The organism is Isoptericola sp. GX10416, assembly GCF_056590155.1.
The window spans coordinates 1-56,555 of sequence record NZ_JBWPVO010000001.1; the positions used below are offsets into that span (position 1 = coordinate 1).

55 protein-coding genes (1 of these 55 running past the window's edge) are annotated in these 56,555 nt (G+C 72.6%); 43 read left to right on the forward strand and 12 right to left on the reverse strand.

The genetic code is table 11. The features are described 5' to 3' along the window. Positions 1-191: 191 nt before the first annotated feature. A complete protein-coding gene (locus ACWAT2_RS00005; protein WP_402372066.1) occupies positions 192-938 on the forward strand; it encodes a DUF4839 domain-containing protein in 747 nt (248 codons plus the stop codon). Positions 939-1,082: 144 nt separating this feature from the next. On the opposite strand, the gene ACWAT2_RS00010 is transcribed toward ACWAT2_RS00005, so the two are convergent. Continuing rightward, on the reverse strand, positions 1,083-1,412 hold the full coding sequence (locus ACWAT2_RS00010; RefSeq protein ID WP_402372065.1) for a type II toxin-antitoxin system HicB family antitoxin: 330 nt from the start codon (positions 1,410-1,412) through the stop codon (positions 1,083-1,085). Then, complete coding sequence (locus ACWAT2_RS00015) at positions 1,409-1,597, reverse strand: hypothetical protein (protein ID WP_402372063.1); 189 nt, start codon at positions 1,595-1,597, stop codon at positions 1,409-1,411. Before ACWAT2_RS00015 ends, ACWAT2_RS00010 begins: the two co-directional genes overlap by 4 nt. 670 nt (positions 1,598-2,267) lie before the next feature. On the opposite strand from ACWAT2_RS00015, the gene ACWAT2_RS00020 reads away from it, so the two are divergent. Beyond that, positions 2,268-2,969, forward strand: a complete 702-nt coding sequence (locus tag ACWAT2_RS00020) for a nuclear hormone receptor family protein (protein WP_402372061.1) — start codon at positions 2,268-2,270, stop codon at positions 2,967-2,969. 94 nt (positions 2,970-3,063) lie between these two features. Here the strand turns inward: ACWAT2_RS00020 and ACWAT2_RS00025 are convergent, their stop codons facing one another. The 3 genes from ACWAT2_RS00025 to ACWAT2_RS00035 form a co-directional block, all read right to left on the reverse strand. Next, the gene (locus tag ACWAT2_RS00025) at positions 3,064-3,336 is read right to left on the reverse strand and encodes an AAA family ATPase (RefSeq protein ID WP_402372059.1); all 273 of its coding nucleotides are present in this window, start codon (positions 3,334-3,336) and stop codon (positions 3,064-3,066) included. 222 nt (positions 3,337-3,558) lie between these two features. Next, entirely contained in the window at positions 3,559-4,317 is a 759-nt protein-coding gene (locus tag ACWAT2_RS00030; RefSeq protein ID WP_402372058.1) for an SDR family NAD(P)-dependent oxidoreductase, read from the reverse strand. Positions 4,318-4,496: 179 nt separating this feature from the next. Next, positions 4,497-4,973, reverse strand: coding sequence for a MarR family winged helix-turn-helix transcriptional regulator (locus ACWAT2_RS00035; protein ID WP_402372056.1), 477 nt, complete (start codon positions 4,971-4,973; stop codon positions 4,497-4,499). Between the two features lie 72 nt (positions 4,974-5,045). Between ACWAT2_RS00035 and ACWAT2_RS00040 the strand changes: the two genes are divergently transcribed. The 16 genes from ACWAT2_RS00040 to ACWAT2_RS00115 all read left to right on the forward strand — a co-directional run bounded on the left by ACWAT2_RS00040 (position 5,046) and on the right by ACWAT2_RS00115 (position 24,844). Beyond that, positions 5,046-6,113 carry an LLM class flavin-dependent oxidoreductase gene (locus ACWAT2_RS00040; protein ID WP_402372055.1) on the forward strand — a complete coding sequence of 356 codons (1,068 nt, stop codon included), beginning with the start codon at positions 5,046-5,048 and terminating at the stop codon, positions 6,111-6,113. Continuing rightward, positions 6,110-6,802 (forward strand): NADPH-dependent F420 reductase, encoded by a 693-nt coding sequence (locus ACWAT2_RS00045; RefSeq protein ID WP_402372054.1) that lies wholly within the window; start codon positions 6,110-6,112, stop codon positions 6,800-6,802. The genes ACWAT2_RS00040 and ACWAT2_RS00045 overlap by 4 nt, the downstream gene beginning before the upstream one ends. 117 nt (positions 6,803-6,919) lie before the next feature. Then, a complete protein-coding gene (locus ACWAT2_RS00050) occupies positions 6,920-7,312 on the forward strand; it encodes a GNAT family N-acetyltransferase (RefSeq protein WP_402372052.1) in 393 nt (130 codons plus the stop codon). 87 nt (positions 7,313-7,399) lie between these two features. Then, positions 7,400-8,728: a glutaminase gene (locus ACWAT2_RS00055; RefSeq protein ID WP_402372050.1), complete on the forward strand. Its 1,329-nt coding sequence runs from the start codon at positions 7,400-7,402 to the stop codon at positions 8,726-8,728. After that, entirely contained in the window at positions 8,725-10,104 is a 1,380-nt protein-coding gene (locus ACWAT2_RS00060) for a DUF2252 domain-containing protein (protein ID WP_402372049.1), read from the forward strand. The genes ACWAT2_RS00055 and ACWAT2_RS00060 overlap by 4 nt, the downstream gene beginning before the upstream one ends. 124 nt (positions 10,105-10,228) lie before the next feature. After that, positions 10,229-10,678 (forward strand): DUF4260 family protein, encoded by a 450-nt coding sequence (locus tag ACWAT2_RS00065; RefSeq protein WP_402372047.1) that lies wholly within the window; start codon positions 10,229-10,231, stop codon positions 10,676-10,678. 207 nt (positions 10,679-10,885) lie between these two features. Beyond that, positions 10,886-13,669, forward strand: a complete 2,784-nt coding sequence (locus tag ACWAT2_RS00070; RefSeq protein ID WP_402372046.1) for an ATP-binding protein — start codon at positions 10,886-10,888, stop codon at positions 13,667-13,669. Positions 13,670-13,769: 100 nt separating this feature from the next. Then, a complete protein-coding gene (locus ACWAT2_RS00075) occupies positions 13,770-15,179 on the forward strand; it encodes an extracellular catalytic domain type 1 short-chain-length polyhydroxyalkanoate depolymerase (RefSeq protein WP_402372044.1) in 1,410 nt (469 codons plus the stop codon). 90 nt (positions 15,180-15,269) lie between these two features. After that, positions 15,270-18,050: an ATP-binding protein gene (locus tag ACWAT2_RS00080; protein WP_402372042.1), complete on the forward strand. Its 2,781-nt coding sequence runs from the start codon at positions 15,270-15,272 to the stop codon at positions 18,048-18,050. A gap of 92 nt (positions 18,051-18,142) precedes the next feature. Next, positions 18,143-18,976, forward strand: coding sequence for an alpha/beta hydrolase family protein (locus ACWAT2_RS00085; RefSeq protein WP_402372041.1), 834 nt, complete (start codon positions 18,143-18,145; stop codon positions 18,974-18,976). Beyond that, complete coding sequence (locus ACWAT2_RS00090; RefSeq protein WP_402372040.1) at positions 18,973-19,743, forward strand: SDR family NAD(P)-dependent oxidoreductase; 771 nt, start codon at positions 18,973-18,975, stop codon at positions 19,741-19,743. The genes ACWAT2_RS00085 and ACWAT2_RS00090 overlap by 4 nt, the downstream gene beginning before the upstream one ends. 48 nt (positions 19,744-19,791) lie before the next feature. Continuing rightward, positions 19,792-20,982, forward strand: coding sequence for an AI-2E family transporter (locus ACWAT2_RS00095; RefSeq protein WP_402372038.1), 1,191 nt, complete (start codon positions 19,792-19,794; stop codon positions 20,980-20,982). Positions 20,983-21,025: 43 nt separating this feature from the next. After that, positions 21,026-21,640, forward strand: a complete 615-nt coding sequence (locus ACWAT2_RS00100) for a GNAT family N-acetyltransferase (protein WP_402372036.1) — start codon at positions 21,026-21,028, stop codon at positions 21,638-21,640. Next, positions 21,637-22,989 (forward strand): flavin-containing monooxygenase, encoded by a 1,353-nt coding sequence (locus ACWAT2_RS00105; RefSeq protein ID WP_402372035.1) that lies wholly within the window; start codon positions 21,637-21,639, stop codon positions 22,987-22,989. The genes ACWAT2_RS00100 and ACWAT2_RS00105 overlap by 4 nt, the downstream gene beginning before the upstream one ends. After that, complete coding sequence (locus ACWAT2_RS00110; RefSeq protein ID WP_402372033.1) at positions 22,986-23,906, forward strand: bile acid:sodium symporter family protein; 921 nt, start codon at positions 22,986-22,988, stop codon at positions 23,904-23,906. Before ACWAT2_RS00105 ends, ACWAT2_RS00110 begins: the two co-directional genes overlap by 4 nt. Next, a complete protein-coding gene (locus ACWAT2_RS00115; protein ID WP_402372032.1) occupies positions 23,903-24,844 on the forward strand; it encodes an SDR family oxidoreductase in 942 nt (313 codons plus the stop codon). The genes ACWAT2_RS00110 and ACWAT2_RS00115 overlap by 4 nt, the downstream gene beginning before the upstream one ends. 69 nt (positions 24,845-24,913) lie before the next feature. On the opposite strand, the gene ACWAT2_RS00120 is transcribed toward ACWAT2_RS00115, so the two are convergent. Both ACWAT2_RS00120 and ACWAT2_RS00125 read right to left on the reverse strand, forming a co-directional pair. Next, positions 24,914-26,230, reverse strand: a complete 1,317-nt coding sequence (locus tag ACWAT2_RS00120) for a lytic polysaccharide monooxygenase (protein WP_402372030.1) — start codon at positions 26,228-26,230, stop codon at positions 24,914-24,916. A gap of 105 nt (positions 26,231-26,335) precedes the next feature. Next, positions 26,336-26,692 carry a VOC family protein gene (locus ACWAT2_RS00125; protein WP_402372029.1) on the reverse strand — a complete coding sequence of 119 codons (357 nt, stop codon included), beginning with the start codon at positions 26,690-26,692 and terminating at the stop codon, positions 26,336-26,338. 69 nt (positions 26,693-26,761) lie between these two features. Here ACWAT2_RS00125 and ACWAT2_RS00130 point away from each other — a divergent pair, with 69 nt between their 5' ends. Then, on the forward strand, positions 26,762-28,105 hold the full coding sequence (locus tag ACWAT2_RS00130; RefSeq protein ID WP_402372028.1) for a M20/M25/M40 family metallo-hydrolase: 1,344 nt from the start codon (positions 26,762-26,764) through the stop codon (positions 28,103-28,105). A gap of 4 nt (positions 28,106-28,109) precedes the next feature. On the opposite strand, the gene ACWAT2_RS00135 is transcribed toward ACWAT2_RS00130, so the two are convergent. Then, entirely contained in the window at positions 28,110-28,883 is a 774-nt protein-coding gene (locus ACWAT2_RS00135) for a fructosamine kinase family protein (protein WP_402372027.1), read from the reverse strand. A 1-nt stretch (position 28,884) separates the two neighbouring features. After that, a complete protein-coding gene (locus ACWAT2_RS00140) occupies positions 28,885-29,091 on the reverse strand; it encodes a DUF5703 family protein (RefSeq protein ID WP_402372026.1) in 207 nt (68 codons plus the stop codon). 72 nt (positions 29,092-29,163) lie between these two features. Between ACWAT2_RS00140 and ACWAT2_RS00145 the strand changes: the two genes are divergently transcribed. Further along, complete coding sequence (locus ACWAT2_RS00145) at positions 29,164-29,442, forward strand: primosomal protein (RefSeq protein ID WP_402372025.1); 279 nt, start codon at positions 29,164-29,166, stop codon at positions 29,440-29,442. A 9-nt stretch (positions 29,443-29,451) separates the two neighbouring features. Here the strand turns inward: ACWAT2_RS00145 and ACWAT2_RS00150 are convergent, their stop codons facing one another. After that, positions 29,452-30,423: an aldo/keto reductase gene (locus tag ACWAT2_RS00150; protein ID WP_402372024.1), complete on the reverse strand. Its 972-nt coding sequence runs from the start codon at positions 30,421-30,423 to the stop codon at positions 29,452-29,454. An 81-nt stretch (positions 30,424-30,504) separates the two neighbouring features. Here ACWAT2_RS00150 and uppP point away from each other — a divergent pair, with 81 nt between their 5' ends. Together uppP and mshC are read left to right on the forward strand one after the other, a co-directional pair. Continuing rightward, positions 30,505-31,383, forward strand: a complete 879-nt coding sequence (gene uppP, locus ACWAT2_RS00155) for an undecaprenyl-diphosphatase UppP (RefSeq protein ID WP_402372022.1) — start codon at positions 30,505-30,507, stop codon at positions 31,381-31,383. An 18-nt stretch (positions 31,384-31,401) separates the two neighbouring features. After that, entirely contained in the window at positions 31,402-32,691 is a 1,290-nt protein-coding gene (gene mshC, locus ACWAT2_RS00160) for a cysteine--1-D-myo-inosityl 2-amino-2-deoxy-alpha-D-glucopyranoside ligase (RefSeq protein WP_402372021.1), read from the forward strand. 40 nt (positions 32,692-32,731) lie between these two features. Here mshC and ACWAT2_RS00165 read toward each other — a convergent pair whose 3' ends face one another. Then, complete coding sequence (locus ACWAT2_RS00165) at positions 32,732-33,619, reverse strand: PAC2 family protein (protein ID WP_402372020.1); 888 nt, start codon at positions 33,617-33,619, stop codon at positions 32,732-32,734. Between the two features lie 79 nt (positions 33,620-33,698). Between ACWAT2_RS00165 and ACWAT2_RS00170 the strand changes: the two genes are divergently transcribed. Further along, positions 33,699-34,385, forward strand: a complete 687-nt coding sequence (locus tag ACWAT2_RS00170) for an HAD family hydrolase (protein WP_402372018.1) — start codon at positions 33,699-33,701, stop codon at positions 34,383-34,385. A gap of 17 nt (positions 34,386-34,402) precedes the next feature. Here the strand turns inward: ACWAT2_RS00170 and ACWAT2_RS00175 are convergent, their stop codons facing one another. Beyond that, a complete protein-coding gene (locus ACWAT2_RS00175; protein ID WP_402372017.1) occupies positions 34,403-35,305 on the reverse strand; it encodes a RecB family exonuclease in 903 nt (300 codons plus the stop codon). Between the two features lie 72 nt (positions 35,306-35,377). On the opposite strand from ACWAT2_RS00175, the gene ACWAT2_RS00180 reads away from it, so the two are divergent. The 20 genes from ACWAT2_RS00180 to lgt form a co-directional block, all read left to right on the forward strand. After that, the gene (locus ACWAT2_RS00180) at positions 35,378-36,508 is read left to right on the forward strand and encodes a site-2 protease family protein (RefSeq protein ID WP_402372016.1); all 1,131 of its coding nucleotides are present in this window, start codon (positions 35,378-35,380) and stop codon (positions 36,506-36,508) included. 11 nt (positions 36,509-36,519) lie between these two features. After that, the gene (locus ACWAT2_RS00185; RefSeq protein ID WP_402372015.1) at positions 36,520-37,503 is read left to right on the forward strand and encodes a tRNA (adenine-N1)-methyltransferase; all 984 of its coding nucleotides are present in this window, start codon (positions 36,520-36,522) and stop codon (positions 37,501-37,503) included. Positions 37,504-37,693: 190 nt separating this feature from the next. Then, positions 37,694-39,346 (forward strand): proteasome ATPase, encoded by a 1,653-nt coding sequence (arc, locus tag ACWAT2_RS00190; protein ID WP_402372013.1) that lies wholly within the window; start codon positions 37,694-37,696, stop codon positions 39,344-39,346. Between the two features lie 104 nt (positions 39,347-39,450). Next, a complete protein-coding gene (dop, locus tag ACWAT2_RS00195) occupies positions 39,451-41,055 on the forward strand; it encodes a depupylase/deamidase Dop (RefSeq protein WP_402372099.1) in 1,605 nt (534 codons plus the stop codon). A 75-nt stretch (positions 41,056-41,130) separates the two neighbouring features. Next, complete coding sequence (locus tag ACWAT2_RS00200; protein ID WP_402372012.1) at positions 41,131-41,328, forward strand: ubiquitin-like protein Pup; 198 nt, start codon at positions 41,131-41,133, stop codon at positions 41,326-41,328. Continuing rightward, positions 41,329-42,186 carry a proteasome subunit beta gene (gene prcB / locus ACWAT2_RS00205; protein ID WP_402372010.1) on the forward strand — a complete coding sequence of 286 codons (858 nt, stop codon included), beginning with the start codon at positions 41,329-41,331 and terminating at the stop codon, positions 42,184-42,186. Then, on the forward strand, positions 42,183-42,905 hold the full coding sequence (gene prcA / locus ACWAT2_RS00210) for a proteasome subunit alpha (RefSeq protein ID WP_402372009.1): 723 nt from the start codon (positions 42,183-42,185) through the stop codon (positions 42,903-42,905). Before prcB ends, prcA begins: the two co-directional genes overlap by 4 nt. Positions 42,906-42,917: 12 nt before the next feature. Next, positions 42,918-44,279, forward strand: coding sequence for a Pup--protein ligase (pafA, locus tag ACWAT2_RS00215; protein WP_402372008.1), 1,362 nt, complete (start codon positions 42,918-42,920; stop codon positions 44,277-44,279). A gap of 70 nt (positions 44,280-44,349) precedes the next feature. After that, the gene (locus ACWAT2_RS00220; protein WP_402372007.1) at positions 44,350-45,327 is read left to right on the forward strand and encodes an FKBP-type peptidyl-prolyl cis-trans isomerase; all 978 of its coding nucleotides are present in this window, start codon (positions 44,350-44,352) and stop codon (positions 45,325-45,327) included. Between the two features lie 7 nt (positions 45,328-45,334). Beyond that, the gene (gene hisF, locus ACWAT2_RS00225; RefSeq protein ID WP_402372005.1) at positions 45,335-46,105 is read left to right on the forward strand and encodes an imidazole glycerol phosphate synthase subunit HisF; all 771 of its coding nucleotides are present in this window, start codon (positions 45,335-45,337) and stop codon (positions 46,103-46,105) included. Between the two features lie 141 nt (positions 46,106-46,246). Then, positions 46,247-48,073: an ABC transporter ATP-binding protein gene (locus tag ACWAT2_RS00230; RefSeq protein ID WP_402372097.1), complete on the forward strand. Its 1,827-nt coding sequence runs from the start codon at positions 46,247-46,249 to the stop codon at positions 48,071-48,073. After that, positions 48,070-49,884, forward strand: coding sequence for an ABC transporter ATP-binding protein (locus ACWAT2_RS00235; RefSeq protein ID WP_402372003.1), 1,815 nt, complete (start codon positions 48,070-48,072; stop codon positions 49,882-49,884). Before ACWAT2_RS00230 ends, ACWAT2_RS00235 begins: the two co-directional genes overlap by 4 nt. 42 nt (positions 49,885-49,926) lie before the next feature. Then, positions 49,927-50,346: a phosphoribosyl-AMP cyclohydrolase gene (gene hisI, locus ACWAT2_RS00240; RefSeq protein WP_402372002.1), complete on the forward strand. Its 420-nt coding sequence runs from the start codon at positions 49,927-49,929 to the stop codon at positions 50,344-50,346. Continuing rightward, on the forward strand, positions 50,343-51,938 hold the full coding sequence (locus tag ACWAT2_RS00245; protein ID WP_402372000.1) for an anthranilate synthase component I: 1,596 nt from the start codon (positions 50,343-50,345) through the stop codon (positions 51,936-51,938). Before hisI ends, ACWAT2_RS00245 begins: the two co-directional genes overlap by 4 nt. Beyond that, a complete protein-coding gene (locus ACWAT2_RS00250) occupies positions 51,935-52,531 on the forward strand; it encodes a Trp biosynthesis-associated membrane protein (RefSeq protein WP_402371998.1) in 597 nt (198 codons plus the stop codon). The genes ACWAT2_RS00245 and ACWAT2_RS00250 overlap by 4 nt, the downstream gene beginning before the upstream one ends. A gap of 40 nt (positions 52,532-52,571) precedes the next feature. Next, the gene (locus tag ACWAT2_RS00255) at positions 52,572-52,850 is read left to right on the forward strand and encodes an HGxxPAAW family protein (RefSeq protein ID WP_402371996.1); all 279 of its coding nucleotides are present in this window, start codon (positions 52,572-52,574) and stop codon (positions 52,848-52,850) included. Between the two features lie 236 nt (positions 52,851-53,086). Then, the gene (gene trpC / locus ACWAT2_RS00260) at positions 53,087-53,911 is read left to right on the forward strand and encodes an indole-3-glycerol phosphate synthase TrpC (protein ID WP_402371994.1); all 825 of its coding nucleotides are present in this window, start codon (positions 53,087-53,089) and stop codon (positions 53,909-53,911) included. 80 nt (positions 53,912-53,991) lie between these two features. Beyond that, positions 53,992-55,287 (forward strand): tryptophan synthase subunit beta, encoded by a 1,296-nt coding sequence (trpB, locus tag ACWAT2_RS00265; protein ID WP_402372096.1) that lies wholly within the window; start codon positions 53,992-53,994, stop codon positions 55,285-55,287. Then, positions 55,242-56,126, forward strand: coding sequence for a tryptophan synthase subunit alpha (gene trpA / locus ACWAT2_RS00270; RefSeq protein ID WP_402371993.1), 885 nt, complete (start codon positions 55,242-55,244; stop codon positions 56,124-56,126). Before trpB ends, trpA begins: the two co-directional genes overlap by 46 nt. Before the next feature lie 5 nt (positions 56,127-56,131). Beyond that, a protein-coding gene (gene lgt, locus ACWAT2_RS00275) for a prolipoprotein diacylglyceryl transferase (protein ID WP_402372095.1) crosses the window boundary here: on the forward strand, positions 56,132-56,555 show its 5' end (the start). 566 nt of this gene lie beyond the right edge of the window; the window shows 424 of its 990 coding nt (coding positions 1-424); its start codon is at positions 56,132-56,134; its stop codon lies off the right edge, out of view.

Below are 56,555 nucleotides of genomic sequence, written 5' to 3' on the forward strand. Positions count from 1 at the left end.
GTCCACGAAGTCCTGAGACATGCCCATGTCAACGATGTCCTGAGACACATCTGACCACGATGTCCTGAGACATGACACCGGCGACTGCCGGACACCACTCTGCGGGACTCAACGGAACCGCCACGCTGGTACTGTCGCGCCCGGGTCAAACTCGGGGCCCGATCGGGGGAATGGTGGCCTTGCCTGACGAGGTGAAGTACGACAGCAAGTCCATGTCGACGGTCCGCGGGACCAAGAGCGTCGTCGTCTCGCGAATGGCGAAGGATGGCTGGGAGCTCGTCGGCGAGGACGAGGGCCGGCTGAAGGTCACGCTTCACTTCCAGCGACCGAAAAAACCGATCAACGTTCTGCTCGTGGGTGGCATCGCTGCGGCCGCCGTGCTAGTCGTCGCGGCAATCGGGGTTGGCGCCGCGCTGGAAAGCGGAGACGAGAAGCCTGCGGCGGGCCCGTCCACGCCTGCGGCGAGCGAATCGACACCAGGGGTCGGGGACGGACCTTCAGGCGAGGCCGCGACCGAGCTTGCGGAGCCGTCGACCCGCGAGACTCTGACCCCGGAGAACGACGAGGCGTTCGCGGCGATACTCGCAGAACCCGACAACTGCAGTGACTCGCTCGCAGCCTGGGCCGAAGAGCGCGAGTGGACGACGATCCAATTCGACGGCAGCATCGGCGCGATGGCCAACCATGAGGACTACGACACCCGGTACGACATCTTGGTGCTCCCAGGCGACGACGGATCTCAGACCAGCTTCGGGCCGTCGTTCCAGTTCCGTGACGTCAGCATGTTCGACCTCCACCTCACCGGTGACGTGCCGGACACGATCGGCGTCGACGACAAACTTGCTGTCACCGCAGAGGTCGTCGGCGAGATCAACCCGAGTCGTGACAACTGGAACTGCCTCGTCTACCTCGACCCGGTCTCCACCGAGGTTCGGTAACGGACACAACAACCGTCGCCGTGACCACCGAAGGGAGGGACTGCTGCATGGCCGGTAGGGATGCCGCCGTGCGCGAGCTCGATCCGAGACAGCGCGAAGCCTTGGTCCCGAGGTGGGGCCTCGGGGCCGGGGCTCTGTCGTGTCTCAGGCTGAGGCGAGACGGTCGGAGACGAGACGGTTGAGCGAGATGCGCTCCTCGGCTGCCTGCTCGACCAGGCGGCGGTGGGTCCGCGGTGGGATCCGCACGCGGAACTCGCCGGAGTAGTTGCGCTCGGTCAGCGGCTGGGGGGCGGGCTCGCCCGACTCTTCAAGGTCGGCGACGACGTCGCGCGCCAGCTGCTGGATGCCGGAGAAGGCCGAGCCCGATTCTGGCTCGAGCCAGGAGAGCGAGGGCAGCTCGAGCACGGTGCCGACGTACTCCTGGTCCTCGGGTGACCATGTGACGCGGTAGGTGTAGTGCTCTGCGACGCTCACTGTTCCTCCTCTGTGGAGTTCATGTCTTCGAGCTTGTTGATCGCCTCGAGGACCTGTCGGACCTGGTACGCCTTGGCCTGGCCCTTGCTGTTCTGGATGTTGACCCGGGGTCGCCCGGCCAGGGTGTCTTGTAGACGTGGTGGGACGAGCCGCGCTGCCGCGGCTCGCCGAAGTAGTGCTCGCACACGCTGGCGAGGTCGTCGAAGCTGACGTTGGTCGGACTGTTCCGCATCTGGGCCAGTCGCTTGTCGTGCTTCGTCACCGAGATGACGGTACCAATAGTGGTACCAGCCTGTCGACGGGCCCGACAATGTGCCGTGGTCCGAACACCGGCGCAGCCATCGTGAGCGGTTCGGCGTTCCCGTCGGGAACGCGTGAGGGCCACTCAGAGCCCGGTGAGGGCCATCGATGACTGGGTTTGCGCTGTTCAGCGGCCATCGCCGCTGGTCCCGCGTACACCCGCGCGGGTTTCAAGTCCCCCTCCGGACACTCGTTGAGACAGCGACGACGAAGGCCTCCCGGGTCCACAACTGGGGGGCCTTCTGTCGTTCAGGGGACGTTGTGGCCCGGTTGGGCGGTGCTCGGTTCAGTTGTTGGCGTCGGCCTCCCGTCGTTCGGTGATGGCACCCGGCGGTGCCGCTGAGCGGGCTGCCTCCCGCCCTGAGAACGTGCTCCACGAGGGTGCGGAGTAGCGTCGGGTCCTGCGGTGGCGCCGGCGTCGGGCGAGCTGGTGCCGGCACCCTTTGTCCTGCACTCTGCTCATCGCCCAGAGCTCGACAACTCGACGACCGATATCGGCGTCGGCACGCTCATTCGTACGCGCGACAGCGCTGGACGAGGTGGGAGAGTTTCCCCGTGGATATTCGGAAGGTCATCGCGACCGCTCGGTACTGGGTCATCAGCTACTCGCAGGTCGACGCGCGCCGCAGCGAGGTGCGCCTCGACGCGGAACACGCACTCGACGCGCTGAAGGGGAACCTTGTTGCCGCGAACCTCGAGGGTGAGATCGGGTGGCGCGTGCTCCCCCTCGGCGCGAACGACGCCTCGGCGCTGCGCGCCGTGTCCCGTGCCGTGACGCTCGCGCCCATCGAGGCAGAAGACCAAGAGGCAGTACGGCAGCTCGTCGACGAGGTGCCCGAAGCGCTTGCCGAGGCGGAGGCGGTGTCCGGCGCGCGCCGGCTGCTGGCGACATCAGCGGTGCGGCAGGCTGGTGCAGAGGCGGTGGAGTTTCTCACCGAGTACGTCACCTGGGGACTGGAGTCCGGGCTGCCCGGGGTTCTGCGTCGCCTGGAGCCTGGCTCCGAGCCGGAGGACATCACGGTCGCCGACGCGCTGTCCCCGCGGGTGGGACTGGGTTCGATCTGGCGCGGCCTGGGCGCCGCCGAGCTGATCGATGTGAGCGCGCTTCCTGCTGCGAGCGGCACGACGGTGTCGGCCGCCGACGCTGACCTCACCCAGCTGCGCCCCGTGCTCGCCACCGGTGCCGCGACCCATCTCGTCGTCTTCAGCACGGCGCCGCACCGCGCGGCTGATCTGATGACCGCCCTGCAGCCCTGACGAGGAGGCAGACCCGACTGCTCACACTCTGTGACTGCGGTGCCACCTGCGAACGGGCCAGTGCATGACGGCGTTGCCGTCCCAGTGCAGACGATCAGGTCGTTAGCCGGCCGGTGAGGGCCTGGGCGGCCCGCGGGAGCGCTTCGTGGCGCGCGGAGCCGGTCAGGGGGAACAGTCCGGGGTGCCCTGAGGCGTTGAGCTTCGCCGTGATGGCGTCGAGCACGACCGGGGCGTGCTGGTACTCGTCGATCAGGACGACCTGGTCCCCATCGATCATGGTGGCCGGGTCGCGTGTGACGGCGTCTCGGGTGTCGAGGTCGTCGAGGTCGAGGATCCGGCATGGCACCATCTCGTTCGACAAGTTCACCAGGGAAGTTACGCCAGATCCTCCACTGCCGGGCCCTGGACTCGACCTGGAGGTCGCAGTGCACAGCGGTTGCTGAGCCGCACCCGCCTCGACCCGGATGCGCATCGGCAGGCTCACCGATGGCGGTGTCCCCGTGGGGCTCCTGCGCTCCCCGTCGCTGCCGAGTCCGGGCAATCCGCCTCGGTGGATGTGTCTCGCCTCGGTCGCTGGTCGGCGCGGCGCTCAGATCCCGCGCTCTTCACTGACCGAGTTGGCCCCGTCGACGGTGATCAGCTGACCGCTGATGTAGGACGCGCCGTCCGCGGCGAGGAAGGCGATCGCGTGCGCGACCTCGTCGGCAGTGCCGGAGCGCCCGACGGGCGTCGCCGCGCCCATGGCGGACTCGCGGCTCGACGCTGACGCCGTGTCGATCCACCCCGGCGCGACGGCATTGACCACGACACCGCGCGAAGCGGTCTCGATCGCCACCGCTCGAGTGAGCCCGACGATTCCTGCTTTGGCCGCGTGGTACGCGACGTCGCCCGGGTAGGCGGCAACCGGTCCCGACACCGACGAGACGTTGACGATCCGGCCGTAACCGGCGGACTGCATCTCTGCGACCACCGCGCGGATCATCAAGAACGTCGTGGTCAGGTTGCGCTCCAGCGATGCGTGCCAGCGAGCGACCGCGCCGGCTGGATCCCGGTCGGAGATCGACGTCATCCCAGCGTTGTTGACGAGTACGTCGACGTTGCCGTAGGTGGTCTTCGCGTGTCCGACGACGGCGTCGACGCCGCTCTGGTCCCTGAGATCGGCGACCACTCCCTCCGCCTCGCCGCCTGAGGCTCGCAGCTCGTCGACGCGGTCGAAGATGCGGCCGGTCGTCGAGGTGACGACCACACGCATTCCTGCGGCGCTGAGAAGACGGGCCGCAGCGAAGCCGATGCCGTGCTCGCTCCCGGCGCCGGTGACGATGGCAACACGCTGACGGGGCAATGCCATGGTGGGACCTCGTTCTTCATCTCGAACGGGACGAGCGGACCCCGGTGAGTCGCCCGACGAAGCTCTGCTCCTGGCGGACGACCACCCGATCTCCCGTGGTGGTGGGTGATCTACCAAGCACAGACCCTGTGGTAAGGACCGTGTCAAGGGCTGCGAGCGAACTTCTCCATCAGGGCGGGTCAGGGCCGGGCGTCGAGCCCCAGGTGGTGGCGCATCGTTGCCGCGGCGTCGCCCAGGTGGCCGAGCTGCTCCGGTGAGAGCGCGTCGACGAACTCCTCCTTGATCGCGCGCAGGTGGGGCATCGTGCTGGCGTGGAAGGCGAGCTCGCCCTCGTCGGTGAGCACGACCCATGACCCTCGGGCGTCCTCCGCGCAGGGTTCGCGACGCACCAGGCCCCGTCGTTCCATGCGGCCGAGGTGCCCGGACAGGCGGCTGCGTTCCCACTCGATGTGCGCGGCGAGCTCGGAGGACCGCATCGCGCGACCCTCCGCCTCGCTCAGCGCGAGGAGCACCCGGTAGTCCCCGCCCGAGAGCTGGGAGTCCTCGTGGAGCCGGGCCTCGATGCGAGCACGCACGATCTCGAAGGTCTCGACGTGCGCCCGCCAGACCGCGAGCTCGTCGTGCGTGGGGACCTGTCGCCGTCGTGGACTAATCACGGACCCTCCTCGGTTGTTGACACGTGAATCATATGCGCCCGGCGCAACCTCACCGCGAAGGAGTGGAAGACCATGGACGTCTCGCAGATCGAGTTCGGCATCGACAGCTTTGGGGACCGGCCGCGTGACGACCGGGGTGAGATCGTCTCGCACGGCGAGGCGATCCGCGCGGCGGTGGCCGAGGCGGTCCTGGCCGACCAGGTCGGGATCGACGTGGTCGCGCTCGGGGAGCATCACCGGCCCGAGTACGCGATCTCGAGCCCGGAGACCGTGCTGGCCGGTATCGCGACGGCGACGAAGCGCATCCGGCTCGCCTCGGGGGTGACGGTGCTGTCCTCGGACGACCCGGTGCGCGTGTTCCAGCGGTTCGCCACCGTTGATGCACTCTCCCACGGTCGCGCCGAGGTGATCCTGGGCCGAGGTTCGTTCACCGAGTCCTTCCCGTTGTTCGGGTACGACCTCAAGGACTACGACATCCTGTTCGAGGAGAAGGTCAACCTCTTCCACCAGCTCCTGGACGAGCAGCCGGTCACCTGGCAGGGAACGACCCGTGCGCCGCTGCACGACGCCGACGTCTTCCCGAAGACCGATTCGGGCCGGCTCCAGACGTGGGTGGGCGTCGGCGGGACGCCGCAGTCGGTGCTCCGCACGGCCCACTACGGTTTCCGACTCATGCTGGCGATCATCGGTGGCGCCCCTGACCGGTTCGCGCCCTACGTGGACCTGTACCGGCGAGCCCACGAGAAGCTCGGCACGAACCCGCAGCCGGTCGGGATGCACTCGCCCGGCTTCGTCGCCGCGACGGACGAGGAGGCCAAGGAGCTGTTCTACCCCGGCTACCGGGAGATCCGCGACCGGATCGGCGCGCTGCGCGGCTGGCCGCCGCTGCGAAGGTCCGAGTTCGACGCCGAGGTGGCCGGCGGATCGCTGTACGTCGGTTCGGTCGAGACGGTCGCGGCCAAGATCGCCCACGCGGTCCGAGCACTGGATGCCGGCCGGTTCGACCTGATCTACTCCGCCGCCGGTACCGTCTCCGCCACCGCGCGGCTGCGCTCGGTCGAGCTCTACGGCACGCAGGTCATCCCGCGCGTCCGCGAGCTCCTGGCCGAGACGCCGGTCGCGGCAGGAGCGGCACGATGAGCGCGCCTACGACGACGATCGGGATCCTGGGCGCCGGGAAGGTGGGTACCGTCCTGGCCCGGTTGGCCGTGGCCGCCGGCTTCCGGGTCCTGATCTCCGGCTCCGGCGACCCAGAGAAGATCGCCCTGACCACGGAGGTCCTCACCCCCGGTGCTACCGCGGCGTGGTCCGCCGAGGTAGCGGACGCCGTCGACCTGGTGGTGCTGGCCCTGCCGCTCAGCAGGCACCGTGACCTCCCCGTCGCGGAGCTGGACGGCAAGCTGGTCGTCGACGCGATGAACCACTGGTGGGAGATCGACGGGCCGCGGGAGGCGGTCCTGCCGCCGGACACCTCCTCCAGCGAGGCCGTCCAGCAGTTCCTGTCGGGCGCACGGGTGGTCAAGGCGTTCAACCACATGGGCTACCACGACCTGGAGGGCGAGGCGCGTCCCGCAGGTCCGGGGCGCAAGGCGATCGCCGTGGCCGGAGACGCGCCGACGGACCTCGCCGTCGTGTCGGAGCTCGTCGACGCCCTCGGCTTCGACGCGCTCGCCATCGGCGAGCTCGCGGCGGGAGTTCGGCTCGAGCCCGGGACCCCTGCGTTCGGCGCGAACGTCGACGTCGAGAACCTGCGCGCCCTCACCAGCAGTCCGGCGACCCCCGTGCCGGCCGACGAGCCGCGCGATCGGGAGGCCGCGTGGCCCGGTTGACCGTGTTCCGACCACACGGTGTCCACTGGGCTGGCGTCCCGAGATGATGCGCGGACGGTACGGCACCAGGACCGTGCCGGGCACACCACGGTCAGAACACCGAGGAGAGGTTGTCGCATGACTGAAGCACTGACGGACACGACGGGTGCGGGGGTCACCGTCGGGGTCGAGCTCGCCGACCCCGTCAGCGCCTACACGATCACGGTCGACGACGGACCCGTCGCCGGCAGGGTGGAGTTCATCGACCCACCCGACTCGGACCGTGAGCGCATCATCTTCCACACCGAGGTCGACCAGGACTTCGCCGGACGAGGACTGGCCAAGATCCTGCTGGCGGAGGCGCTCGCGGACAGCATCCGTCACGGCCTCACGATCGTGCCAGTGTGCCCGCTGTTCGGCCGCCACCTGGCCCGGCACGGCGACGAGTTCGTCGCCGCGGGCGGCGCGTTCCGCACGCCGACGCGCGCGGACCTGTCCGCGGTGACCCTCGCCGTCCGGCACCGGCCGTGACCGCCCACCTGCCCTGCAGGACGCCGTGCCGCGGCATAGCGTGACGTCGGACGCTGCGCGGGACCGGGCACCCACGGAGGTGAGCACATGCAGTCGATGATCCCCGACTACCTGGAAGGGGCGCTGTCCGGCGTGGCAGCGGACGACTCGGGCCAGACCGCAAGCTACATCCCCGAGCTCGCGGCGGCGGATCCCGATCGGCTCGGCGCCGTCTTCGCCACCATTGACGGAGAGGTCTACGGTGCGGGCGACGTCGACGTGGAGTTCACGATCCAGTCGATCTCGAAGCCCTTCGCCTACGCGCTGGCACTCTTCGACCGTGGGTTCGACGCCGTCCTCGCCAAGGTCGGGGTCGAACCGTCCGGTGAGGCGTTCAACGAGATCTCCCTGGACGCGACCGGACGTCCGCTCAACCCGATGATCAACGCCGGCGCCATCGCGGCGCACGCGCTCGCCGGCCCGGAAGGGTCGGCCCCCGCCGCACGCGTGGAGCGCGTGATCGACGGTCTCTCGGCCTTCGCGGGCCGACGGCTGCGGGTCGACGAGGCGGCGTGCGCCTCGGAGATGGAGCACGCGCACCGCAACCTGGCGATCGCGCACATGCTGCGCAGCCACGAGATCCTCACCGAGGACCCGCGGGACGTGGTGGTCGGGTACCTGCGGCAGTGCTCGGTCCTCGTGACGGCGCGGGACCTGGCCATGATGGCTGCCACGCTCGCCAACCGGGGGGTCAACCCGCTCTCGGGGGAGCGCGTGGTCGGCGATCGAGTGGTCCGGCAGGTGCTCAGCGTCATGGCTACCTGCGGGATGTACGACGCCGCGGGGGACTGGGCGACGCAGGTCGGCATCCCCGCCAAGAGCGGCGTCGCCGGCGGGCTCATCGGCGCTCTCCCGGGCCAGCTCGGCATCGCGACCTTCTCGCCCCGGTTGGACACGCACGGCAACAGCGTCCGAGGGGTGTCGTTGTTCGGGCGGTTCTCATCCGACATGGGGCTGCACGTGATGGAGGTGCCGCCCGCCGCGCGCGCGGTCGTGCGGTCCAACCGCGTCCGCGGCACCGCGGGCGACGCTGTCCGCGTCCTGCGGCTGCAGGGCGGGATCCGGTTCGCCGGGGCGGAGCGGTTCGTCCGGGAGGTCATGGAGCACCCGCCGGCCGAGCCGAGGGTCGTCGTCGACGTCTCCGCGGTCTACTCCCTCGACGACGTCTCGCGCCGGATGCTCCTCGAGCTCGTGCGCCGGCTCACCCTGGACGGTCGGGACGTGTACCTGGTCGATCCGGAGGTGATCGTCCCGGACCCCGACCCCGGCGAGGGCGGTCGGGTCACGGTCGTGGACGAGATCGGCGAGGTCCCCGTCTCGCGGGACGACGTGGACGAGCACGGTGCTCCGCCCGCGAGGCACGAGGCCGACGCATGACCGTCGAGGCGCAGCCCCGGGAGCGTTCTACGGACAAGGTCGGCGCGACAGCGCGGGACGGTCGCGCCGCACGCCAGCGGGCGCCGCGCCGTCGGGCGGCCGACTGGGACCCGCGGGTGCGGGACCAGCGACCCGTCGACCGGCTGCGTGCGCAGGAAGGGGTCCGTGACCCACAGCTCCTGCCACTGAGGTATGCGCGGATGGCGTCGTCGCCGTGGGCCTACCTGCGCGGCGCCGCGGCCGTGATGGCCGCCGACCTCGCGACCGCGCCCCACTCGGGTCTCACGGTCCAGATGTGCGGTGACGCGCACGTCCTCAACTTCGGCTTCTGGGCGTCGCCGGAACGGCAGCTGCTTTTCGACGCGCGCGACTTCGACGAGACCCTCCCGGGGCCGTTCGAGTGGGACCTGAAACGCCTCGTGACGAGCGTGCACGTCCTTGCACGTACGGAACGGCTCGTTGCGGGGTGCGACGAGAGCTCGGCGGCCGCCGCCGTGGCGGGGTACCGCACGGCGATGCGCCGGTATGCGCGCATGGGGGAGCTGGACGTCTGGTACGACCGGATCCCGCCTGACGTGCCACTGAAGCGGCTGTCTTCGCAGCACGCCGAGGCCGCCGTCCGGATCATCGAGAAGCAGTCGCGGAAGCGGACCCACCATGGTGCGGTCAAGCAGCTCGTCACCGAGGAGGGCGGACGGCGGCGGATCATCCTGGACCCCATGAAGCGCGTGGACGACGGCCTGACCCGCGAGCAGCGGGTCGTCGCGTACGAGCAGGTCTACGACACGTACCTGGCGTCCATCCCGGCCCACCTGCGCCGTCTGGTCGGCCGCTACACCCGGGTCGACTCCGTGCGTCAGGTCGTCGGCGTGGGGAGCGTCGGGATGCGCGTCTGGCTGCACCTGCTGGAGGGCGACAGCGGGCGCCAGCCGCTGTTCTCGCAGGCGAAGCAGGCCACGGCGTCGGTGTACGAGGAGTTCCTCGGTCCGAGCGAGTTCTCGAACCACGGCGAGCGTGTGGTGGTGGGCCAACGTCTGATGCAGTCCGCCAGCGACATCTTCCTCGGCCACATGCGCGTCGACGGCTTCGACTACTACGTGCGGCAGTTCCGCGACATGAAGATCATCCCGCGCGGGGACCAGGTCTCCGGCTACCTGCCGCAGTTCGCTTTCGCCTGCGGGCACGCCCTGGCCAAGTCCCACGCGCGCAGCGGTGACCCGGCCGCGATCGCGGCGTACATGGGACGAGGGCCGGCCTTCGCCGACGGGATCCTCGGCTTCGGGCGGGCCTATGCCGAGCAGACGGACGCCGATCACGCCGAGCTGGTGGCCGCCGTGGGCAGGGGAGTGGTGCGCGCCGCCGAGCGGGCCTGGTGAGCGGGCCTGGTGAGCGGGCCGGTTGGCCGGGTCACCCGATCGGGACCCGGAGACCCAGCCCGCTCCGTTCGCGTACGTAAAGATCACCGACGCGAGGGCACGTGCGGTCGGCGACGATGGCTCCATGAGTGACACGGACCTGAGCACCACCACCGACGGCGCTGCGCGCGGCGGCCTGCGGCCGGCGACGATCGAGCGGATCGAGAACGGTCTGGTGGTCGTGCTGGCGGTCGCCGGGACGCTCGCGATCGAGCCGGGGCTGTGGTGGTTCCCCCTGGCTGTCTTCCTGGTGTTCGACCTGTCGATGGTCGGATACCTGCGGTCGCCGGCCGCCGGCGCCGCGACCTACAACGCCGTCCACACCTATGTCTGGCCGCTGGGCCTGGCCGTCGCGGGGCTTGCGGCCGGTGCCGGTGCTCCGACGCTGTCTCGGTGGCTGGCTCTAGTCGCACTCGCCTGGGCTTTCCACGTGGGCCTCGACCGGGCGCTCGGGTACGGCCTGAAGCTGGCTGACACGTTCACGCACACCCACCTGGGCTGGATCGGCAAGGACGCCGGCACGAACGTCCGGTGACGCGACGTCGTGCGGCCGGCCGGCAGGGTCGGTTTCGAACCGACGGCGACCACCTGGTGCCGTCGGACCGCCGTGTTCTGGTCGCTGCGCCCGTCAGGTGACCCCTCTGGTCGCCGTGCCTCGGATCGGCGACAATGACCTCCAGGGGGGGGCTGGCTCGAATCCGGTCTGCGGCGACGGCGGACCGAGCGGACGGAGGCGGAGCTGGTGAGGTTCCTGGGACGGCGCACCGAGGCGGCGGTCGTCGAGCAGTTGCTCGCGGACGCGCGTGCGGGCCGCAGCGGGGCTCTCGTGGTGCGTGGCGAGGCCGGCATCGGCAAGACGGCGCTGCTGGAGCACGCTGGTGACGCGGCCGTGGCATCCGGGTTCAGGGTGGACCGGGCGACCGCCGCCGAGTCGGAGGTGCAATTCGCGTTCGCCGGCCTGCACCAGCTGTGCGCGACCGCGCTGGAGCGTGTGCGCGTGCTGCCCGACCCCCAGCGCGAGGCGTTGGGGGTGGCGTTCGGGCAGGCGACCGGCCCGGCGCCGGACCGGTTCCTGGTGGGGCTGGCTGTGCTCAACCTGCTGGCGGAGGTCGCCGAGGAGCAGCCCTTGCTGTGCCTGGTGGACGACGTGCAGTGGTTGGACGAGGCGTCTGCCCAGGTGCTCGAGTTCGTCGCCCGCCGGGTGGGCGCCGAACGGCTCGCGCTGGTGTTCGCGGTCCGTGACGACGGCGGTGGGATGCCGAGCCCGATGGTCGGGCTGTCAGAGCTACGGCTGGGCGGGCTGGCGGAACCCGAGGCCCGCACGCTGCTGGCCTCCGGTGTCCCGTCGCCGCTCGACGAGCGCGTGCGCGAGCGGATCATCGCGGAGGCGCGCGGGAACCCCCTGGCCCTGCTGGAGCCGCCCGGCAACGGGCACTCCGCGTGGTTCGCGGGCGGGTTCGAGCGACCCGACGCCCTCGACGTCCCGCGCCGGATCGAGGAGACCTTCCGACGACGTGCGCACGGCCTGCCCACGCAGACCCAGCTCCTGCTCCTGGTCGCGGCGGCGGAGCCGACCGGGCAGACGACCCTCTTGTGGCACGCCGCCTCCCGGCTCGGGATCGCTCGCGAGGCGGCGAACCCCGCGCAGGACGCCGGTCTCGTGGAGATCGACACCCGGGTGCGCTTCCGCCACCCGTTGGTGCGCTCCGCGGTCTACCAGGCCGCCACGGGCGACGACCGCCGTCGGGCCCACCAGGCACTGGCCGAGGCGACCGACCCCGACGTCGACCCCGACCGTCGCGCCTGGCACCGGGCGCAGGCGGTCCATGGCACCGACGAGGACGTCGCGGCAGAGCTGGTGCGATCCGCGGGGCGGGCGCACGCCCGGGGCGGGGTGGCCGCTGCGGCAGCCCTGCTGGAGCAGGCGGCCGCGCTGACGCCCGAGCCGGCCGTCCGCGCTGCCCGGGCGCTGGACGCCGCGCAGGCCAAGCACGAGGCCGCCGAGTCCCAGGCCGCCACCGGGCTGCTCGCCGTCGCCGCGGCCGGCCCGCTCGACGCCCTCGGCCGCGGGCGCCTCAAGCTGCTCCGCGCCCAGATCGCCTTCCACACCACGCGCGGCAGCGACGGCGCGGGGATGCTGCTGGACGCTGCCAGGACCCTGGCCCCGCTCGACCCGCAGCTTGCCCGCGACACCTACCTGCAGGCGCTCGAGGCGTCGTTCCACTCCGGGCGCCTCGGGGGCGACGGGACGATGGCGGCGGTCGCGCGCGCCGCCCGTGCGGCGCCCCCGACGTCGTCGCCCGCTCGGCCGGTCGACCTCCTGCTGGACGGGCTGACCACCATGTTCACCCACGGGTACGCCGCGAGCGTGCCCACGTTGCGCCGGGCGCTCGACACGTTGCGCGGTGGCATCGATCCCCAAGGGCCGGACGGCGGCGAAGGGCTGGCCGGCGGCGTCGGCCTGGACGAGGGCAGCCGCCGCCGGCTGTGGCTGGCCTGCCAGGTCGCGGCCACGCTGTGGGACGACGACACCGTGTACGTGCTCGCCGAGCTCGACGCGCGCCTCGCCCGCGAGGCCGGGGCGCTCTCGCGACTTCCGGCGGCTCTCAACGCCCTGTCCTCGGTGCTGGTGCTCACGGGCGACCTGGGGCGTGCGGACGAGCTCATCGCCGAGGAGAGCGCGATCCGGGGTGCGACCGGCGCTCCGCCGCTGCCCAACGCCCGGCTCATCCTCGCCGCCTGGCAGGGGCGCCAGGCAGAGACGACCGCGCTGCACGCCACGATGGTGGCCGAGGCGACGCGGAGGGGGGAGGGCGCGACGCTCGGGCTGGCCGACGTCGCCATGGCAGCGCTGCACAACGGGCTGGGGAACTACGGCGAGGCTCTCGCCGCCGCGAGAGCGCCGGTGGAGCGCGGGGAGCTGACCTTCGCCAGCATCGCGCTGCCTGAGCTCGTGGAGGCCGGCGTCCGTGCCGGCGAGCCGGCACAGGCGGGCGCGGCGCTGGAACAGCTCAGGGAGCGGGCTCAGGCGAGCGGCACCGCGTGGGGGCTGGGTCTGCACGCACGGTCGCTGGCGTTGCTGAGCACCGGGTCGGACGCCGAGGAGCACTACCGAGAGTCGGTCGACCAGCTAGCACGCAGCCGGATGGCCACCCACCTGGCCCGCGCTCACCTGGTCTACGGCGAGTGGCTGCGCCGCGAAGGACGGCGCCAGGACGCGCGCGAGCAGCTGCGCACCGCGCACGAGATGCTGACACGCATGGGAGCTGACGCGTTCGCCGCCCGCGCCGCCCGCGAGCTGGGCGCCACCGGCGAGCATCCGCGCAGGCGCACGGAGAAGGCCGCCGACGACCTCACCGCCCAGGAGCTGCACGTGGCTCGCCTGGTGGCCACCGGCGCTACTTCTCGCGAGGTGGCCGCGCACCTCTTCCTCAGCCCACGGACCGTCGAGGCGCACCTGCGGGCCATCTTCCGCAAGCTGGCCATCACCTCGCGCCGCGAGCTGCGCGACCTCCACCTGGCGTGACCGCGGCGCCGCCGTGACCGCGCCGTCACGAGGCTCCTTGACTCTGTGGCGGGAACACGGTGTCGCATGCTGCCATGCACAACAGCGACCGGGACCGCTCGTGATCGTGGCGGAGTCCCTGACCAAACGCCACGGCGCCACCACGGCGGTCGACGGCGTCGACTTCGCCGTCCGTCCCGGTGCCGTCACCGGGTTCCTCGGCCCGAACAGCGCCGGCAAGTCGACGACGATGCGGATGATCGGGGGGCTCGACCACCCCTCGGGCGGCCGGGTGACCGTGGACGGCACGCCGTACGCGCGCCTTCGTCACCCGCTGCACCGCGTCGGCGCGTTGCTCCGCTCTCGTCCTGGTCGGCTGGGTGGCGGTGCTGCTCGCGTTCGCCGGGCTGCTGCTGCGCCGTCGGGACGCATGAGCCCGGCGACCCCGGTCGCTCACCCGGGCCCACCCGACTCTGCGCCCGACGGCGGGCCCGAGCAGCCCGCCGTCCGCCGGCGCCGACGTCGGTGGCCGTGGGTGGTCGGCGGCGTCGTCGGGGTCCTGGCGGCGACCGTGACGGTGCTCACCCTGGTGTTCCAGCTCGGCCTGCCGTGGTGGAACGGCGAGGACGACCACAACCACGTGCACGTGGCGGCCGACGGCACCCGCCAGCCCTACCAGGTGCACCTGCCGCCGCAGCACGACGGCGGCACCGCGCTGCCCGTGATGATGGCCGTCCATGGGTGCGGGATGACCGGGTACGGGTGGAACTCGATGAAGGGATCCACCCAGTTCGACACGCTCGCCGACCGGGAGGGCTTCATCGTCGTCTACCCGACCCAGCGCATGTTCGCCAACAGCATCAACTGCTGGAACTCCGACGACCCGCGCAACCAGGTCCGGGGCAGCGGTGAGGCGGCGCTGCTGGCCGGTGTGGCCCGCGACGTCGTCGAACGCTACGGCGCCGATCCCGGGCGCGTCCACGTCTCCGGCGCCTCCTCCGGCGCGGGCACCGCCGTGATCCTCGGTGTCACCTACCCGGACGTGTTCGCCACCGTCACCTCGGTGGCCGGCGGCGAGTACGGGCTGAACCAGGTCGACCCGGACGACCCGGACGCCACTCCGCCGTCGGTCACCGGACGGCAGGCATGGGCGCAGATGGGCGAGCGGGCCCGCGCCGTGCCGCTGCTGATCGTGCAGGGCGGAAGCGACGACGTCGTGCCGACCGTCGTCGGTGAGCGGCTGGTGGAGCACTGGCGCACGGTCGTCGACCTGGTCGTCGACGACGCGCTGGACGGCAGACCGGAGCTCGTCGCCGACACCGTCGTCCACCCGGCCGCCGGGGACCGCTACGCGTACGAGCGGACCGCCTACCGTGACCCGGACGGTCAGGTGCTGATCGAGCACGTGTACGCCGACGAGCTCGCCCACGCCTGGTCCACCCCCGGCGCCACCGGCATCTTCACGGACACCGCCGGCCCCGACGCCACCGACATCGCCTGGCGGTTCGCTCAGCTCCACGACGCCCCCTGACCGGGCTGCTGCTGGCATCCTGGCGGCCGCGATGCGCATCGGTGATAATCACTTTGACCGGCGCGTACCCGGAGGGTGGAGGCGAACCTGGTGGACCTCCTGGGCAGACGTGCCGAGCGCGAGGCCGTCGAGAACGTGCTGGCCGAGGTGCGGGCCGGGCGGAGCGGTGCGCTGGTGGTGCGTGGTGAGGCAGGCATCGGGAAGACCGCGGTGCTCGAGCACGCTCGGCACACCGCGGCCTCGGCAGGGTTCCAGGTCGAGTTCCAGGCCGGTGCGGAGTCCGAGACGCAGTTCGCGTTCGCCGGCCTGCACCAGCTGTGCGCGCCGTTGCTGGATCGTGCGGGGGCCTTGCCCGATCCGCAGCAGGTCGCTCTGGGCGTAGCGTTCGGGCTGCACGGTGGCGCGACGCCGGACAAGTTCCTGGTCGGGCTGGCGACCCTCAACCTGCTGGCCGAGGTAGCCGAGGACAGGCCGTTGGTGACCCTCGTCGACGATGCGCAGTGGCTGGACCGGGCATCCGCGCAGGTTCTGGCGTTCGTGGCTCGGCGCCTGGTGGCTGAACGCGTCGCACTCATCTTCGCGGTGCGAGAGCACACCAGGAGTGAGACCCACCCGCTCGCCGGGTTGCCCGAGCTCCGCCTCCACGGGCTCGGTGAGGCCGACGCGCAGGAGCTGTTGACCGCAGCCGTCCGTACTCCGCTCGATGCCAGGGTGCGCGACCGGATCGTCGCCGAGGCGCGCGGCAACCCGTTGGCGCTGCTGGAGCTCCCTCGGAGCGCGCCGCTGGCGCAACTGGCCGGTGGATTCGGGCTGCCGGACGCCATGAGTGTTCCCCGCCGCATCGAGGAGGGCTTCCGGCAACGCTCGCGGGACCTGCCGACCGAGACGCAGCAGCTGCTGCTGGTCGCCGCGGCCGAGCCGACCGGCGACGCAGCGATGTTGTGGCGCGCGGCCGCCGAGCTGGGGATCCCGTCTTCCGCGGCCGCGCCCGCGGAAGAGGTCGGCCTGCTGGAGATCGGTCTCCGGGTGCGGTTCCGGCACCCGCTGGTGCGGTCGGCGGTCTACCACACGGCCACACCACCGGACCGTCGTCGCGCACACGCGGCACTTGCTGCCGCCACGGATCCGCAGGCCGACCCGGACCGGTACGCGTGGCACCGCGCGCAGGCGGCGCTGGGCGCCGACGAGGACGTCGCCGCCCAGCTGGAGCGCACAGCCGACCGGGCCCGCTCCCGCGGGGGTATGGCCGCCGCGGCCTCGTTCCTGCAGCACGCCTTCGAGCTGACCCCGTCGTCAGCGCGTCGTACGGCACGCGCACTGAAGGCCGCCTCGACGCTGCACGAGGCCGGAGCGTCCCAGGACGCTCGAGAGCTGCTGGCGCTGGTCGATGTCGAGCCGCTGGACGCGTTCCAGCGAGCCCGCCTCGCACTGCTGCGAGCGCGGATCGAGTTCCACGTGACACGTCACGGCGACGCGGCTCGGATGCTGCTGGACGCGGCTCGGATGCTCACGCCGCATGACGTCGCGCTGGCCCGTGAGACCTATCTGCACGCTCTCGATGCCGCGATCATCACGGGTGGGAGCCCTGGCTACGGGGTGCGTGAGGTCGCCCACGCAGCCCGGGCAGCGCCGCCCGCACCCGGGCCGCCGGGGCCCTCCGACCTGTTGCTCGACGGGATGGTGACGATCTTCACCCAGGGCTACGCGGCGGGTGTGCCCGTACTGCGCCGCGCACTGGAAGCGTTCCGCGCCGACGAGTTCCGCGCGGGCCGCGCCCGGGGTGACGACGATCGCCGCTGGTTGTCGCACGCCAGCCGCACCGCGAGCGTGCTCTTCGACGACACGAGCCTTCATGCGTTGGCCACGCGCCACGTACGACTCGCTCGCGACGCCGGTGCGCTCGTCACCCTCCCCGCCGCGCTCCTGTTCCAGTCCGTCGCGATGACGGTCAGCGGCGAGCTCGAGCGCGCCGGTGAGCTGGCCGCCGAGCAGTCAGCGATCGCCGCCGCGACCGGGGCCGTTCCGCTGCCTGACGCGCAGCTCGTCCTCGCTGCCTGGCGCGGCCGTCCGGACGAGACCGTAGAGATCTACACGACCGTCACCCAGGACGCTGCCGAACGTGAGCGCGGCACCGAGGTGTCCCTCGCGCAGTACGCGTTGGCGGTGCTGCACAACGGTCTGGGCGACTACACCGCCGCGCAGGAGGCTGCGGCGCGCGCGTGCGAGTCGGACGCCCTGAATCCGAGCAACCTGGCGCTGCCGGAACTCATCGAGGCGGCATGCCGTGCCGGCGGGCCGGAGCAGGCCCTGGAGGCAGCGGACGAGCTCGGCTCGAGAGCACGAGCCAGCGGCACCCCGTGGGCGCTGGGGCTCGCCGCCCGTTCACGGGGTCTGATCACGTCGGGTCCCGGCGCCGAGGAGCACTATCTCGAGAGCATCGGACAGCTCGGCCGCAGCACGATGACCGGCCATCTCGCCCGCACCCACCTCGTCTACGGCGAGTGGCTGCGCCGCGAGGGCCGCCGCCTGGACGCCCGCGAACAGCTGCGCACCGCCCATGAGCTGCTGGCGGACATGGGTGCGGAAGCGTTCGCAGAGCGCGCCGCCCGCGAGCTGCGCGCTACCGGCGAGCATGCCCGCAAGCGCAACCCCCGGCCCACCGACGCCCTCACCGCGCAAGAGCTGCACGTCGCGCGACTGGTGGCCACGGGCGCCACCTCCCGAGAAGCCGGCGCACAGCTGTTCCTCAGCCCTCGCACCATCGAGGCCCACCTGCGGAACATCTTCCGCAAGCTCGGCGTCACCTCTCGTCGACAGCTCAAGGACGTGCGACTGGGCTTGCTGCACGGCGAGGCGGCAGGGTCGAGGTGATCATCCGCAGCGTGGGCATCAGGCCGAGGGGACCTGGGACGAGGGTGGACGGGTCTCGTGGACGCCCCGGCGTCCGTGGCAGGATCGGCCCCGTGACACCGCAGACGCTGCACCTGTCCGATTCGTCCCGCCGTGCGTTCGACGTGGACGCCGAGCGCCCCGTGCGGGTGCACGTGTGGCGTTCCGCGATGCCGGAGGCCCCTCTGGTGCTGCTGTCCCACGGCACGGGCGGGGCGGCCGAGGACCTCGCGTGGTGGGTCGCCGGGCTGCAGGGTGCCGGGTTCGACGTCGCCGCGGTGGACCACCACGGCAACAACCACCGAGACCGGTACCTCGCCGAGGGATTCGCCTGGTGGTGGGAGCGTCCCCGCGACCTCTCCTTCGTGCTCGACCACGTCGAGGCACGGGGCCCCGTCGGCGCGTGCGGCTTCTCGTTCGGGGGTTACACCGCCGCGGCGGTGTGCGGCGCGCGGGTGTCGGCCAACGCCTACCGGGCGCTGGTGACCGGCCAGATCGAGTCGCCGCCCACACCGGAGTACCCCGGGGTCGCCGAGGACCTGGCGGCCCGCTACGGCGAGTCCGACGCCGAGACGTGGGTCGGTCTCGCCGCGGCCGACCATCGCGACCCGCGCGTGCGTGCCGGCTTCCTGCTCTGCCCATCGGTCGGGCCGCTGATCACCGCTGAGAGCTTGGCGGCGGTCGACGTCCCCGTGGCGGTGCGTTGGACGGCCGCCGACGAGATCGCCCCACCGGCAGGCAACGGCCTGCGCTACACCGAGCTGATCCCCGGAGCCGACGGCGGCACCGTGGGCGCCCCGACGGCGGGCCACTACGGATTCGTCCGCCCCGACCAGGACGACCCGCAGGCGAAGGCCGACGTGGTGGCGGCGTCCGCTTCCTTCTTCGCGCGCGAGCTGCGCGGATGACCGGTCCCGGGGGCCTCTTCGCGCTGGACGGCCGTACCGTCGTCGTGACGGGCGGCTCCTCCGGCATCGGCCGGGCGATCGCCACGGCTCTCGCGGGGGCGGGCGCCGCCGTCGTCGTCGTGGCCCGCGGACGTGCCGCCCTGGACGACACCGTCGCAGAGCTCACCGGCTCGGGGTGCCGGGCCGCAGCCGTCCCGGGCGACCTGTCCACTCGCGAGGGGATTCGCGCCGTCGCCGACGGCGTGGTCGAGCCGTTCGGCGAGCCCGACGTCGTGGTGTCCAGCGCGGGGGTGAACCTGCGTCCGCCCATGCAGGAGATCGACGAGGCCGTCTGGGACGCGACGATGACGGTGAACCTCGAGGCTCCCTTCTGGCTCGGTCAGCGGTTCGGGCCGGGCATGGCCGAGCGTGGCTACGGGCGCCTGATCCACGTGAGCTCCCAGCAGGCACACCGCGCGTTCGTCGCCAGCGGCGCCTACGGCGTATCCAAGGGCGGCCTGGAGTCGCTCGCGCGCTCCCAGGCGGAGGCGTGGTCGCCGTGGGGGGTCACAGCGAACACCCTCGTGCCCGGATTCGTCCTCACACCGCTCAACCGGCGCCTCCAGCGGGAACCCGGACGCGTCGCGGCGCTCGCGGACCGCACCCTGGTCGGCCGGAACGGGGTGCCGGACGACTTCGCCGGCCCGGCCGTGTTCCTGGCCAGCGCGGCCTCGTCGTACGTGACGGGCCAGTCGATCCACGTCGACGGCGGGTTCTCCGTGCACTGAGCGGCCCGGGGCAGCACACTGGCAGCACCCGAGGCGGAGGGAGCGGTCGTGAGACAGCCCACGGAGGACGTCCCGCAGTGGCTGCGCACGGCGGGCGGCTGGTCATGGCGGCTCGTGGCCGTCGTGGTGGCCGTCGCGCTGGTGGTGTTCGCGACGGCGCAGGTCCGTGTCGTCTTCGTCGCGGTCTTCCTGGCGCTGGTGCTGACGTCCGTGTTCCGACCGTTGGCGGACCTCTACGCCCGGGTCATGCCCCGGGCGCTGGCGACCGCGCTGGCGCTCCTGAGCGGAGTCGTCGTGCTCGGCGGTCTGATGGCCTACGTCGTGGCCTCGGTGGCGGGGCAGTGGACGCGTCTCGCCGGTGAGTTCGACACCGGTGTGCAACAGATCCTCGACTCCTTGCAGAACCTGCCGTTCGGTCTGTCGATCACGGGCGAGCAGCTCAACGAGTGGATCGACGCCGGGCAGGAGTGGCTCGGCGACAACGCCCAGAACCTGGCCGGCCAGGCGGCGGAGCGTGCCGGTTCGGTGGTGGAGGGCTTCATGGTCTTCGCCCTGGCGATCTTCTGCACCGTGTTCTTCGTCTACTCGGGCGGCACCATGTGGCGGTGGTTCCTCGGCCAGGTGCCCGCCCGGCAGCGTCGCCGGTGGCAGGAGGCGGCGGGAGCCGGGTGGTACACCTTCTCGGGCTTCGCACGTGGGACCGTCATCATCGCGTTCATCGACGGTGTGCTCGCCTTCGTCCTGCTGCAGATCCTCGGGGTGCCGCTCGCCGCCCCGCTGGCGGTCCTCGTGCTGATCGGCGCGTTCATCCCCATCATCGGCGCGCCGCTGGCCATGATCATCGCCGCCGTCGTGGCGCTCGCCGCGCAGGGGTTCGTCACGGCGCTGATCGTCACGCTGGGCATCGCGGCCATCGGCCAGCTCGAGGGACACGTGCTGCAGCCGCTCATCATGGGCAAGCAGGTGTCGCTGCACCCGGTGGTCGTGGCGGTGGCGGTGCTCTCCGGCACGGTGCTCGCCGGGATCCTCGGCGCCGTCGTCGCGGTCCCGCTCGTCGCGGTCGTCTGGACCGTCTTCTCCACCTTGCGCGGCAGTCCGCCCATCCTGCTCCCGCCCGCCCCCGGGGGCGTGTCCGGACCGGACCCGCCGGGGACGGCCGAGCAGACCGTGCCGGCTGACCCCGCGCAGGACGACGTCGCCGAGGATCAGGGGCCCCGGCAACCGCCGCAGCCCGCCTGACGGCCGCTCGTCCCGAGCCGGGCGGGCCTGGCAGTATGCGCGCATGGAACCGTTCGTCCTCCGTGACGCGCACGTCACGCTGTCCGTCCCCACCCTCGCGGACGTCGACCAGGTGGCCGAGGCCTGCACCGACCCCGAGATCGCCGCCTGGACCGTGGTCCCGTCGCCCTACACGCGGCAGGACGCCGAGGGCTTCGTGACGCAGATGGTCGCGGACGGCTGGGGGCGGGACACCATGTACACCTGGGCGGTGCGTCCGGCCGGCCAGATCGACGGCCCGGTGCTGGGCATGATGGGTGTCGGCGTCACAGCCGGTGCTCCCGGCGCCGACGGCGCCGGCGAGATCGGGTACTGGACCGCCCCCGACGCCCGGGGACGCGGCATCACCACCGCGGCCGCGCGGCTCGCGGCCGACTGGGCGCTGAGCCCGGACGGGCTGGGGCTGACCCGCCTGCAGTGGCAGGCGTACGTCGGCAACTGGCCGTCGCGCCGGGTGGCGTGGCGGCTCGGTTTCCGGTCCGAGGGGACCCTGCGCCGCTACGGGATGCAGCGCGGCGTCCTGCGCGACTCGTGGATGGCGTCGCTGCTGGCCGACGACCCGCGCGGCCCGTCCGAGCCGTGGCCGGCCGAGGCGCCCGTGCCGGGAGCGGGGCGATGACCCTGCGGCGCACCGCCGTGATCGGTGCGGGCCCGTCCGGCCTGGCCGCTGCCCGTGCCCTCGACCGGGCCGGCCTGGAGCTCGTGGGCTACGAGGCCCACCACGACGTCGGCGGTCTGTGGGACATCGACAACCCGAGGTCGACGGTCTACGAGTCGGCGCACCTCATCTCGTCGCGGACCACCACCGAGTTCTCGGAGCTCGCGATGGACTGCGACGCCGACTACCCGTCCCATCGCGAGCTCCTGCGCTACTTCCGCACCTACGCGGACACCTTCGACCTGCGCCGGCACTACCGGTTCGGCACACGGGTCACCGCGGTCGAGCCCGTGGGCGGCGACGCGTCGGGACGCCGCGGCTGGGAGGTCGTCGCCACCGGGCCCGACGGCGGCACGAGCGTGGAGCGGTACTCGCACGTCGTCGTCGCGAACGGGACGCTGGCCGAGCCGAACGTCCCCACCTTCGAGGGGCGCTTCACCGGCGAGCTGCTGCACTCGAGCGAGTACCGTGGCGCCGACGTCTTCGACGGCAAGCGGGTGCTGGTCGTGGGTGGTGGGAACTCCGGCTGCGACATCGCGGTGGACGCCGTGCACCGCGCTGCTGCGGTCGAGCTGTCGGTGCGGCGGGGGTACTGGTTCGTCCCGCGGTACCTGCTCGGTCGGCCCACCGACACCCTCAACCAGGGTCGGCCGCTGCCGGCCCGGATCAAGCAGGCCGTGGACTCGAGGCTGCTGAGACTGCTGAACGGTGACCCGCAGCGGTTCGGCTTCCCGGCACCCGACCACAAGATCTACGAGTCGCACCCCGTGGTGAACTCCCTGGTCCTGCAGCACGCCGGCCAGGGGGATCTGCGGGTGCGGGCGGACGTCCGGAGCTTCGACGGCGACACCGTGCACTTCGTCGACGGCACCGCCGGGTGCTACGACGTCGTGCTGCTGGCCACCGGGTACCGGCTCGACTACCCGTTCCTCGACCCGGCGCACCTGGCCTGGTCCGGTCCGGGTTCCGGGACCGCGCCGGGACTCTTCTGCAACATCGTGCCGCCCTCGCTCAACGGCCTGTTCGTCGTGGGCATGCTGGAGGCGTCGGGCATCGGCTGGCAGGGCCGGGCCGAGCAGGCCGAGCTGGTGGCCCGCTACCTCGCTGCCGAGGCCGCGGGGGCCGAGGGTGACGCAGCCGCCGGACGGCGGGCCGAGGCGTTCCGTCGGCGGATCGGTCAGGCGTGGCCCGACCTGACCGGCGGGTACCGCTACCTCGGGCTGGAGCGGATGAGCTATTACGTGAACAAGGACGCCTACCGCCGGACCGTGCGCCGGTTCGCCGACGATCTGGCGGGGTCGGCGCGATGAACGTCGACGACGTCGCGGTGGACTTCTCGCCGGCCTCGATGGTGGCGCTGAGCGTGGTGCTCGGTCTCATCATGCTGGGCATCGCGCTGGACACCTCGCCGGCCGACTTCCGGGCCCTGCGCCGTGCGCCGCGCGCCGCGGTGCTGGCGCTCGTCGCGCAGCTGGTGCTGCTGCCTGCGGTGACCTTCGCCCTGACGCTCGTGCTCGGTGTCCAGGCCTCGATCGCGCTGGGCATGATCCTGGTGGCGTGCTGCCCGCCGGGGAACGTCTCGCAGGTCCTCACGCACCGTGCGGGCGGCAACGTGGCGCTGTCGGTATCGCTCACAGCGGTCGGCAACGCGCTGTACATCGTGGCGATGCCGGTGAACATCGCCCTGTGGGGCAGCCTGCACCCGACGGCGCGCGAGATCCTGACCGACGTCCGTCTCGACGCCGGTGCGATGCTCCTCGACATCCTGCTGGTCATCGGCCTGCCGTTCGCCGTCGGTCTGCTGTTCCGCGCCCGGTGGCCCGCGGCCGCCGACCGCGTGCACCGCCCGGTGCGCTGGGTCAGCCTCGTGGCGCTGGTCGGGTTCATCGTGGCGGCGCTGGCGGGGAACTTCTCCGTCTTCGTCGCGTACGTGGGCGTGGTGCTGCTGGCGGTGTTCCTCCACGACGCCGTCGCGCTCGCCCTGGGCTACCTCGCCGGCCGGGCCGGTCGGCTCGGCGTCCGCGAGGTGAAGGCGGTGACCTTCGAGGTCGGCATCCGCAACGCCGGGCTGGGGCTCGGCCTCGTCTTCGCGTTCTTCGACGGGATCGGCGGCATGGCCGTCGTGGCGGGCTGGTGGGGCATCTGGGACATCGTCGCCGGCCTCACGCTGGCTTCGGTGTGGGCGCGTCGCAGCAGGCTCCGGGCGGCGCACGGAGCGGTGGCATGAGGCGCGTCCTGGTCACGGGGGGATCGGGCTTCCTCGGTTCTCACGCGGTCGAGGCGCTCGCGGTGCACGACGGCGTGGCATCGGTCGTGTCCGCCGACCTGCGTCCGGCCCCGGGGGTGCCCGACGGCGTCATGGAGATCACGCTGGACGTGACCGACGCCCCGGCGGTGCGGCAGGCCGTCGTCGACCATCGGATCGACACGGTGGTGCACCTCGCGGCGATCGTGAACCCGGGCACCCTCGACGAGGCGGCTGAGCGTCGCGTGGACGTCGACGGCACCCGCCACGTGCTGGAGGCGTGCGTGGCCGGCGGCGTGGAGCGGGTGGTGGTCTCGTCGTCGGGCGCCGCCTACGGGTATCACGCCGACAACCCCGTACCGCTGCGCGAGGGTGACGCGCTGCGCGGCAACGAGGAGTTCACGTACTCGCGGCACAAGCGGCTCGTCGAGGAGATGCTTGCGACGTTCCGGCAGGAGCACCCGGGGCTCGGGCAGGTGGTCCTGCGGATCGGCACGATCCTCGGGCCCGGGGTGGCCAACCAGATCACCGCGCTGTGGGACGCGCCGCGCCTGCTCCGGGTGCGGGGGAGCGACAGCCCGTTCGTGTTCGCCTGGGTCGACGACGTCACGGGGGCGATCGTGGCGGGCGCCACCGGGGGAGTCACGGGGGAGTTCAACGTGTGCGGCGACGGCGTCATGACCGTCGCGGACATCGCCGCCCGGCTCGGCCGGCGGACGGTCGACGTCCCGGCGCCGGTGCTGGCCGGCGCCCTGCGGGTGGGCCGGGCCCTGCGCCTGACCATCCACGGCCCGGAGCGGGTCGGGTTCCTGCGGTACCGACCCGTGCTCGACAACACCCGTCTCAAGGAGGTTCTCGGCTACGTGCCGCGCCGCTCGAGCCGGGAAGCCTTCGACGACTGGGTGGCACGGCGGGCGTGACGCGGCGACGCCGGTCTCCTGCCCGCACGAGGTGCGGACAGGAGACCGGCGCCGGTGGGTGTGGCTCGCTCAGCCTGCCGAGCAGACCGTGCTCAACGAGCTCGGGTCACCGCTGCCGATGAACCCGGCGGAGGTCGAGGCGCCGGCGGCGAGGCTGCCGTTCCAGCTCGCGTTGGTGAAGACGTTGCCGGAGACCTGGGCGCTCCACGCCTGGTCGACGGTCGCGCCGTCCACCGTGACCTCCCAGCCGGTGAGCGCCTCGGACCCCGCGGTCACGACCAGGTCCGCCTGGAACCCGCCGCTCCACGAGTTGACGACGCTGACCTCGGCCGTGCAGTCGCCGGTGGGCAGCGGCTCCTCGTCGTCCTCGGCAGCGGTGGTGAACGAGGTGGAGGTGGTCGTCGCCGAGACCTCGCCCGTGTTGTCGTTGCGTGCCTGGACCGCGACCTCGTACGTCGTCTCGGGGTCCAGACCCGTCAGGTCCACCATCGGCGAGCCGTCGGTGGACGCCAGGACGTCACCCGAGGCCGGGTCGACGACGTCGTAACCGGTGACGCAGCCATCCTGCGCCATGCCCCACATGACGTGGGCGCTGGTGGCGCGGACGTCGGAGGCCATGACGTCACCCGGCACGCCAGGCGCCTCGTCCGGGCAGACGGGGTCGGGCTCCGGCTCCGGGTCGGTGTCGCCGCCGATCCCGGTCACCTCGCCGTTGCCGCCGTCGAACGCGACGTCGGAGCAGCTGTAGAAGTTCTCGTTGCTGTCCGAGCGCACCCAGTGGGTGAAGATGATGTGGTCGCCGCTGCGGTCGGACGGCAGCGTCACGTCCCAGTAGTAGTAGTTGTCCCCGCCGGGTCCGCCGGTGTCGGGCGGGTTGGTCGCGGTGTCGATCAGCTCGAGGTCGCTCCATGCCAGCGGGCTACCCGGGTCCCAGCCCTGCTCGGTGACGTAGACGTCGAACCGCCCTGGGTGCTCCGCCCAGTTGTTGTGCTGGAACTCGTACGTCGCGCCGGCCGTGAGGTGCGTCGTCGGCCAGTCGTCGCGCACGGCGTTGAAGCTCGAGAAGTCGTACGGGCCGCTGCCGCCGCCGTCGCAGATCTGGCCGTCAGGGATGTACCCCTCGGTGCGCCCGGCCCCGTTGGAGTCGAGGTTGCCGAACCAGTTGTAGAACGACGCCGTGCCGTCGGCGGCGTAGGCGTCGGCGCACGCCGGGTTCTGCGGGTTGACGGCTCCGGACCCGGTGAGCCCGTCGACGTAGCAGAGGTACTGACGGCTGCCGGGGAACACCTCGGCGCCGTGGGCCTCCGCGGGGGCGGGCTCGGTGGCCACCACGAGGCCGGTGGCGCCCACCAGCGCCGCGACGGCCAGGGCTGCGAGTCTTCGCATGTCGAGCTCCTTCACTCGTTGCGGTCAAGATCCCCTCGACCGTGCCCGACCACAGCGTTGCCCGACAGGTACCAAAACGTTTCGGGTCGCCGCCTCCGCGACCTCTCAGCCAGTGGCCCAGACGCCCAGCTCGTTCCCGCTCGGGTCCGTGAAGTGGAACCGGCGGCCACCAGGGAACTCGTACGGTCCCTCGACGACGGTGCCGCCGGACGCGGTGACCGCCGCGGCCGTCACGTCGAGGTCGTCGGAGAACAGCAGGACCAGGGGGCCGGAGCGTCCTGGTTCGCGGTGGGGGTTGAGACCGCCCGCCTCGCCGTCGCCCGCGGGGGCGCGGATACCGGCGTAGTCGGGGCCGTAGTCGTTGAACCGCCAGCCGAAGGCCGCCTCGTAGAACGCCCGGGTACGGGCCAGGTCGGTGACCCCCAGCTCGACGTAGTCGATCGCGTGATGCGTGGTCGTCATGTGGCCAGGGTGCACGCCGCCACCGACACCGCAGGCCTGGCGTCTGCGCGGGCTGGGTACCGTAAGCCCGTGACTTCACCGCGACCCGACCTGAACCACCCCACCGCCGAGGACGAGGTCGTCGGCATCTGCCAGGACCTGCTGCGGATCGACACCTCGAACTACGGCGAGAACCAGGGACCGGGGGAGCGCAAGGCGGCGGAGCTCGTCGCCGGGCTGCTGGCCGACGTCGGGCTGGAGCCTGCGCTGTTCGAGTCCGCCCCCGGGCGGGCGTCCGTGGTCGCGAGGTTCGCCGGCCAGGACCCCTCGCGTCCCGCCCTCGTGCTGCACGGCCACACCGACGTGGTGCCCGCCGCCGCAGCGGACTGGTCGGTCGACCCGTTCGCCGGCGAGGAGATCGACGGGCTGCTCTGGGGCCGTGGCGCCGTGGACATGAAGGACATGGACGCCATGATCCTGGCGGTGGTGCGGCAGATGGCGCGAGAAGGCCGCCGGCCGGCCCGCGACGTCGTCATCGGCATGTTCGCCGACGAGGAGGCGGGCGGCGTCCTCGGCGCCCGCTGGCTGGTCGACCACCATCCCGAGATCTTCGAGGGCGCCACCGAGGCCATCAGCGAGGTCGGCGGGTTCTCCGTGGACGTCGGTGGACGCCGGGCCTATCTCGTCCAGACGGCGGAGAAGGGGCTCGCCTGGTTGCGGCTGGTGGCCGACGGCCGCGCGGGTCATGGTTCGCAGGTCAATCACGAGAACGCCGTCACCGAGCTCGCCGCCGCCGTGGCGCGGATCGGCAAGCACGCCTGGCCATACACGCTCACGCCCACCGTGGAGCGGCTGCTGCAGGGCGTGAGCGACCTGACCGGGCTGCCGTTCGACCGTGAGGGCGGCGCGGACCCGGACCAGGTCGACGCGCTCGTCGCGGCGCTGGGGCCGGCCGCGAAGTTCGTGGGAGCCACGGTGCGGCACACCACCAACCCGACACAGCTCGACGCCGGGTACAAGGCCAACGTCATCCCCGGCTCCGCGACGGCGACCCTCGACATGCGCACGGTGCCCGGCCACGACGCCGAGGCCATGGGCGTCCTGCGCGAGCTCGCCGGCCCGCACGTGCGGATCGAACCGATCCACACCGACCGGTCGCTCGAGGTGCCGTTCAGCGGCGGCCTGGTGGACGCGATGGTCGACTCCCTGCACGCCGAGGATCCGGGCGCCGCCGTGCTGCCCTACACGCTCTCCGGCGGCACGGACAACAAGTCCCTGGCCCGCCTCGGCATCACCGGCTACGGGTTCGCGCCGCTGCAGCTGCCGGGCGACCTGGACTTCGCCGGGATGTTCCACGGCGTCGACGAGCGGGTCCCCACCGACGCCCTCAAGTTCGGCACCCGGGTCCTGGACCGCCTACTGGCGACCTGCTGAGCCGTCAGGCGCCCAGCTCGGCCAGCGACCGTCGCGTCGACGCCACGTAGCCACCACCGAAGAGCACCGCGTGGACGGCCAGCGGGTAGAGCTGGTGGAGCGGCACGCGTCCGGCAGCGCCCGGGCTCAGCGGGTGGACCGCGGCGTACCCGGCCAGGATCTCGTCCAGGTGTGGTGCGCCGAACAGGGCCAGCATCGCCAGGTCCGCCTCCCGGTGCCCGCCGTGCGCTGCCGGGTCGACGAGCACGGCCTTGGTGGCGCCGCCGGCGTCCGACCAGAGGACGTTCCCCGACCACAGGTCCCCGTGCAGCCGTGCGGGCGGCTCGGCCGGTCCGGCGAGGCGGGGCAGCCGCTCGCACACCCGCTCGAACGCGGTCTCGTCGTCGGGCCCGAAGACCCCGCGGCGTCGGCCCTGCGCGAGGACCGGTCGCAGGCGGGCGTCGGCGTAGAACGTGGACCAGTCGGTCCACGATCCGGCCGCCATCTCCAGCGGGTCGTCGAGCGGTCCGAACCAACCGGCACCGGCTCCCGGCGGCAGCGCGCCGAAGCCGTCGGCGCCCGCGTCGTGCAGCACCGCCAGGCGACGGCCGAGGTCCCGCGCCGCGTCCGCGGTGGGTGTGGCCGGTGTGACCCGCTCGAGGTCGAGGTGACCGGGCCCGACCTCGACCACACGCGCCACCCGAGGTCCGCCGCCCACGGCGAGCCAGCGCAGGCCGGCCGCCTCCGTGGCGAAGAATCCCTCCGGTGCGTCCGTGCGGGACTTGCGGAACCCGGCCATCTCAGAGGGTCGAGGTCGCCCGGATGACCTTGCGGCGCAACCACACTCGTCGCTCGCCCCCCAGGTACAGGCGGGTGCGGGCGAGCTCCCAGCGGCCGTACTCCGCTTCCTCGGTGAGCAGCTTGCGCGCGTCGGGCACGGACGTGCCCCGGTCGATCGTGAGCACGCGGTACTCGTACTGCCCGTGCTTGCGCCAGCTCGATGCCATTCGTCGCCTCCCAGGTGACCGTCCGGCGATTTCGTGTGCCCATTGTGCCCCGTATGGCGCTACCGTCAGAGCATGACCGCTGATCCGCGTGCCGCGTTGGACCGCTTCGTCGCCGCTCTCGAAGGGCACTACCACGCCGTGTCCTCCCGCCGCGGCGAGGAGGACCCGGCCGTCGACGACGCCTACGAGGTGCTCGCCGACGCGTTCGAGGTGTACGAGGACGCCCTGGCGCAGGTGTACACCGAGGTGACGCCCTTCTACCTCGACGACGACGATGACGACGACGAGGATGACGACGAGGACGGTGACGACGACGGCGAGCTCGACGTCGACGTGCCCGGCGGGCGCTGAACCGGCCGGCTACCAGCGCTCGGGATAGCCGGGGACGACGGCGGAGACGTCGTCGAGCGCCGCGTGGACCTCGCTCGGCAAGACCAGGTCGACGGCCTCCAGCGTGCCCTCGAGCTGTGCAGGGGTGCGGGCACCGACGACGGCGGACGCCACCGTGGGCCGAGCCAGCAGCCAGGCGAGGGCGACCTCCAGCGGCGCCCGACCGAGACCGTCGGCGGCGGTGACGACGGCCTCGGCGACCGCCGCGGCGTCGCGGTCCTCCAGGTACTGCCCGACGAAGTCGGCGAGATGGTCCGAGGCTGCGCGTGAGCCCACGGGGACCGAGCGCCGGTACTTGCCGGTGAGCATGCCGCGGCCCAGCGGCGACCAGGCGAGCAGGCCGAGGCCCAAGGCTTCCGCCGCGGGGACGACCTCGCGCTCCACGCCGCGCTGCAGCAACGAGTACTCGGTCTCGAGGGCGGCCATCCCGATGCCGTCGCCCGCCTCGAGGAGGGTGGCGGCGCGCGCCGACGCCCACGCGGGGAAGTTCGACAGGCCCACGTACCTCGCGCGGCCGGAGGTGACGGCGAGCCGGAGCGCCGAGACCGTCTCCTCGAGCGGCGTCGTCGCGTCCGGGCACGCCACCAGGAAGAGGTCGACGTGGTCGACGCCGAGGCGGACCAGCGAGGCGTCGAGGTCCGCCAGGAGCGACCCCCGGGACGCGTCGCGCCGTGGGCCGGCGGGCCCTTGGCGCACGCCGCCCTTGGTGCACAGCACGAGCTCGTCGCGCGGCACGGACCCGGCGAGCTGCTCCCCGAGGACGCGCTCGGCGTCGCCGTCACCGTACGAGGCGGCCGTGTCGACCAGCGTGCCGCCGGCGTCGACGAACGAGCGCAGGATCGCCCCCGCGTCCCCCGCGTCCGTGTCCCGCCCCCAGGTCATCGTGCCCAGCCCGAGCGTGGAGACGCGCAGTCCCGAGGCGCCCACCTGCCGTCGTTCCATGCGCGGAACCCTACCGGCGCCGACCCCCGACCAGGGGGTCCCGCGCCGGAGGGCTCCTGCGCGCGGGTAGTGTTGCCGCCCGTGAGTGCGTGGGAAGCGATCCTCCTCGGTCTGGTGCAGGGTTTCACCGAGTTCCTGCCGGTCTCGTCCAGTGCGCAGCTGCGCATCGTGGGCGAGCTCGTCGGCGGTGCCGACCCGGGAGCCCTGTTCACGGCGGTGTCGCAGATCGGTACGGAAGTCGCCGTGCTGCTGTACTACCGCCGCAAGATCCGCGACATCTGCGTGGCCTGGTGGGTGTCGCTGCGCGGTGACCACGGGTCCGGCTGGCGCGCCCGGATGGGGGCCCACGACATCGATGCGCGGATGGCCTGGTACATCGCGCTGGGCTCCGTGCCGATCGTCGTCCTCGGCGTGCTGTTCGACGACGCGATCGAGACGTCGCTGCGCAACCTGTGGATCACGGTGGTCACGCTGGTCGTCTTCGGTGTGCTGCTGGACGTGGCGGACCGGCTCGGGGCGCGCGTGCGGCCCGTCGACGACATGACCCCCCGGCGGACCATCGGGCTCGGGCTGGCCCAGGCGCTCGCCCTGATCCCGGGCGTCTCCCGCTCGGGCGGCACCATCACGGCCGGGCTCGCGATGGGCTTCACCCGCAAGGCGGCGGCCGACTACTCGTTCCTGCTCGCCATCCCGGCCGTGCTGGGTTCGGGGTTCTACCAGCTCGCGAAGGCCGCGGGAGGCGACCCCGCACCGGGGTCGGCCGGCTGGGGTGCCACCCTCCTCGCCACGATCGTCGCGTTCGCCGTCGGATACGTCGTCCTGATCGGGTTCCTCAAGATCGTCTCGACGTACTCGTACCGACCGTTCGTCTACTACCGCTACGCCCTGGCGGCGTTCGTCGTCGTCCTGCTGCTCACCGGCGTCCTGGAGGCGGACGCCGGTGCCGTGACCACCGGCTGACGCCGGTAGCCTGGCCCCGTGCTTTCCTGGCCCTCCCCTCAGATCCCCGAGCTGCCCGCGCCCACGGACGGTCGTCGGCCCGTCGTCCGGGTCCACGACTCCACCTCCGGGACGCTGGTCGATCCGGCCCCCGGCGCCGTGGCCCGGTCTTTCGTGTGCGGGGTCACCCCGTACGACGCGACGCACCTGGGGCACGCCGCCACCTACGTGGCGTTCGACCTGCTGCACCGTGCCTGGGCCGACGCCGGCAAGCAGGTGACGTACTGCTCGAACGTCACGGACGTCGACGACCCGCTGCTCGAGCGCGCCGACGCCACCGGGGTCGACTGGCGCGACCTCGCCCGTGACCAGACCGCCCTGTTCGCCGAGGACATGACCGCACTGGGCGTGGTCCCACCGGCCCCGTGGACCGGCGTGGTCGAGTACGTCGAGCCGATCGCCCGCGCCGTGGCGCAGATGCTCGCCGACGGCACGGCGTACCGCGTGCCCGTGGAGCCGGGCGCCGGCGGCGCGGCACCGGAGCTCGGCGACGTCTACGCGGACCTGAGCGCGGACCCCGCCTTCGGGACCGTGTCCGGCCTCGACGAGGCGACGATGGCGGAGCTCTTCGCCGAGCGCGGAGGGGATCCCGACCGGGACGGCAAGAAGAACGCGCTCGACCCGCTGCTGTGGCGCCGCGAGCGCGTCGGCGAGCCCGCCTGGGACGGCGGCGTCCTCGGCACCGGGCGTCCCGGGTGGCACGTCGAGTGCTCGGTCATCGCGCGCGACGGTCTCGGCCTGCCCTTCGACGTCCAGGGCGGGGGCGCGGACCTGCTGTTCCCGCACCACGAGATGTCGGTCTCGCACGCCCGCATGCTGGCCGGTCCGGACGCCGCGCCGACGGCGCACGTCCACGCGGGTCTGGTGGCCTACGAGGGTCACAAGATGAGCAAGTCCCGGGGCAACCTCGTGCTCGTCTCGGCGCTGCGGCGCGAGGGCGTGGACCCCATGGCCGTCCGCCTGGGTATCCTCGCCCAGCACTACCGCTCCGAGTGGGAGTGGACCGACGCGACGCTCGAGGCGGCCCGAGGGCGCCTGGACCGCTGGCGCGCCGCCGTCTCCGGCAACGGTGCGCCGTCGGCGGACGCGCTGCTCGCGGAGCTCCGCGCGGCGCTCGCCGACGACCTCGACGCGCCGCGGGCGGTGGCGGCGGTCGACGACTGGGCCCACCGGGCGCTGGCGCCGGGGCGTGACACGTCCGGCGACGAGGAGGGCGCACCCGGGGTCGTCGCCCGAGCGGTCAATGCGCTCCTCGGGGTGCGACTGTGATCCCGGCGGTCTGAACCGCCGGACCGGCCCGGGGCCGGCGTCAGCCCTTGTCCGGGCTCCCGTGGCCGGGACCGCCCCGGCCGGGCCCGTGGTCCCGTCGGCGCAGGTAGCGCTCGAACTCGCGCGCGATCGCGTCGCCCGAAGCCTCCGGAAGGTCGGCCGTGTCCTTGGCCTCCTCGAGCTGCTGGACGTACTCCGAGATCTCTGCGTCCTCGCTGGCCAGCTCGTCGACGCCGTGCTGCCACGCCTCGGCGTCCTCCGGCAGCTCGCCGAGCGGCACGGTGGCGGCCAGCAGCTCCTCGACCCGTGCCAGGATCGCCAGCGTCGCCTTCGGCGACGGCGGGTTCGCGACGTAGTGCGGCACCGCCGCCCACAGTGAGACCGACTGGAGCTCGCGCGCCGTCGCCTCGTGCTGGAGCACACCGACGATGCCGGTCGGGCCCTCGTACGTGCTGGGCTCGACGTCGAGGACGGCCTGCAGGCCAGGGCTGTCGGTGGTGGCGGTGAGCGGGATCGGGCGGGTGTGCGGCACGTCCGCGAGCAGCGCGCCCAGGGTGACGACGGTCTGGACGTCGAGCTCCTCGGCGATGTCGAGCAGCTCGCGGCAGTACGATCGCCAGCGGAACGACGGTTCGATGCCGTGGACGAGCACGACCTGGCGGTCCGGCAGGTCGGCCACCGAGACCGTGGTCGTCGGCCACGTCACGTCCCGGGACCCGTCCGCTCCCGTCGTCACCATCGGACGGTTCACCTGGAAGTCGTGGTACTCCTCGGGGTCCAGCTCTCGCAGCGGTGACGAACCCCACACGTCGGCCAGGTGCTCGAGGGCGCCGGTCGCGGCGCTGCCGGCGTCGTTCCAGCCCTCGAAGGCAGCGATCATGACGGTCTGACGTGCGGCGTGGCGGCCGACCGGCTGCTCGGTGCTCATTCGACAACCCTATACAGCCGAGCGGCTTCGACGGCGGTCGTCGTGCGCCGGGGCCGCGGGCCGTCCGTACGATGGTGCGGTGCCGAATCCTGCCCCGCCTGCCACGCTGCCCGCCGCCGTCCTGTGGGACATGGACGGCACCCTCGTCGACACCGAGCCCTACTGGATCTCCGCCGAGCAGGAGCTGGTCGCCGAGCACGGTGGTACCTGGACCCACGCGCAGGCCCTGCAGCTCGTCGGGAATCCCCTGGCGGTGTCGGCCGGGGTGCTCCGGGAGGCCGGGGTGGACCTGCCCGTGCCCGAGATCGTCGACCGGCTGCTGACCAGGGTGACCGCCCAGGTGCGCGACGACGTCCCCTGGCGCCCCGGTGCGCGCGACCTGCTCGACGTGCTCGGTGCCGCCGGCGTGCCGTGCGCCCTAGTGACGATGAGCTACGCGGTGCTGGCCGAGGCCGTCACGGCCCACGTGCCGGGGGCCTTCGTCACTCTTGTGACGGGCGACCAGGTCGAGCGGGGCAAGCCCGACCCGGAGCCCTACCGCGTGGCAGCACGACGGCTCGGCGTCCGGCCGTCCGACTGCGTCGCGATCGAGGACTCGCCGGCGGGCCTCGCCTCCGCGCTCGCCGCCGGGACGCGCACCCTGGGCGTGGAGGCGGTCCTGCCGATCGAGGCTCGCGAAGGGCTCAGCCGGGCGGCCTCACTGGCAGACGTCGACCTGACGTTCCTGCGGCGGCTGGCCGCGGGCGAGGTGCTCGACCTCGTCTGACGTCCGTGGTCCGGGGATCAGAGGTCCAGGCCGAGGCGTTCGCGCAGCGCGCCCTCGGGGATCGGCGGGGGAGTACCGCCGAACTCCGGGCAGATGTCCTGGTGGGCGCACCAGCCGCACAGCTTGCTGGGCCGCGGCACGAACTCCCCGCGACGGGCCGCCGTGGTGATCGCGTCCCACACGCCGCGGATCTTGGTCTCCGTGACCTCGAGCTCGCGCTCCTGCGGCTCGGCACGCAGCACCTGGCCGTCACCGAGGTAGACGAGCTGCAGCATCTTCGGCAGCACGCCGCGCTCGCGCCAGACCACCAGCCCGTAGAAGCGCATCTGGAAGAGCGCCTTGTTCTCGAACCCTGGTCGCGGCGACCGGCCCGACTTGTAGTCCACCACCCGGATCGCGCCGTTCGGGGCCACGTCGAGGCGGTCGACGATCCCGCGCAGCAGGGGGCCGTCCTCGAGCTGGCTCTCGACGTACAGCTCACGCGCCTCGGGCTCGAGCCGGTTCGGGTCCTCGAGGGTGAAGTAGGTGCCGAGGAGCCGCCCGGCACCGTCCAGCCAGGTCTCCAGCGGCTGGTCCGCCGCGTCGCCGTCAGGCAGGAACAACCGCGCATAGCGCGGCTCCGCCTCGACCAGCCGGTCCCACTCGCCCGGGAGCAGGTCCAGGGCGGCCTCGCGCGTGCGCTCACCCAGCGGGGCGTCGTACAGCCGCTCGAGCACGGAGTGCACCAGCGTGCCGCGCGCGGCGGCGGACGACGGCGGTTCCGGCAGCCGGTCGACGGCGCGGAACCGGAACAGCAGCGGGCACTGCATGAAGTCTCCCGCCCGGGAGGGGGAGAGCGCCGGCGGGCGCCGCGCACGGACGTCCGGGGCGTCGGCAGGGGTGGCCACCGGGTCCGGGGTGCGGTCCGCCGTCGTCGTCATGGCTGCCACCCTACGGCCGGCCACCGACGCCGGTGCGGGCCGTCCACAGGCCCGCACCGATAGCCTGAGCCGGTGCCTCCCCGTTCCTCCGGCTGGCGGATCGGCCGCGTCGCCGGCGCACCTGTGCTCGTGACGCCGTCGTGGTTGCTCGCCGCCGTCGTCCTGACCGTCCTCTTCGCGCCCACCGTGCGCTTCTGGGCGCCCGCCACGGGCACGCCCGGGGTGCTGGTCGTGTCGTTCGTGTTCGTGCTCCTCCTCTTCGGCTCGGTGTTCTGCCACGAGGTCGCGCACGCGCTGGTGGCGCGCTCCCGCGGGCACCGCGTCGACGAGCTCGCCCTGACGCTCTGGGGCGGCCACACCGCCTACTCGGGCGGTGCGCACCGCCCGGGGGACACCGCGCTGGTGGCCGTGGTCGGGCCGCTGACCAACCTCGCGCTCGCGCTCGCCTTCTGGGTGGGGTTCCAGGCGCAGAGCGTCGAGTCGGTCCCGGCGCTCCTGCTGTACGCCGGGGCCTTCTCGAACGCGTTCGTCGGCGCGTTCAACCTCCTGCCCGGTCTCCCGCTCGACGGCGGCCAGGTGCTCGAGGCGGCGGTCTGGAAGGCGACGGGCTCACGCACCCGCGGCACCGTCGTCGCCGGCTGGGTCGGCCGCGTCGTCGGCGTGGGCGTGGTGGTCGGGGTGCTCCTGTGGCCGCTGACGTCCGGGAGCCGGCCCGACGTGGTACAGGTCATGTGGGCGGCGCTCATCGGGGCGTTCCTGTGGTCCGGAGCGACCGAGGCCATGCGGACCGGACGGCGACGCGAGGCCCTCGCGGGCCTCACCGTGCGATCGCTGGCGACACCCGCCGTCCTCGTCACGCAGGGTTCCGGCGTGGCCGATGTCGGGCGCGCGGCCGAGGGCCGGGGCGAGACGGTCGTCGTGGTGGTGGACCGGTCGCACGCGCCGGTCGGCTGGGTGGACCCCCGGGCGGTGGCCGCGGTCCCGGCGGACCAGGTCGCCGCCACGACCGTGGACGCCGTCGTCGTGCCGTTCCCGGCGGGCTCTGCCGTCCGGGCCGACGCCTCCGGACCGGAGCTCCTGCAGCACCTCGCCGGGACCTCCGGCGGGTCGAGGGTCGTCCCCGTGGTCGACGACGGCCGGGTGACCGGCGTGCTGGACGTCGCGAGGGTGGCCGCGGCGTTGCGCCCCGGCAGTCGTCAGTAGACTCGGCGCTCGTGACTTCTACTGCCGCCACCGGTGCCGACGAGCGGCGTGGTCCGCTGCACGTCGGCGACAAGGTCCAGCTCACCGACCCCAAGGGCCGGATGCACACGATCACGCTCGCCGAGGGAGCGACGTTCCACACCCACAAGGGTTACTTCCGCCACGACGACCTCATCGGCCGGCCGGAGGGCTGGGTGGTGACCAACACCGCCGGCGTCGAGTACCTCGCGCTCCGGCCGCTGCTCAGCGACTACGTGCTCTCCATGCCGCGCGGCGCCGCGGTCGTCTACCCGAAGGACGCCGGCCAGATCGTCCAGATGGCGGACATCTTCCCGGGTGCGCGCGTCGTCGAGGCGGGCGTGGGCTCCGGGGCGCTCACCCTGTCGCTGCTGCGGGCTGTCGGTGACGCGGGCGAGCTGCACTCGATCGAGCGGCGCGAGGACTTCGCGGCGATCGCCCGCGGCAACGTCGAGACCTTCTTCGGCGGCGAGCACCCCGCTTGGCACCTGCACCTGGGCGACCTCGCCGACCGGGTGGACGACGTCGTCGAACCGGGCACGGTCGACCGCGTGGTGCTCGACATGCTCGCCCCGTGGGAGAACGTCGACGCGGTGGCGCGTGCCCTCATGCCTGGCGGGGTGCTGATCTGCTACGTCGCCACGGCCACCCAGCTCTCGCGGACCGCGGAGGACCTGCGGGCCGACGGCCGGTTCGCCGAGCCGACGGCATGGGAGTCGATGGTGCGCGGCTGGCACCTCGAGGGTCTCGCGGTGCGCCCGCAGCACCGCATGATCGGTCACACGGGGTTCCTCGTCACCGCCCGGCGGCTGGCGGACGGCGTCGAGCCGCCCGAGCGCAAGCGGCGGCCGGCCAAGGGGTCCTCCGTGGGCACGACCGACGCGGAGTGGACGGAGTCGGACCTCGGCGAGCGTCCCGTCTCCGACAAGAAGGCACGGCGGGTCCGGCGGGAGGTCGGGCAGGCGCCCGAGGAGTGAGCCGCCGCGGCCCACGATGCGCCCCGGCCGTGTCACAGGCTGGTCACGACGAGGGCCGGATCGTGTGGACACGGCGACCGGTCCGTGAAATGACCGACGCGATCGCGGTGTTGCCCCTTAGTGTGCTGTGTCTCGGGGGTTCCTCCTCGCCGGTGGAGGACACCGCCCGGGCCGCACGAGAGGGGACGCGATGACTGACCACCCTGTCCGCCCGGAGTCCGACCGGCCCGCGCCGTCGGGCCGAGACACGCAGTTGGCGCTGCTCGCGGCCAAGAACGAACGGCTCGCCGAGGCGTTGCGCGCGGCACGCGAGCAGATCGTCGAGCTGAAGAAGCAGATCGACGACCTGGCGAAGCCCCCCGGGACGTACGCCACGTACCTCGCGGGGCACGACGACGGATCGGTCGACGTGATCTCCTCCGGGCGCAAGATGCACGTGCAGGCGAGTCCTGGCCTGGACCTCGACGCGCTGGCGCCGGGCCAGGAGGTCAAGCTCAACGAGGCCATGACGGTCGTGGCGGCCGGTGGCTACGAGCGCATCGGCGAGCTGGTGACCGTCAAGGAGGTCCTCGACCCGGAGCGGGTCCTGGTCGTGGGACGCGCCGACGAGGAGCGTGTCGTCCGGCTCGCGGGGTCCGTGCTCGGGGCGCCGCTGCGGGTGGGTGACGCCCTGACCGTCGACATGCGCAGCGGGTTCGTCTTCGAGGTCGTGCCCAAGTCGGAGGTCGAGGAGCTCGTGCTCGAGGAGGTCCCCGACATCGCGTACGAGGACATCGGTGGCCTGGGTCCGCAGATCGAGCAGATCCGCGACGCGGTCGAGCTGCCGTTCTCCCACCCCGACCTCTATCGCGAGCACGGCCTGCGCCCGCCCAAGGGCGTGCTGCTGTACGGTCCGCCCGGTTGCGGCAAGACCCTCATCGCCAAGGCGGTCGCCTCGTCGCTGGCCACGATGGTGGCCGAGAAGCGTGGCGGGGACCCGAGCGCGAAGAGCTTCTTCCTCAACGTCAAGGGACCGGAGCTCCTCAACAAGTACGTGGGCGAGACGGAGCGGCACATCCGCCTGATCTTCGCGCGGGCCCGGGAGAAGGCCACGCAGGGCATGCCCGTGGTCGTCTTCTTCGACGAGATGGAGTCGCTGTTCCGCACGCGGGGGACCGGGCTCTCGTCGGACGTCGAGACCACGATCGTGCCGCAGCTGCTCGCCGAGATCGACGGTGTCGAGCGGTTGGACAACGTCATCGTGATCGGGGCGTCGAACCGCGAGGACATGATCGACCCCGCCATCCTGCGGCCGGGCCGCCTCGACGTGAAGATCAAGATCGAGCGTCCCGACGCGGAGGGCGCCACCGAGATCTTCGGCAAGTACCTCACCGCGGACCTGCCGATCAACGCCGACGACGTCGCGGAGCACGGGGGCGACCCGCGCCAGGCCGTCGAGGCGATGATCGGGTCGGTCGTCGAGCGGATGTACTCCGAGGACGAGGAGAACCAGTTCCTCGAGGTCACCTACGCCAGCGGTGACAAGGAGACGCTCTACTTCAAGGACTTCAACTCCGGGGCGATGATCGAGAACGTCGTCGACCGGGCGAAGAAGTCCGCGATCAAGGACCTGCTGGCCACGGGCAAGCGGGGCATCCGCGTGGAGCACCTGCTGTCCGCCTGCGTGGACGAGTTCCACGAGAACGAGGACCTGCCCAACACCACCAACCCGGACGACTGGGCGCGGATCAGCGGCAAGAAGGGCGAGCGGATCGTCTTCATCCGCACGATCGTCACGAAGAAGGGTGAGAGCGCCACCCCGCGCACCATCGACACGGTGAGCTCGACCGGTCAGTACCTCTGACCTGCGGCGCTGTCGCGGCTCTCCCGTCCACCGTGCGTCGGTGGACGGGAGAGCGGGGTGGCCGTGCGGACGCCTAGGCTGGGGTGGTGACCGTGCGACGCGTGATGGGGATCGAGACCGAGTACGGAGTGCTGGCCCCGGGACGCCCGATGGCCAACCCGATGCTGATGAGCTCCCAGGTGGTGACCACCTACCGGGCATCGGTGCAGGACGGCCGGCCCGGGCACCCGCCGGCGCGCTGGGACTACGACGACGAGGACCCGCTGGCGGACGCGCGCGGATTCCACCTCCAGCGCGCGTCGGCGCACCCGTCGCTCCTCACCGACGACCCCACGGCGCCGGCGCCGTCCGGACCGACGGCGGGCCCCGAGGACCTCGAGCGTCCCGAGACCGAGGAGTACGACGACCCGAGCGCCGCGAACTGCATCCTGACGAACGGTGCGCGGCTGTACGTGGACCACGCCCACCCCGAGTACTCCTCGCCCGAGGTCACCAACCCCCGCGACGGCGTGCTGTGGGACGTCGCGGGGGAGCGCGTGATGCTCGCGGCGACCCGGCGCCTCGCCCAGGTGCCGGGGTCGGAGGTGGTCCTGTACAAGAACAACGTCGACGGCAAGGGCGCGAGCTACGGCACCCACGAGAACTATCTCGTGGACCGGGGCGTCGCGTTCGGCACGCTGGTCGAGCTGCTCACCCCGTTCCTGGTCACGCGGCAGGTGTTCACGGGCTCAGGGCGCGTGGGTCTGGGGCCGTCGGGCGAGGACCCGGGCTTCCAGCTCTCCCAGCGGGCCGACTACATGGAGGCCGAGGTCGGGCTGGAGACGACCCTGCGCCGCCCCATCGTGAACACCCGCGACGAGCCCCACGCCGACCGGACGCGGTGGCGACGGCTGCACCTCATCGCGGGCGACGCCAACCACCTCGAGGTCGCGACGTACCTCAAGCTCGGCACCACGTCGCTCGTGCTGTGGGTGGCGGAACACCTGGACGAGCTCGCCGGAGCGGGGGTGCCGGCGCACGCCGAGCTCGCCGCGCTGCGGCTCGCGGACCCGGTGCGCGACGTGCAGCGCGTCTCGCGCGACCTCGACCTCACCGTGCCCCTGGAGCTCGCGGACGGGACGACGGCGACGGCGCTCGAGGTCCAGGAGCGGTACGTCGACGTGGTGCACCGCTCGCTCGCGGCGCTCGGCTCCGACGACGACACCGACGACGTGGTCGCCCGGTGGCGCTCGGTGCTGGGACGGCTCGGCACCGACCCGGCCTCGTGCGCGCGGGAGGTCGAGTGGGTCGCCAAGCTGCGGCTGCTGGACCGCCTGCGTGTCCGCGACGGCCTGGCGTGGGACCACCCCCGCCTGCACGCCATGGACCTGCAGTGGGCGGACGTGCGACCGGAGCGCGGCGTCTACCACCGGCTGGTCGCGGCGGGTGCGGTCGAGCGGCTGGTGACCGAGGAAGAGGTGACGCGCGCCGTCCACCACCCGCCGGTCGACACCCGGGCCTGGTTCCGTGGCGAGGTCATGGAGCGGTATCCGGACGAGATCTCTGCGGCGAGCTGGGACTCGGTGATCTTCGACGTGCACGGCGCGGCGTCGTTGCAGCGGGTGCCGATGCTGGACCCGACGCGGGGCACGGCGGCGCACATCGGTGCGCTGCTCGACGCGAGCCCGGACGCCGCCACGCTGCTGGAAGGGCTGCGGGGCGACACGTGAGCGGTGCGGGTGCGCCGTCCCCGTCACGGCATAGGCTGACCACACCCTCGCAGGGAACCACGAAGGAGGCGGACCATGGCAGGTCAGGAACGCATCAACCCGCAGCGGGACGACAGAACGCCCGACGACGACGCGGATGCCCCGGAGCCTGTCGCTCCGCAGACTTCCGAGCGGGACGCGGAGGTGGACTCGCTGCTGGAGGAGATCGACGAGGTCCTCGAGTCGAACGCCGAGTCGTTCGTGCGTGGCTTCGTGCAGAAGGGCGGGCAGTGAGTGTCGACGAATCCTGACGCGTCGGGCCGGCTCCCGGACGCCTTCCTGCGTCCGGGGTCGAGCTCGTTCGTGGAGTTCCTGGACGCGCACGCCCCGGAGCTGCTCCCGGGCAGGCGGCTGGCCGCCGGCACGGGAGCCGTCACGACGACGGCGGACCTCGCCCCGCACGCCACCACGATCGTCGCGCTGACGTTCGGCACGTCGCAGGGCGGCCGCGGCGTGGTGCTCGCCGGTGACCGCCGGGCCACGATGGGCAGCATGATCGCCAGCCGGGAGATCGAGAAGGTCTTCGCGGCCGACGAGTACTCGGCCGTGGGGATCGCCGGGTCCGCCGGGATCGCGGTCGAGATCGTGCGGTTGTTCCAGCTGGAGCTCGAGCACTACGAGAAGATCGAGGGCTCGTTGCTCTCCCTCGACGGCAAGGCGAACCGGCTGGCGACGATGATCCGCGGCAACCTGCCGATGGCCCTCCAGGGGCTCGCCGTGGTGCCGCTGTTCGGCGGGTACGACCTCGACCAGCAGATCGGGCGCATCTTCAGCTTCGACGTGACCGGCGGCCGGTACGAGGAACGGGACCACCACTCGGTGGGCTCGGGCTCGGTCTTCGCCCGCGGCGCGCTGAAGAAGCTGTGGCGGGCCGGCCTGGACGCCGACGGCGCGGTCTCGGTCGCCGTCGAGGCCCTCTACGACGCGGCGGACGACGACAGCGCGACCGCCGGACCCGACACCGTCCGCAGGATCTGGCCGGTCGTGGGGACCGTGACCGCCGACGGCTACCGCAGGGTGGACGACGACTCGCTCGCCGCCGTCGTCGGCCGGATCGTCGCCGAGCGCAGCGAAGGGAACCTGCACGCATGAGCATGCCGTTCTACGTCTCGCCCGAGCAGCTGATGAAGGACCGGGCGGACTTCGCGCGCAAGGGCATCGGCCGGGGCCGCTCCGTCGTGGTGCTCGCCTACGCGGGCGGGATCGCGTTCGCGACGGAGAACCCGTCGCGGGCGCTGCACAAGATCTCGGAGATCTACGACCGCATCGCCTTCGCCGCGGTCGGCAAGTACAACGAGTTCGAGAACCTCCGGGTCGCGGGCGTGCGGTACGCCGACCTGCGCGGCTACTCCTACGACCGCTCGGACGTGACGGCGCGCGGTCTCGCGAACGCCTACGCCCAGACGCTCGGCACGGTCTTCACGACGGAGTCGAAGCCGCTCGAGGTCGAGCTCGTCGTGGCGGAGGTCGGCGCCTCTCCGGCGGACGACCAGGTCTACCGGTTGTCCTACGACGGGTCGGTGGCGGACGAGCACGGCTTCGTCGTGATGGGTGGCCAGGCCGAGCAGCTCACCACGCGCCTGCGTGAGTCGTGGCGGGAGGGCATGGAGCTCGGCGCGGTGCTGCGGCTGGCCGTGGCGACGCTCGGCACGGTGGCGCCGGACGGGTCCGTCGCGGCGGAGGGCTCGGAACGTGCCATCCCGGCATCCGGCCTCGAGGTCGCGGTGCTCGAGCGGGACCGGCCCCGGCGCGCCTTCCGGCGCCTGCACGGCGGATTGCTGGCCGATCTGCTGGCCGACGGCGACGACTGAGAGGCGGCCATCATGGAACGACGGATCTTCGGCCTGGAGACGGAGTACGGCGTCACGTGCGCCGCCGACGACGGGCGTGGGCTCAGCGCGGACGAGGTGGCGCGCTACCTCTTCCGCAAGGTCGTGGCGTGGGGCCGGTCGTCCAACGTGTTCCTGCGCAACGGGTCGCGGCTCTACCTCGACGTCGGATCGCACCCGGAGTACGCGACCGCCGAGTGCGACGACGTCCGCCAGCTCGTGGCGTACGACCGTGGCGGCGAGCGCATCCTCGAGGGTCTGGTCGCCGACGCCCAGCAGCGACTGGAGCACGAGGGCCTGCCGGGCAAGGTCCACCTGTTCAAGAACAACACCGACTCGGCGGGCAACTCCTACGGGTGTCACGAGAACTACCTGGTGCGCCGGCAGGGCGACTTCTCGCGCCTGAGCGACGTGCTCGTGCCGTTCCTCATCACCCGGCAGGTGCTCACGGGTGCGGGCAAGGTGCTGACCACCCCGCGTGGCGCCACCTACTGCCTCTCCCAGCGCGCCGACCACATCTGGGAGGCGGTCTCGAGCGCGACGACGCGGTCGAGACCGATCATCAACACGCGGGACGAGCCGCACGCCGACGCCGAGCACTACCGCCGGCTGCACGTGATCGTCGGTGACTCGTCGATGTCCGAGGCCACGACGATGCTCAAGGTGGGTTCCACCGACCTGGTGCTGCGCCTGGTCGAGGCCGGCGTCCCCGTCCGCGACCTCACCCTCGAGAACCCCATCCGTGCGATCCGTGAGATCAGTCACGACTCGTCGGGCCTGCAGCCGGTCCAGCTCGCGAACGGCCGGTCGGCGACCGCGGTCGACCTCCAGTGGGAGTACTTCCAGCGGGTCCGCGAGCACGTGGAGTCGCACCTCGAGGCCACCCCGCAGGTGAAGCAGGTGCTCGACCTGTGGGAGCGAGGGCTGCGTGCGCTGGAGAGCGGCGACCTGACGCTGGTCGAGCGTGAGCTCGACTGGGTCATCAAGAAGCGTCTCATCGAGCGCTACCAGGCCAAGCACGGGCTCACGCTCGACGACCCGCGGATCGCCCGGCTGGACCTCGCCTACCACGACATCTCGCGGACGGAGGGTCTGTACAACCTGCTCGCGGCGCGCGGGATGGTCGATCGCGTGGTGACCGACCTCGAGATCTTCGAGTCCACGGCCGTCCCGCCGCAGACGACGCGGGCGAAGCTGCGCGGGGACTTCGTGCGCGCCGCCCAGGAGGCCCGGCGGGACTACACCGTCGACTGGGTCCACCTGAAGCTCAACGACCAGGCCCAGCGCACCGTGCTGTGCAAGGACCCGTTCCGCAACGTCGACGAACGCGTGGAACGGCTCATCGAGTCCATGTGACGCGGTTCGGGCGCCCGGCGGTGGCGCCGGGCCGCCCGGGCGACCCCTGTTGCCGTGGCAGACTGTCCCGGTGCCGTTCCGCCCACCTCGCCTGATCGCGACCCTCGTGGCCGGCGCCGTCGGCGCGGCTCTGGCCCTCGCGGGCTGCTCGTCGCCGCTCGTGGACGACCTGACCCCGTCGTCGGCGCCGTCCCAGGTGCCGGTCGACGTGTCGGGCCCGGAGGGTGAGCCACCGGTCGTGGACTACCCGAAGCCCTACGACATCGTCCGTTCCGGCTCGCGGACGTTGCGCCCGGGCTCGGGCGAGCCGCTCGAGGACGGCGGCCCCGTGCTGCTGCACATGTACGCCGAGGACGGCCGCGACGGCAGCGTCATCTCGTCGACCTACCTCGACGCTCCCGCCTGGTACACCTTCGACGCCGGGTCGTTGGGGCAGAACCTGTACGAGTCGCTGCGCGGCAAGCGGGTCGGGGCGCGGGTCCTGGTGGTCGAGCAGGACGACGAGGTCCCCGTGGTGCTCGTCGTGGACGTGCTGCCCACTCGCGCCTCGGGGACCGACGTCGAGCCGCAGGAGGGTCACCCGCGGGTGCTGCGGGACACGGACGGCACGCCGATGGTCCGCGTCCCGGACGCGGAGCCGCCCGGCGAGCTCGTCGTCCAGCCGCTGATCCGTGGGTCCGGGCCGCAGGTCGACATCGGCCAGGTCGTGACCGTCCGCTACGTGGCCGTGCGATGGAGCGACGGGTCGGTCGTGGACTCGAGCTGGGAGCCCGGGGTGGCGCCGCAGTCGGCGACCATCGGCATCGGCCGGCTCGTCGAGGGCTGGGACCAGGGCCTGCTCGAGCAGGCGGTCGGCTCGCAGGTGATGCTCGTCGTGCCCCCGGAGCTCGGCTACGGTGGCACCGGCAGCGAGCTGGCCGACGAGACGCTCGTGTACGTCGTCGACATCCTCGACGCGCGATACCAGGTCGCCGAGGACGTCCCGGAAGAGGACGCCGAGGACGGCGAGGATGCCGAGGCGACCGAGGACCGGACCACTGAAGGGTGATCAGCACATGACCGTGGCCGTACGGGTGATCCCGTGCCTGGACGTCGACGCCGGTCGCGTCGTCAAGGGCGTGAACTTCACGAACCTGCGCGACGCGGGCGACCCGGTCGAGCTGGCGGATCAGTACGACGCCGAGGGTGCGGACGAGGTGACTTTCCTCGACGTCTCGGCGTCCTCGGCCGGGCGCGACACGATGGTGGACGTGGTGCGCCGTACCGCGGACCAGGTCTTCGTACCGCTCACGGTGGGCGGTGGCGTGCGCACCACCGACGACGTGGACCGGCTGCTGCGGGCGGGGGCCGACAAGGTCGGGGTGAACACGGCCGCGATCGCCCGGCCCGAGCTGCTGGCGGAGATCGCCGACCGGTTCGGCAACCAGGTGCTGACGCTCTCGGTCGACGCGCGCCGGGTGACGGGAGACACCACCACGGAGTCCGGCTACGAGGTCACGACCCACGGCGGTCGCCGGGGGACGGGGATCGACGCCGTGGAGTGGGCCGAGCGGGCCGCCGGTCTCGGCGCCGGCGAGATCCTGCTCAACTCCATGGATGCGGACGGCACGACCGCGGGCTTCGACCTCGAGATGCTCGCCGCGGTGCGCGGGCGGGTGTCCGTCCCGCTGATCGCCTCGGGCGGTGCCGGGATGCCGGAGCACTTCGTCGCGGCGGCCCGGGCCGGTGCCGACGCGGTGCTGGCCGCGAGCGTCTTCCACTTCGGCACGCTGTCCATCGCCGAGGTGAAGACCGCGATGCGCGAGGCCGGCATCGAGGTGCGCTGACCGCGGACGCTCTGTCGGAGGGGGAGGCTAGGATCGATTCGATCCCCGACGACTGCGAGGTCTGCTGTGCCCGAACCCGCCCGACAGGCGACCCTGACCGGGTCGCGGCTCCGCCGCGGCACCGCGCTGGTCTGGCGCGGCATGCGGAGCGAACCGCGGCTGTACGTGCTGGCCGTGCTCGCCTCGGCCGTGTTCGGAGCCGCGACCGTAGCGGTGAGCCGCGCGGTGGGCTGGGCGACCGATGCCGTGGTCGTCCCGGCGATCTCCGGTGACCCGGCGGCGCGGGGTGACATCTGGCTCGCCGGCGGCGTGCTGGCGGCCGTCGCGCTGACGCTGGCGCTGTCGGTGGCCGGTCGGCGCATCTGGGCGGGCTGGGGCGTGGCCGGCATCCAGGCGGACCATCGCCGTGGCGTCACCCGGCAGTACCTGCGCCTGCCCATGTCGTGGCACCGGTCGCACCCCACCGGGCAGCTGCTGAGCAACGCGAGCGCCGACGTCGAGGCGGCGACCGGCGTGTTCAACCCGATCCCCTTCGCCTTGGGCGTGGTGGTGATGATCGCGGTCGCGACCGTGATGCTCTTCACCATCGACCCGTGGCTGGCCACGGCTGCGCTCGTCGTGATCCCGGCGGCCATCGCGGCGAACCTCGTCTTCCAGCGGTACATGTCGCCCGCCGTCACGCGCGCCCAGCAGCTGCGTGCCGAGGTTGCCGACGTCGCCCACGAGTCCTTCGAGGCGGCCCTGCTGGTCAAGTCCATGGGGTCGGCGGACCGTGAGGAGAGCCGCTTCGCGCAGCGGACCGACGCGCTGCGGGCCGCCAACGTCCGGGCCGGCCAGATCCGCGCGGTCTTCGACCCGGTGATCGAGCTGCTGCCGAACCTCGGCACGCTGCTCGTGCTGGGAGTCGGCACCTGGCGCGCCGCCAGCGGAGCCGTCGACGTCGGCGACGTCGTCACCGCCAGCTACCTGCTGACGATGATGGCAGTGCCGGTTCGCGCGTTCGGCTGGGTGCTCGGCGAGATCCCGCGCGCGCTGGTCGGGTACGAACGGATCAGCCGGGTGCTGGACGCCCGCGGCACGATGTCCGCGGGCAGCGGCACGCTGCCCGTCGGAGAGGCTGGCCTGGCCGTCCGCCTGGAGGACGTCGGCGTCGACGTCCCCTCGGCGGGTCGCACCGTGACGCTCCTCGACGCCGGGAACCTCGACGTGGCGCCCGGCGCGACCGTCGCCGTCGTCGGCTCCACCGGCGCCGGCAAGACGACGCTCGTCTCGCTACTGAGTCGCCTGAGCGACCCCACCCGCGGCCGGGTCCTCCTGGACGGCACGGACCTGCGTGACCTCGCCGAGGGCGAGATCCCGGCGCAGGTGGCGTACGTGGCGCAGCAGACCTTCGTGTTCGAGGACACCGTGCGCTCGAACGTCACGCTCGCCGACGAGGTCTCCGATGAGGTCGACGAACGCGTCTGGGAGGCACTGCGCCTGGCTCGGCTCGACGACGTGGTCCGCGCCCTGCCCGACGGCCTGGACGCGCCGCTCGGCGAGCGGGGTGCCAACCTCTCCGGCGGGCAGCGGCAGCGCCTGGCCATCGCCCGCGCCCTCGTACGGCGACCTCGCCTGCTCGTGCTCGACGACGCCACCAGCGCCGTCGACCCGCGCGTCGAGCAGCAGATCCTCGCGGGGCTCACCACCAGGACCGCCAGCGGTGCACGGTCGGTCACGGTGGTGATGGTGGCCTACCGGATGAGCTCGGTGACGATGTCCGACGTCGTCGTGCACGTCGACGGCGGGAGGATCGTGGACGTGGGCAGTCATGACGAGCTGATCGCCCGCGACGACGGATACCGCGAGCTCGCGACGGCCTACGAGAGGGAGAGCGCACGGCGCGAGCGCGAGCTCGTCGACGAGCGGGCCGCGGGCGTGGACGTCCACGAGCCGTGGGAGGACGACGAGAAGGAGGCCGTGCGATGAGCGACTCACGGATCGCGTCGAGCAGCGACCTCGGTGTACTCGCGACCCTGCGCCGCGGGGTGCAGATCTCGCCGCAGATCGTGCAGGGCCTGTGGCTCACGCTCGCGCTCGCGGTGCTGGCGGCCGCCGGGCGCGTGGTCGTCCCCCTGGCGGTGCAGCGCACCGTCGACGACGGCATCCTCGCCGACGGCGGTCCGGACGCGAGCCGCGTGCTGCTGATGTCGGCCGCCGCCGCGGGTGCCATCGTCCTGGCCGGGCTGTGCACCGCGGTGGTCAACGTCCGCTTGTTCCGGGCCACGGAGTCCGGCCTCGCGACCCTGCGGGTGCGCGCCTTCCGGCACGTGCACGACCTGTCCACCCTCTCCCAGGGATCCGAACGCCGCGGCGCGCTGGTCTCGCGCGTGACCAACGACGTCGACACCATCTCCATGTTCGTGCAGTGGGGCGGGATCATGCTCATGGTCTCCACGCTGCAGCTCGCGGTGGCGACCGTGCTGATGGCCGTCTACTCACCCGTCCTGACGGTGGTCGTGTGGGTGTGCTTCGTCCCGCTGTTCCTGGTCATCCGCTTCGCCCAGAAGGCGGTGGGCCGCCGGTTCACGCTGGTCCGCGAGAAGGTCGGTGCTCTGCTCGGGGCTGTCTCGGAGGCCGTGGTCGGCGCCGAGACGGTGCGGGCCTACGGGGTGGCGGCCCGCACGGGTCGACGCATCGACGGTGCGGTCGAGGACGCGCGACGTGCCCAGGGGCGCGCGATGACGCTGGTGGGGATGGTCTTCTCCTCCGGGACGTTCCTCGCCAACCTGGTCCTCTCGGTGGTCGTGGTGGTCGGTTCCTACCTCGGCATCGGCGGGGGCCTGACGGCGGGTGAGCTGATCGCCTTCCTGTTCCTGGTCCAGCTGTTCACCGGTCCGGTCCAGATGGCCACCGAGATCCTCAACGAGCTGCAGAACGCGGTGGCCGGGTGGCGTCGCGTCCTGGCCGTCGTCGAGACCCCGCTCGACGTCACCGACGCGGCGGACGACGGCGCCGACGACGAGGTCAGCCCGCGCGGGGACGCGCAGGTCACGCTGCGCGGCATCCGGTACCGGTACCCGGACGGTCCCGAGGTGCTGCACGGCGTGGACCTCGAGCTGCCGGTCCGCACCAAGGTCGCCGTCGTGGGCCAGACCGGCTCGGGCAAGACGACGATCGCCAAGCTCGTCGCACGCCTCATGGATCCCACCGAGGGCCGGGTCGAGCTGGACGGGACGGACCTGCGCGAGATCCCGCTGGCACGGCTGCGCGAGCGGGTCGTGCTCGTGCCCCAGGAGGGGTTCCTCTTCGACGGGACCGTCCTGACCAACGCGGCCTACGGTCTGCGCGAGCTGCCCGCCGACCCGGAGTCGCCCGAGGTGCGGGCGCGGGTCGCGGCGGCGTTCGACGCGCTGGGGCTGGCCGACTGGGTCGCCGACCTGGCCGACGGGCTGGACACCGACGTGGGCCAGCGCGGCGAGGACCTCTCGGCCGGCGAGCGCCAGCTCGTCGCGGTCGCACGGGCCTATCTCGCCGCGCCGGACCTCCTCGTCCTGGACGAGGCGACCTCCGCCGTCGACCCCGCCACGGAGGTGCGGATCGCCCGGGCGCTGGACGCGCTGACGTCCGGGCGCTCCACGATCACGATCGCGCACCGGTTGTCGACGGCGGAGGCGAGCGACCTCGTGGTTGTGGTCGACGACGGTCACGTCGTCGAGGTCGGCCCGCACGCCGAGCTCGCGGCGGCCGGCGGCGTCTATGCGCGGATGCACGCGAGCTGGGTCGCCCAGACCCGCTGAGACGCACCGCGGGCACGACCGCACGCGTGGAAGGATGGCACCGTGCTGAACCAGACCACGCTCGAGCCTACCGTCGCCGACCGTCTCAAGAGGGACGACCACGGCCTGGTCGCCGCGATCGTCCAGCAGCACGACACCGGCGAGGTGCTGATGCTCGGCTGGATGGACGACGAGGCGCTCCGCCGCACCCTGTCCGAAGGGCGGGTGACGTTCTGGAGCCGCTCCCGCGCGGAGTACTGGCGCAAGGGCGACACGTCGGGTCACTTCCAGCACGTCCGGTCCGTCGCGATCGACTGCGACGGCGACGCCCTGCTCGTGCGTGTCGACCAGGTGGGCGCCGCGTGCCACACCGGCGCGCGCACCTGCTTCGAGGCCGGCGGCGAGCTGCCCGCTGTCGTCGGCTCCCGACCCGACGAGCCCCGCTCAGACGAACGCACCGACGACGACGAGGAGAACCGGTGACCACGCCCTCCACCACCACGCCCGCACCAGGACGAGCCGCCGCCCCGACGGCCGACGAGCTCGTCTGGGGTGCCACGTGGCCGGGCCTGGAGACGTTCCGCGACCTCGCCCGCGACCGGCGCGTGATCCCGGTGGTGCGGCGTGTCCTGGCCGACGACGTCACGCCGGTCGGGCTCTACCGCACCCTCGCGCAGGGACGGCCGGGGACGTTCGTGCTCGAGTCCGCCGAGGCGGGCGGGGCCTGGGCGCGTTGGTCCTTCGTCGGTGTCGAGTCGCGCGCCACGCTGCTGTCCGACGGCGGCCGGGCGCTCTGGCGGGGGGACGTCCCGGCGGGCGTCCCACGCGAGGGTGACGTGCTCGACGTCCTCGGTGCGGCACTCGAGGCGCTGCGCACCGAGCCGATCGACGGCCTGCCGCCCCTCACGGGCGGGTTCGTCGGGGCGATGGGCTGGGACATCGTGCGGCACTGGGAGCCGACCCTGCCCGCGACGGCGCCCGACGAGCTCGACGTGCCGGAGGTCGCGATGTCGCTGGCCACGGACATGGTCGCGATCGACCACCACTCGGGCGCGGTGTGGCTCGTGGCCAACGCCATCAACGGCGACGGCACGGACGAGCGGGTGGACGAGGCGCACGCGGACGCCGTCGAGCGGCTCGACGCCCTGGCGCGCCGGCTGGCAGCCTCGGCCCCCCCGGTGCGCACCGTGGTGGCGCCGGACGTCGCCGAGCCCGAGCTCGAGTTCCGGTCGACGCGCGAGGAGTTCGAGGACGCCGTCCGCGCGGGCCAGGAGGCGATCCGTGACGGCGAGGTCTTCCAGGTGGTGCTCTCCCAGCGCCTCGACCTCGACTGCCCGGCCGCCCCGCTGGACGTCTACCGGGCGCTGCGCACGATCAACCCGAGCCCGTACATGTACTACTTCCAGCTCCGCGACCACCGGGACCGCGACTTCGCCGTGGTGGGCTCGAGCCCGGAGACGCTCGTCAAGGTCGACGCGGAGCACGTGACCACCTACCCCATCGCGGGGTCGCGGCCGCGCGGTGCGACCGTCGAGGAGGACGTCGCCCTCGCCGACGAGCTGATCGCCGACCCCAAAGAACGGGCCGAGCACCTCATGCTGGTCGACCTGTCCCGCAACGACCTGGTCAAGGTCTGCGAGCCGACGTCGGTCGAGGTGGTGGAGTTCATGTCCACCCGCCGCTTCAGCCACATCATGCACCTGTGCTCCACGGTGGTGGGCCGGCTCAGGCCGGGGGCGAGTGCGCTCGACACGTTGCGGGCGACCTTCCCGGCCGGCACCCTGTCCGGTGCGCCGAAGCCGCGGGCGATCGCCCTGATCGACGAGCTGGAGCCCGCCTCGCGCGGGATCTACGGCGGGACGTGCGGCTACCTGGACTTCGGCGGCAACATGGACATGGCCATCGCCATCCGGACCGCCTTCCTGCGGGACGGGCGCGCCTCGGTGCAGGCCGGCGGCGGGATCGTCGCGGACTCCGTGCCCGCGCTGGAGTACGCCGAGTCCCGGAACAAGGCGGCCGCGGCGGTCCGGGCCGTCCAGCTCGCCGCGCGGTTCGCCGACCTGGGGGGCGCATGAGTCTCGCGATCCGCTCGAGGTCTCGCGCCGTCGTGGTCCTGCTGGCGCTCGGCGGGGCGGCCTTCGCGGTGTCCGCACCGGTGTGGTTGCGCACCACGGTCGCGACGGCGCTCGAACCCGAGGTCGTGGTCGAGGTGGCCGGCACGACGGCGGCTCCGGCGGTGAGCGCGGCCGCGTTCGTCGTCCTGGCCGGCGCCCTCGCGTCGACGCTGGCGGGGCGGGTGGCGCGATGGGTCGCGCTCGCGGCGGTCGGCCTGGCGGGTGTGACGGTCGTGGTCGGTGCGGCAGCCGTGCTCCGGGACGTGCGGGCGCCGGCGGTGTCGGCCGCCGCGGACGCCGCGGGTGTGACGACGCTCACCTCGCCCGTCGAGGTGACGCCGTGGCCGTGGTCGGCGCTGGTGGTCGGTGGTGCGGTCGTGGTCGCGGCCGCGCTCGCCGCGCTGGGCACGTCCTCGTGGTCAGGCGGCGGCAGCCGGCACGAGCGGCCCCCGGCCGGCCGGGGGGTCGCCGCAGGGCCGGTGGACGGGGATCCCGACGCGCAGGCCGACTGGGACGCCCTCTCGCGGGGCACCGACCCGTCCGCCGACCGGTAGTCTGACCCTCAGCACCACGCGACGAAAGGTATGCCCGCCCATGACCGACAACAGCCCCGCCGAGCCGATGTACCTGCCGACGGCGGTCCCGCCCACCAACCACGGCCACACCGTCGCGGCCTGGACCGCCATGATCGGCATCATCGCCGGTGCGCTCGTGTCGGCGGTCGGTTGCCTGCCGGGCGTGCCCTTCCTGCTGTTCTGGGCCGGCCTCGTGATCGTCGCGGCCTCCTGCGTGGCCGGGGTGGTCCTGCGCAACATGGGTTACGGCCAGGCCAAGGACGGCGTCGAGCCGAGGCGCGCACCGACGTCGCGCTGAAGCGTCCCGCCCGCGCGAGGAGCAGCTGGGATGGCGCCCGTATCTCGACCGGAGGTGCGGGCGCCGTCGTGTCCGAGCCTGCGGCGCCGACGTCACGGAGCCATAACGATGTGGGTGGGGCCGCGGGGTGAACCGCGTGGGCGTGGTGGCGTGCCCGTCTCGTACCTCGGGCGGTGGTCGGCCCGCGGGTGTGGCGGGCCTACCATGGCAGCAACACGACCGAGGGAGGGGAGAGCATGACTGTCCTGGAGGACATCGTCGCGGGTGCCCGCGAGGATCTTGCCGTGCGGCAGGCCCGTACCTCGCTCGACGAGCTCAAGGAACGCGCCGCCAAGGTGCCGGGTGCCCTCGAGTGCTGCAGCCGGCTGCTGTCCGAGGACAAGGTCGCCGTCATCGCCGAGGTGAAGCGTTCGAGCCCGAGCAAGGGTGCTCTCGCTGACATCTCCGACCCGGCCGCGCTGGCGGTCGAGTACGCGGCGGGCGGCGCCAGCGTCATCTCGGTGCTGACCGAGCAGCGGCGTTTCGGCGGCAGCCTCGCCGACCTCGACGCGGTGCGGGCACGGGTCGACGTGCCGGTGCTGCGCAAGGACTTCGTGGTGACTCCGTACCAGGTGTGGGAGGCACGGGCGCACGGCGCCGACGTTGTCCTGCTCATCGTCGCAGCGCTTGAGCAGACGGTCCTGACGTCGCTCGTGGAGCGCGTGCACTCGCTCGGCATGACGGCACTCGTCGAGGCGCACACCGAGGACGAGGTGCGGCGTGCGCTGGACGCCGGCGCCCGCGTCGTGGGCGTCAACGCCCGGGACCTCAAGACGCTCGAGGTCGACCGGGACACGTTCGCGCGGCTGGCCCCGCTGATCCCCGACGACGTCGTCCGCATCGCGGAGTCCGGCGTGCGGGGTCCGCACGACGTCATGGACTATGCCCGTGCAGGAGCGCACGCCGTGCTCGTCGGCGAGGCCCTCGTCACCGACGGTGAGCCGCGCCGCTCGGTCGCCGACCTCGTGGCGGCGGGGCAGCACCCTGCGCTCTGGTCGGTACGGCCCGCAGCACAGCCTTGAGCCGTGGCCCGAGCCGCTGTACCGATCTGACACCCCGACGCCACGAAGGAGCGCCTGTGCCTGAGCAGCCCGAGCAGCCCGTGCGAGACGCGCTGACCGAGACACTGGCCCATCAGGTCACCGAGAAGCTCGCCGACGTCCAGGGCCCGTACTTCGGGCAGTTCGGCGGCAGGTACGTCCCCGAGGCGCTGATCGCCGCGCTCGACGAGCTGGAGACGGAGTTCCGCAAGGCTCAGGGGGACCCGGGGTTCGCCGCCGAGCTGTCCCAGCTGCACCGCGACTACACCGGGCGCCCGTCGCCGCTGACCGAGGTGCCGCGGTTCGCGGCGCACGTCGCCGGGCCGGACGCCGACGGGGAAGCACCTGTGCGGGTGTTCCTCAAGCGCGAGGACCTCAACCACACCGGCTCCCACAAGATCAACAACGTGCTCGGGCAGGCGCTGCTCGTCAAGCGCATGGGCAAGTCGCGGGTCATCGCGGAGACGGGGGCCGGCCAGCACGGTGTCGCCACCGCGACGGCGGCCGCGCTCCTCGGCCTCGAGTGCGTCGTCTACATGGGCGAGGAGGACACGCGGCGCCAGGCGCTCAACGTCGCGCGCATGGAGCTCCTCGGTGCGACCGTCGTCCCCGTGACGATCGGGACGCGCACCCTGAAGGACGCCATCAACGAGGCGCTGCGGGACTGGGTCACCAACGTGGACCACACCCACTACCTGCTCGGCACCGTGACGGGACCGCACCCGTTCCCGGAGATGGTCCGCGAGTTCCACCGGATCATCGGCGAGGAGGCGCGCGAGCAGGTCCTCGAGCGCGTCGGCCGCCTGCCCGACGTCGTCGCGGCGTGCGTGGGCGGCGGCTCGAACGCCCTCGGCCTGTTCAACGCGTTCCTGGACGACGACGGCGTGGCGCTCTACGGGTTCGAGGCCGGGGGAGAGGGCATCGAGTCCGGCCGCCATGCGGCGCGGTTCTCCGGTGGCGCCCCCGGAGTGCTGCACGGCGCGCGGTCCTACCTGCTCCAGGACGACGACGGGCAGACCCGCCCGAGCCACTCCATCTCGGCAGGGTTGGACTACCCGAGCGTCGGGCCCGCGCACTCGTGGCTGCACGACATCGGCCGCGCCACGTACGAGCCGGTGACGGACGCGGAGGCGATGGAGGCCTTCCAGCTCCTGTGCCGCACGGAGGGGATCATCCCGGCGATCGAGTCGGCGCACGCTCTGGCGGGCGCCCTGCGGGTCGGCCGTCGGCTCGCCGAGGCGGGCAGGTCGGACCAGGTGCTGCTCGTCAACCTCTCGGGCCGGGGCGACAAGGACGTGGCCACCGCTGCCCGATGGTTCGGGCTGCTGGAAGACGACGCGGCGGAGGGCGACCAGTGAGCATCGTGACGACATCGAGGACCGCAACGAGGCTGGACGAGCTCGCCGACGCGGGGCGCGGCGCCCTCGTCGGCTACCTTCCGGTCGGGTTCCCGGACGTCGCCCGTTCCGTCGAGGCGGTCACGACGATGGTCGACGCCGGGGTGGACGTCGTGGAGATCGGCGTGCCGTACACGGACCCGGTGATGGACGGGCCGGTCATCCAGCGGGCCGCCGAGGCTGCGCTGGCCGGCGGCGCCCGGCTGCGCGACGTGCTCACGGTCGTCGAGGCCGTCGCCGAGCACTCGGGCGGCAGCGTGCCGACGCTGGTGATGTCGTACTACAACCCCGTGCTGCGGTACGGGGTCGAGGCCTTCGCCCGGGACCTCGCCGCGGCGGGCGGTGCCGGGATGATCACCCCGGACCTCATCCCGGACGAGGCTGCGGAGTGGGTCGAGGCCGCCGACGCCCACGAGCTGGACAAGGTCTACCTGGTCGCACCGAGCTCGACGCCCGAGCGGCTGCGCCTGACGGCAGGGGCGTCCCGCGGCTTCGTCTACGCGGCCTCCACGATGGGTGTCACGGGCACACGGGAGTCCGTCGGGCAGCGTGCCGAGGAGCTGGTGGCCGCGACCCGGGCCGCCGGCGCCCGCCACGTGTGCGTGGGGCTCGGCGTCTCGACGGGCGACCAGTCGGCCGAGGTCGGCCGGTACGCCGACGGCGTCATCGTCGGCTCGGCCCTGGTCCGCACCCTGCTGACCGACGAGCCGTGGGCAGACCGTCTGGACGCCCTCGGTAAGGTGACCGGCGAGCTCGCGGCCGGAGTCGCGCGCGCCCGCACCACCGAAGGAGCCTCGTGACCGTCATCGGCCAGCTCGCGGCCTCGATCCCGAGCCCGGACCAGCACACGTGGCATCTCGGGCCCGTGCCGATCCGGGCGTACGCGCTGGCGATCCTCGCGGGCATCGTCGTCGCGGCCTGGCTGACCATGCGCCGGTGGAAGGCCCGCGGCGGCGACCCGGACGACGTCCTGGAGATCGCCTTCTGGGCCGTCCCGTTCGGGATCGTCGGCGGGCGGCTCTACCACGTGTTCTCCACGCCCGACCCGTACTGGGGAGAGAACGGCGACCCGGTCAGCGCGCTGTACATCTGGGAGGGCGGGCTCGGCATCTGGGGGGCCGTCGCGCTCGGCGCCGTCGGCGCCTGGATCGGCTGCCGGCGGCTGGGTGTGCGGCTGTCGACCTTCGCCGACGCCCTCGCGCCGGGCCTGCTGATCGCCCAGGCGATCG

Coding starts and splice junctions, on each gene's coding strand:
- ACWAT2_RS00255 (WP_402371996.1), top strand. CDS start 52,572: ATGACCGACAACAGCCCCGCCGAGCCGATGTACCTGCCGACGGCGGTC.
- ACWAT2_RS00250 (WP_402371998.1), top strand. CDS start 51,935: ATGAGTCTCGCGATCCGCTCGAGGTCTCGCGCCGTCGTGGTCCTGCTG.
- ACWAT2_RS00110 (WP_402372033.1), top strand. CDS start 22,986: ATGAACGTCGACGACGTCGCGGTGGACTTCTCGCCGGCCTCGATGGTG.
- pafA (WP_402372008.1), top strand. CDS start 42,918: ATGGAACGACGGATCTTCGGCCTGGAGACGGAGTACGGCGTCACGTGC.
- ACWAT2_RS00055 (WP_402372050.1), top strand. CDS start 7,400: ATGCAGTCGATGATCCCCGACTACCTGGAAGGGGCGCTGTCCGGCGTG.
- ACWAT2_RS00100 (WP_402372036.1), top strand. CDS start 21,026: ATGGAACCGTTCGTCCTCCGTGACGCGCACGTCACGCTGTCCGTCCCC.
- ACWAT2_RS00045 (WP_402372054.1), top strand. CDS start 6,110: ATGAGCGCGCCTACGACGACGATCGGGATCCTGGGCGCCGGGAAGGTG.
- ACWAT2_RS00050 (WP_402372052.1), top strand. CDS start 6,920: ATGACTGAAGCACTGACGGACACGACGGGTGCGGGGGTCACCGTCGGG.
- ACWAT2_RS00120 (WP_402372030.1), bottom strand. CDS start 26,230: ATGCGAAGACTCGCAGCCCTGGCCGTCGCGGCGCTGGTGGGCGCCACC.
- ACWAT2_RS00030 (WP_402372058.1), bottom strand. CDS start 4,317: ATGGCATTGCCCCGTCAGCGTGTTGCCATCGTCACCGGCGCCGGGAGC.
- ACWAT2_RS00105 (WP_402372035.1), top strand. CDS start 21,637: ATGACCCTGCGGCGCACCGCCGTGATCGGTGCGGGCCCGTCCGGCCTG.
- ACWAT2_RS00135 (WP_402372027.1), bottom strand. CDS start 28,883: ATGGCCGGGTTCCGCAAGTCCCGCACGGACGCACCGGAGGGATTCTTC.
- ACWAT2_RS00175 (WP_402372017.1), bottom strand. CDS start 35,305: ATGACGACGACGGCGGACCGCACCCCGGACCCGGTGGCCACCCCTGCC.
- arc (WP_402372013.1), top strand. CDS start 37,694: ATGACTGACCACCCTGTCCGCCCGGAGTCCGACCGGCCCGCGCCGTCG.
- ACWAT2_RS00145 (WP_402372025.1), top strand. CDS start 29,164: ATGACCGCTGATCCGCGTGCCGCGTTGGACCGCTTCGTCGCCGCTCTC.
- ACWAT2_RS00125 (WP_402372029.1), bottom strand. CDS start 26,692: ATGACGACCACGCATCACGCGATCGACTACGTCGAGCTGGGGGTCACC.
- trpA (WP_402371993.1), top strand. CDS start 55,242: ATGGTTCGGGCTGCTGGAAGACGACGCGGCGGAGGGCGACCAGTGAGC.
- ACWAT2_RS00040 (WP_402372055.1), top strand. CDS start 5,046: ATGGACGTCTCGCAGATCGAGTTCGGCATCGACAGCTTTGGGGACCGG.
- dop (WP_402372099.1), top strand. CDS start 39,451: ATGGGGATCGAGACCGAGTACGGAGTGCTGGCCCCGGGACGCCCGATG.
- prcA (WP_402372009.1), top strand. CDS start 42,183: ATGAGCATGCCGTTCTACGTCTCGCCCGAGCAGCTGATGAAGGACCGG.
- ACWAT2_RS00165 (WP_402372020.1), bottom strand. CDS start 33,619: ATGAGCACCGAGCAGCCGGTCGGCCGCCACGCCGCACGTCAGACCGTC.
- hisF (WP_402372005.1), top strand. CDS start 45,335: ATGACCGTGGCCGTACGGGTGATCCCGTGCCTGGACGTCGACGCCGGT.
- ACWAT2_RS00150 (WP_402372024.1), bottom strand. CDS start 30,423: ATGGAACGACGGCAGGTGGGCGCCTCGGGACTGCGCGTCTCCACGCTC.
- ACWAT2_RS00090 (WP_402372040.1), top strand. CDS start 18,973: ATGACCGGTCCCGGGGGCCTCTTCGCGCTGGACGGCCGTACCGTCGTC.
- ACWAT2_RS00065 (WP_402372047.1), top strand. CDS start 10,229: ATGAGTGACACGGACCTGAGCACCACCACCGACGGCGCTGCGCGCGGC.
- ACWAT2_RS00140 (WP_402372026.1), bottom strand. CDS start 29,091: ATGGCATCGAGCTGGCGCAAGCACGGGCAGTACGAGTACCGCGTGCTC.
- ACWAT2_RS00060 (WP_402372049.1), top strand. CDS start 8,725: ATGACCGTCGAGGCGCAGCCCCGGGAGCGTTCTACGGACAAGGTCGGC.
- ACWAT2_RS00115 (WP_402372032.1), top strand. CDS start 23,903: ATGAGGCGCGTCCTGGTCACGGGGGGATCGGGCTTCCTCGGTTCTCAC.
- trpC (WP_402371994.1), top strand. CDS start 53,087: ATGACTGTCCTGGAGGACATCGTCGCGGGTGCCCGCGAGGATCTTGCC.
- ACWAT2_RS00235 (WP_402372003.1), top strand. CDS start 48,070: ATGAGCGACTCACGGATCGCGTCGAGCAGCGACCTCGGTGTACTCGCG.
- ACWAT2_RS00200 (WP_402372012.1), top strand. CDS start 41,131: ATGGCAGGTCAGGAACGCATCAACCCGCAGCGGGACGACAGAACGCCC.
- ACWAT2_RS00230 (WP_402372097.1), top strand. CDS start 46,247: ATGCGGAGCGAACCGCGGCTGTACGTGCTGGCCGTGCTCGCCTCGGCC.